This window comes from Actinomycetospora succinea (assembly GCF_004363095.1).
GTDB classification, from domain to species: domain Bacteria; phylum Actinomycetota; class Actinomycetes; order Mycobacteriales; family Pseudonocardiaceae; genus Actinomycetospora; species Actinomycetospora succinea.
The window spans coordinates 541,935-597,682 of sequence record NZ_SNYO01000004.1; the positions used below are offsets into that span (position 1 = coordinate 541,935).

Annotated in this window: 54 protein-coding genes and 1 pseudogene (2 of these 55 cut by a window edge); 19 read left to right on the plus strand and 36 right to left on the minus strand. The window is 74.7% G+C overall.

The genetic code is table 11. The annotated features are described in order from the left end of the window. The 5 genes in view from EV188_RS17775 to EV188_RS17795 are tightly spaced (at most 40 nt apart) and all read right to left on the minus strand, a layout consistent with a single transcriptional unit that may run on beyond the window. A protein-coding gene (locus EV188_RS17775) for a TetR/AcrR family transcriptional regulator (protein ID WP_133827578.1) crosses the window boundary here: on the minus strand, positions 1-537 show its 5' portion. The gene continues 12 nt to the left of window position 1, outside the view; the window shows 537 of its 549 coding nt (coding positions 1-537); its start codon is at positions 535-537; the stop codon falls past the left edge of the window. A 26-nt stretch (positions 538-563) separates the two neighbouring features. After that, complete coding sequence (locus EV188_RS17780) at positions 564-1,145, minus strand: methylated-DNA--[protein]-cysteine S-methyltransferase (protein ID WP_133827579.1); 582 nt, start codon at positions 1,143-1,145, stop codon at positions 564-566. Between the two features lie 5 nt (positions 1,146-1,150). Next, on the minus strand, positions 1,151-1,783 hold the full coding sequence (locus tag EV188_RS17785; RefSeq protein ID WP_243741784.1) for an RNA polymerase sigma factor: 633 nt from the start codon (positions 1,781-1,783) through the stop codon (positions 1,151-1,153). Next, entirely contained in the window at positions 1,780-2,226 is a 447-nt protein-coding gene (locus EV188_RS17790; RefSeq protein ID WP_133827580.1) for an ester cyclase, read from the minus strand. Before EV188_RS17790 ends, EV188_RS17785 begins: the two co-directional genes overlap by 4 nt. 40 nt (positions 2,227-2,266) lie before the next feature. Next, positions 2,267-3,280 (minus strand): D-2-hydroxyacid dehydrogenase, encoded by a 1,014-nt coding sequence (locus EV188_RS17795; protein WP_133827581.1) that lies wholly within the window; start codon positions 3,278-3,280, stop codon positions 2,267-2,269. Between the two features lie 92 nt (positions 3,281-3,372). Between EV188_RS17795 and EV188_RS17800 the strand changes: the two genes are divergently transcribed. The 4 genes from EV188_RS17800 (at position 3,373) to EV188_RS17815 (ending at position 6,447) form a co-directional block, all read left to right on the plus strand. Then, positions 3,373-4,167, plus strand: a complete 795-nt coding sequence (locus EV188_RS17800) for an aldo/keto reductase (protein ID WP_133827791.1) — start codon at positions 3,373-3,375, stop codon at positions 4,165-4,167. 2 nt (positions 4,168-4,169) lie between these two features. Further along, the gene (locus tag EV188_RS17805) at positions 4,170-4,799 is read left to right on the plus strand and encodes a DNA-3-methyladenine glycosylase family protein (protein ID WP_133827582.1); all 630 of its coding nucleotides are present in this window, start codon (positions 4,170-4,172) and stop codon (positions 4,797-4,799) included. A 5-nt stretch (positions 4,800-4,804) separates the two neighbouring features. Further along, complete coding sequence (locus tag EV188_RS17810) at positions 4,805-5,764, plus strand: molybdopterin-dependent oxidoreductase (protein ID WP_243741807.1); 960 nt, start codon at positions 4,805-4,807, stop codon at positions 5,762-5,764. Positions 5,765-5,829: 65 nt separating this feature from the next. After that, entirely contained in the window at positions 5,830-6,447 is a 618-nt protein-coding gene (locus EV188_RS17815) for an FMN-binding negative transcriptional regulator (protein ID WP_133827584.1), read from the plus strand. Here EV188_RS17815 and EV188_RS17820 read toward each other — a convergent pair. Next, positions 6,402-8,726, minus strand: coding sequence for a DUF222 domain-containing protein (locus tag EV188_RS17820; RefSeq protein ID WP_133827585.1), 2,325 nt, complete (start codon positions 8,724-8,726; stop codon positions 6,402-6,404). The genes EV188_RS17815 and EV188_RS17820 overlap by 46 nt on opposite strands. Before the next feature lie 78 nt (positions 8,727-8,804). Then, on the minus strand, positions 8,805-9,950 hold the full coding sequence (locus tag EV188_RS17825) for a cobalamin-independent methionine synthase II family protein (RefSeq protein WP_133827586.1): 1,146 nt from the start codon (positions 9,948-9,950) through the stop codon (positions 8,805-8,807). A 105-nt stretch (positions 9,951-10,055) separates the two neighbouring features. On the opposite strand from EV188_RS17825, the gene EV188_RS17830 reads away from it, so the two are divergent. Further along, a complete protein-coding gene (locus EV188_RS17830) occupies positions 10,056-10,571 on the plus strand; it encodes a hypothetical protein (protein WP_243741785.1) in 516 nt (171 codons plus the stop codon). Positions 10,572-10,580: 9 nt separating this feature from the next. Here EV188_RS17830 and EV188_RS17835 read toward each other — a convergent pair whose 3' ends face one another. Next, positions 10,581-11,141 (minus strand): dihydrofolate reductase family protein, encoded by a 561-nt coding sequence (locus EV188_RS17835; RefSeq protein ID WP_133827588.1) that lies wholly within the window; start codon positions 11,139-11,141, stop codon positions 10,581-10,583. A gap of 91 nt (positions 11,142-11,232) precedes the next feature. Here EV188_RS17835 and EV188_RS17840 point away from each other — a divergent pair, with 91 nt between their 5' ends. Beyond that, positions 11,233-12,054 carry an LLM class F420-dependent oxidoreductase gene (locus tag EV188_RS17840; protein ID WP_133827589.1) on the plus strand — a complete coding sequence of 274 codons (822 nt, stop codon included), beginning with the start codon at positions 11,233-11,235 and terminating at the stop codon, positions 12,052-12,054. Here the strand turns inward: EV188_RS17840 and EV188_RS17845 are convergent. Next, the gene (locus tag EV188_RS17845; RefSeq protein ID WP_133827590.1) at positions 12,051-12,548 is read right to left on the minus strand and encodes a MarR family winged helix-turn-helix transcriptional regulator; all 498 of its coding nucleotides are present in this window, start codon (positions 12,546-12,548) and stop codon (positions 12,051-12,053) included. The two genes, EV188_RS17840 and EV188_RS17845, sit on opposite strands and share 4 nt — an antisense overlap. Positions 12,549-12,642: 94 nt before the next feature. Between EV188_RS17845 and EV188_RS17850 the strand changes: the two genes are divergently transcribed. Then, positions 12,643-13,587 carry an NADP-dependent oxidoreductase gene (locus EV188_RS17850; RefSeq protein WP_133827591.1) on the plus strand — a complete coding sequence of 315 codons (945 nt, stop codon included), beginning with the start codon at positions 12,643-12,645 and terminating at the stop codon, positions 13,585-13,587. Between the two features lie 162 nt (positions 13,588-13,749). Here the strand turns inward: EV188_RS17850 and EV188_RS17855 are convergent, their stop codons facing one another. Continuing rightward, the gene (locus tag EV188_RS17855) at positions 13,750-14,760 is read right to left on the minus strand and encodes an Acg family FMN-binding oxidoreductase (RefSeq protein ID WP_133827592.1); all 1,011 of its coding nucleotides are present in this window, start codon (positions 14,758-14,760) and stop codon (positions 13,750-13,752) included. Between the two features lie 211 nt (positions 14,761-14,971). On the opposite strand from EV188_RS17855, the gene EV188_RS17860 reads away from it, so the two are divergent. After that, a complete protein-coding gene (locus EV188_RS17860; RefSeq protein WP_133827593.1) occupies positions 14,972-15,724 on the plus strand; it encodes a DUF6544 family protein in 753 nt (250 codons plus the stop codon). Beyond that, complete coding sequence (locus EV188_RS17865; RefSeq protein WP_133827594.1) at positions 15,721-16,554, plus strand: universal stress protein; 834 nt, start codon at positions 15,721-15,723, stop codon at positions 16,552-16,554. Before EV188_RS17860 ends, EV188_RS17865 begins: the two co-directional genes overlap by 4 nt. Here the strand turns inward: EV188_RS17865 and EV188_RS17870 are convergent. Further along, positions 16,538-18,046, minus strand: coding sequence for a CocE/NonD family hydrolase (locus EV188_RS17870; RefSeq protein WP_133827595.1), 1,509 nt, complete (start codon positions 18,044-18,046; stop codon positions 16,538-16,540). The two genes, EV188_RS17865 and EV188_RS17870, sit on opposite strands and share 17 nt — an antisense overlap. 90 nt (positions 18,047-18,136) lie before the next feature. Here EV188_RS17870 and EV188_RS17875 point away from each other — a divergent pair, with 90 nt between their 5' ends. Continuing rightward, a complete protein-coding gene (locus tag EV188_RS17875) occupies positions 18,137-18,721 on the plus strand; it encodes a TetR/AcrR family transcriptional regulator (protein ID WP_133827596.1) in 585 nt (194 codons plus the stop codon). Positions 18,722-18,761: 40 nt separating this feature from the next. Then, positions 18,762-19,862 (plus strand): MBL fold metallo-hydrolase, encoded by a 1,101-nt coding sequence (locus EV188_RS17880; RefSeq protein WP_208114250.1) that lies wholly within the window; start codon positions 18,762-18,764, stop codon positions 19,860-19,862. On the opposite strand, the gene EV188_RS17885 is transcribed toward EV188_RS17880, so the two are convergent. Further along, complete coding sequence (locus EV188_RS17885; RefSeq protein ID WP_279536753.1) at positions 19,855-21,291, minus strand: MFS transporter; 1,437 nt, start codon at positions 21,289-21,291, stop codon at positions 19,855-19,857. The two genes, EV188_RS17880 and EV188_RS17885, sit on opposite strands and share 8 nt — an antisense overlap. A gap of 52 nt (positions 21,292-21,343) precedes the next feature. Between EV188_RS17885 and EV188_RS17890 the strand changes: the two genes are divergently transcribed. After that, positions 21,344-22,066, plus strand: coding sequence for a TetR/AcrR family transcriptional regulator (locus EV188_RS17890; RefSeq protein ID WP_133827598.1), 723 nt, complete (start codon positions 21,344-21,346; stop codon positions 22,064-22,066). 12 nt (positions 22,067-22,078) lie between these two features. Here the strand turns inward: EV188_RS17890 and EV188_RS17895 are convergent, their stop codons facing one another. From EV188_RS17895 to EV188_RS31730, 3 genes are all read right to left on the minus strand, one after another. Next, on the minus strand, positions 22,079-23,299 hold the full coding sequence (locus tag EV188_RS17895) for a homogentisate 1,2-dioxygenase (RefSeq protein ID WP_133827793.1): 1,221 nt from the start codon (positions 23,297-23,299) through the stop codon (positions 22,079-22,081). A gap of 17 nt (positions 23,300-23,316) precedes the next feature. Then, positions 23,317-24,552, minus strand: a complete 1,236-nt coding sequence (locus EV188_RS17900; protein WP_133827599.1) for a cytochrome P450 — start codon at positions 24,550-24,552, stop codon at positions 23,317-23,319. A gap of 92 nt (positions 24,553-24,644) precedes the next feature. Then, positions 24,645-24,803: a DUF6131 family protein gene (locus EV188_RS31730; RefSeq protein ID WP_166659939.1), complete on the minus strand. Its 159-nt coding sequence runs from the start codon at positions 24,801-24,803 to the stop codon at positions 24,645-24,647. Between the two features lie 362 nt (positions 24,804-25,165). On the opposite strand from EV188_RS31730, the gene EV188_RS17905 reads away from it, so the two are divergent. After that, positions 25,166-26,521 carry a hypothetical protein gene (locus EV188_RS17905; RefSeq protein WP_133827600.1) on the plus strand — a complete coding sequence of 452 codons (1,356 nt, stop codon included), beginning with the start codon at positions 25,166-25,168 and terminating at the stop codon, positions 26,519-26,521. 111 nt (positions 26,522-26,632) lie between these two features. Further along, positions 26,633-26,830 carry a DUF1918 domain-containing protein gene (locus tag EV188_RS17910; protein WP_133827601.1) on the plus strand — a complete coding sequence of 66 codons (198 nt, stop codon included), beginning with the start codon at positions 26,633-26,635 and terminating at the stop codon, positions 26,828-26,830. A 145-nt stretch (positions 26,831-26,975) separates the two neighbouring features. Here EV188_RS17910 and EV188_RS17915 read toward each other — a convergent pair whose 3' ends face one another. From EV188_RS17915 to EV188_RS17950, 8 genes are read right to left on the minus strand one after another with little or no spacing between them, the layout of a single operon-like run. Beyond that, positions 26,976-28,706, minus strand: a complete 1,731-nt coding sequence (locus EV188_RS17915) for an acyclic terpene utilization AtuA family protein (RefSeq protein ID WP_243741786.1) — start codon at positions 28,704-28,706, stop codon at positions 26,976-26,978. Continuing rightward, positions 28,703-29,488 (minus strand): TIGR03084 family metal-binding protein, encoded by a 786-nt coding sequence (locus tag EV188_RS17920; RefSeq protein WP_133827602.1) that lies wholly within the window; start codon positions 29,486-29,488, stop codon positions 28,703-28,705. Before EV188_RS17920 ends, EV188_RS17915 begins: the two co-directional genes overlap by 4 nt. Positions 29,489-29,492: 4 nt before the next feature. Further along, positions 29,493-30,251 (minus strand): enoyl-CoA hydratase/isomerase family protein, encoded by a 759-nt coding sequence (locus EV188_RS17925; RefSeq protein WP_133827603.1) that lies wholly within the window; start codon positions 30,249-30,251, stop codon positions 29,493-29,495. Further along, positions 30,248-31,756 (minus strand): class I adenylate-forming enzyme family protein, encoded by a 1,509-nt coding sequence (locus tag EV188_RS17930; RefSeq protein WP_133827604.1) that lies wholly within the window; start codon positions 31,754-31,756, stop codon positions 30,248-30,250. Before EV188_RS17930 ends, EV188_RS17925 begins: the two co-directional genes overlap by 4 nt. Beyond that, positions 31,753-33,729, minus strand: coding sequence for an ATP-binding protein (locus EV188_RS17935; protein WP_133827605.1), 1,977 nt, complete (start codon positions 33,727-33,729; stop codon positions 31,753-31,755). The genes EV188_RS17930 and EV188_RS17935 overlap by 4 nt, the downstream gene beginning before the upstream one ends. A 2-nt stretch (positions 33,730-33,731) precedes the next feature. Continuing rightward, a complete protein-coding gene (locus tag EV188_RS17940; RefSeq protein ID WP_133827606.1) occupies positions 33,732-35,330 on the minus strand; it encodes an acyl-CoA carboxylase subunit beta in 1,599 nt (532 codons plus the stop codon). A gap of 4 nt (positions 35,331-35,334) precedes the next feature. After that, positions 35,335-36,903 (minus strand): AMP-binding protein, encoded by a 1,569-nt coding sequence (locus tag EV188_RS17945; RefSeq protein WP_133827607.1) that lies wholly within the window; start codon positions 36,901-36,903, stop codon positions 35,335-35,337. A 25-nt stretch (positions 36,904-36,928) separates the two neighbouring features. Continuing rightward, on the minus strand, positions 36,929-38,080 hold the full coding sequence (locus tag EV188_RS17950) for an acyl-CoA dehydrogenase family protein (RefSeq protein ID WP_133827608.1): 1,152 nt from the start codon (positions 38,078-38,080) through the stop codon (positions 36,929-36,931). Between the two features lie 103 nt (positions 38,081-38,183). Between EV188_RS17950 and EV188_RS17955 the strand changes: the two genes are divergently transcribed. The 3 genes from EV188_RS17955 (at position 38,184) to EV188_RS17965 (ending at position 41,655) form a co-directional block, all read left to right on the plus strand. Then, on the plus strand, positions 38,184-38,858 hold the full coding sequence (locus EV188_RS17955) for a TetR/AcrR family transcriptional regulator (RefSeq protein WP_341770775.1): 675 nt from the start codon (positions 38,184-38,186) through the stop codon (positions 38,856-38,858). An 80-nt stretch (positions 38,859-38,938) separates the two neighbouring features. Next, positions 38,939-40,630 (plus strand): AMP-binding protein, encoded by a 1,692-nt coding sequence (locus tag EV188_RS17960; protein ID WP_243741787.1) that lies wholly within the window; start codon positions 38,939-38,941, stop codon positions 40,628-40,630. A 5-nt stretch (positions 40,631-40,635) separates the two neighbouring features. Continuing rightward, positions 40,636-41,655: an LLM class F420-dependent oxidoreductase gene (locus tag EV188_RS17965; RefSeq protein WP_133827610.1), complete on the plus strand. Its 1,020-nt coding sequence runs from the start codon at positions 40,636-40,638 to the stop codon at positions 41,653-41,655. A gap of 4 nt (positions 41,656-41,659) precedes the next feature. On the opposite strand, the gene EV188_RS17970 is transcribed toward EV188_RS17965, so the two are convergent. Continuing rightward, positions 41,660-42,646, minus strand: coding sequence for an alpha/beta hydrolase (locus EV188_RS17970; protein ID WP_133827611.1), 987 nt, complete (start codon positions 42,644-42,646; stop codon positions 41,660-41,662). Positions 42,647-42,743: 97 nt separating this feature from the next. Continuing rightward, a pseudogene (locus EV188_RS32635) lies at positions 42,744-43,242 on the minus strand (GIN domain-containing protein). On the opposite strand from EV188_RS32635, the gene EV188_RS17975 reads away from it, so the two are divergent. After that, positions 43,154-43,417, plus strand: coding sequence for a hypothetical protein (locus tag EV188_RS17975; RefSeq protein ID WP_133827612.1), 264 nt, complete (start codon positions 43,154-43,156; stop codon positions 43,415-43,417). The pseudogene EV188_RS32635 and the gene EV188_RS17975 overlap by 89 nt on opposite strands. A gap of 76 nt (positions 43,418-43,493) precedes the next feature. Here the strand turns inward: EV188_RS17975 and EV188_RS17980 are convergent, their stop codons facing one another. From EV188_RS17980 to EV188_RS18015, 8 genes are all read right to left on the minus strand, one after another. After that, a complete protein-coding gene (locus EV188_RS17980) occupies positions 43,494-44,489 on the minus strand; it encodes an NAD-dependent epimerase/dehydratase family protein (RefSeq protein ID WP_133827613.1) in 996 nt (331 codons plus the stop codon). Continuing rightward, positions 44,486-46,138 carry a fatty acid CoA ligase family protein gene (locus EV188_RS17985; RefSeq protein WP_133827614.1) on the minus strand — a complete coding sequence of 551 codons (1,653 nt, stop codon included), beginning with the start codon at positions 46,136-46,138 and terminating at the stop codon, positions 44,486-44,488. Before EV188_RS17985 ends, EV188_RS17980 begins: the two co-directional genes overlap by 4 nt. Then, on the minus strand, positions 46,135-47,040 hold the full coding sequence (locus EV188_RS17990; protein WP_133827615.1) for an alpha/beta fold hydrolase: 906 nt from the start codon (positions 47,038-47,040) through the stop codon (positions 46,135-46,137). The genes EV188_RS17985 and EV188_RS17990 overlap by 4 nt, the downstream gene beginning before the upstream one ends. After that, the gene (locus tag EV188_RS17995; protein ID WP_133827616.1) at positions 47,037-48,065 is read right to left on the minus strand and encodes a 3-oxoacyl-ACP synthase III; all 1,029 of its coding nucleotides are present in this window, start codon (positions 48,063-48,065) and stop codon (positions 47,037-47,039) included. The genes EV188_RS17990 and EV188_RS17995 overlap by 4 nt, the downstream gene beginning before the upstream one ends. Before the next feature lie 272 nt (positions 48,066-48,337). Next, on the minus strand, positions 48,338-49,663 hold the full coding sequence (locus tag EV188_RS18000; protein ID WP_133827617.1) for a DUF1254 domain-containing protein: 1,326 nt from the start codon (positions 49,661-49,663) through the stop codon (positions 48,338-48,340). Positions 49,664-49,771: 108 nt separating this feature from the next. Beyond that, positions 49,772-50,662: a DUF2188 domain-containing protein gene (locus tag EV188_RS32270; protein WP_133827618.1), complete on the minus strand. Its 891-nt coding sequence runs from the start codon at positions 50,660-50,662 to the stop codon at positions 49,772-49,774. A gap of 123 nt (positions 50,663-50,785) precedes the next feature. Beyond that, complete coding sequence (locus EV188_RS18010; protein ID WP_133827619.1) at positions 50,786-51,301, minus strand: Asp23/Gls24 family envelope stress response protein; 516 nt, start codon at positions 51,299-51,301, stop codon at positions 50,786-50,788. A gap of 105 nt (positions 51,302-51,406) precedes the next feature. Further along, positions 51,407-53,065, minus strand: coding sequence for an NAD-dependent malic enzyme (locus EV188_RS18015; protein ID WP_133827620.1), 1,659 nt, complete (start codon positions 53,063-53,065; stop codon positions 51,407-51,409). Positions 53,066-53,296: 231 nt separating this feature from the next. Between EV188_RS18015 and EV188_RS31745 the strand changes: the two genes are divergently transcribed. After that, the gene (locus EV188_RS31745; RefSeq protein WP_166659940.1) at positions 53,297-54,418 is read left to right on the plus strand and encodes a hypothetical protein; all 1,122 of its coding nucleotides are present in this window, start codon (positions 53,297-53,299) and stop codon (positions 54,416-54,418) included. Between the two features lie 7 nt (positions 54,419-54,425). Here the strand turns inward: EV188_RS31745 and EV188_RS18025 are convergent, their stop codons facing one another. The 3 genes in view from EV188_RS18025 to EV188_RS18035 are tightly spaced (at most 51 nt apart) and all read right to left on the minus strand, a layout consistent with a single transcriptional unit that may run on beyond the window. Beyond that, on the minus strand, positions 54,426-55,151 hold the full coding sequence (locus EV188_RS18025; RefSeq protein ID WP_133827621.1) for a PIG-L deacetylase family protein: 726 nt from the start codon (positions 55,149-55,151) through the stop codon (positions 54,426-54,428). A gap of 15 nt (positions 55,152-55,166) precedes the next feature. Further along, positions 55,167-55,481 carry a hypothetical protein gene (locus tag EV188_RS18030; RefSeq protein ID WP_133827622.1) on the minus strand — a complete coding sequence of 105 codons (315 nt, stop codon included), beginning with the start codon at positions 55,479-55,481 and terminating at the stop codon, positions 55,167-55,169. A 51-nt stretch (positions 55,482-55,532) separates the two neighbouring features. Continuing rightward, on the minus strand, positions 55,533-55,748 hold the 3' portion of the coding sequence (locus EV188_RS18035) for a VOC family protein (protein ID WP_133827623.1). The gene runs 192 nt beyond the window's last position; 216 of the gene's 408 nt are visible here — the last part of the coding sequence; its start codon lies off the right edge, out of view; its stop codon occupies positions 55,533-55,535.

Genomic DNA, 55,748 nt, shown 5'->3' on the forward strand with positions numbered 1-55,748 from the left:
CATCGCCAGCACCATCCAGCGGGCCGTGGCGACGATCGTGGCGAGGTCGTCGTCCGGCGCGGCGGCCAGGGCCGCGCAGGTGAACGCCTCGAACAGCAGGCGGACCTGGAGCCGGTCGACGGGGTCGGCGGGGTCGGCGAAGTCGTCGACGAGCGCCGTGAGCGCCGTGAGCGCCCCGTCCCCGGCGAGCGCGGGGTGGACGGCCCGGGCGAGGCGCAGCCCGTCGAGCCGGTCCTGGCCGGCGCTCTCCACCCAGCGCAGCGCCGTCTCGCGGAGCAGGCCCGGATGGTTCTCCTGGGCCCGCGACCAGGCGACCAGGGCGTCGATCTCGTCGCGGTGGGGCTGCGCGAGCGCCGCGAGGATCGCGTCCTTCGCGGGGAAGTGGTAGTAGAGCGCCGCGGTGGTCAGGCCGACCTCGGCGGCGATGTCGCGCATCGACGTGCCGTCGTACCCGCGGTCGGTGAACAGGCGGCGCGCGGCCGCGAGCACGGCCTCCCGCGTCGTCGGTCCGGCGTTCGGTCCGGGACGTTTGGGCACGTCACGAGCTTACCGATCGTCCGGTATCAGGTCTTCTCCTCGGCTTTCTCGGACTGGAGGAGCGCCTGCTTGACGGGCACGCCGAAGATGTAGCGCCCGACGTCCCCGTGGCTGGGCACGACGCGGTGGCACGGGATGAGCAGCGGCACCGGGTTGGTGGCCAGCGCGGTGCCCGCGGCGCGGACCGCGCGGGGCCGTCCGATCTCGGCGGCCACCCAGGCGTACGACCGGGTCTCGCCGGCCGGGATCGTGCGCGTGGCCGCGAGGACGTCGCGCTGGAAGTCGGTGAGCGCCAGCAGGTCCAGGCGCGGGCGGGCGCCGGCGTCGCCGTCCAGGGCGGCCTCGAGGTCGTCGGGCACCGACCGTGCCGGGCGCAGCGGGCGCCCGAAGCGGTCGCGGTAGGCGGCGCGGAAGCCCTCGTCGTCGAGGTCGGCGGCGCGGCGCAGGAAGCTGACGCCGTCGCGCGTCGACGCGACCCGTACCGGGCCGATGCGGCTCGGGACCGCGAGCCAGCCGTCGAAGACGCGGTCGGTGAGGTCCGGGGCGTCCGACGGCGCGAGGGCGGCGAGCCCCGCGAGCAGGGCGTCCCCGTGGTCCGGTGTGGTCATCGTCGTCATCCTCGCTCCGCCGGGCGTGCGGTCCCGGCTCCGTTCTCGATACACGCCCGCAGCCGGGTGAGGCCACGGGAGACGTGGGACTTGGCGGTGCCGACCGGGCACCCGAGCACCTCGGCGACCTCGCCGATCGGCAGGTCGGCGACGTGGCGCAGCACCACGGCGTGGCGCTGGGTGTCGGTGAGCTGGGCGAGGGAGGCGGCGAGGTGCTCGCCGGTCTCGCGGTGCTCGGCGTGCTCCTCGACGGTGGGGCCGGGGACCGGCCGCTCGGGCACCTCGCCGTCGGCGCCCCGCGGGCGCCGGGCGGCGTCGCGGACCTGGTTGCGGCGGGTGTTGAGCACGATCGTCAGCAGCCACGGCCGCGGGGAGAGCGCCCGGATCCGGCGGGCGTCGTACCCGGACAGCGCCCGGTAGGCGCGCAGGAGGCTCTCGGCGGCGAGGTCCTCGGCGTCGGCGCGGTGCCCGGTCGTGCGCAGCGCCACCGCGAACACGACGCCGTGGTAGGCGCGGTAGAGCTCGGCGAACCCCACGTCGAGACCCTCGGCGAGGGCCGCCGAGACGCGGCCGGCGTCCGGGTCGGACGGTGCCGCCCGCTCGCCGGCCACCGTCTCGGCGACCCCCGCGCCGGTCACCGCGCGGCGACGAGACCGAGCTGCCGGAGCGCGGTCACCCCGTCGTCGAGCCCGATCTCCTCGGTGATCAGGCCGTTCTCGACGCGCAGCACCGTCACGCCGGTGAAGCGCATCTGCTTGCCGGAGCCGGCGGGGACGCTCCCGATCGGCAGGTCGTCGAACGCCGGCCCGGTGTGCGTCCCGCCGCCCTCCCACCGGCCCACCACGTGGTCGCCCTCGGCGATCAGGTCGGCGGTACCCCAGAAGTGCAGGTCGGGGAAGGCGGCGCGGAAGGTCTCGGCGAACGCGCGGACCTGGTCGCGGCCGCGGCACGGGTCGTGCATGGAGTACTCGAAGCGGATGTCGGGTGCGGCGAGCTCGTCGACGACCGCGGGGTTGAAGTCCTTGCCCCAGAACTCGGTGAACCAGCGGGCGACGACGGCCTTGTTGTCCTCGGTGCTCATGTCCCCCGGAACCCCGGGGGTGGGGCGGAGGTTGCAGCCGTCAGCTCCCCGGCACGTACCCGGCCTGCTTGTCGACGACGTTGTCCGGCGCCACGCCGGCCTCGTCCTGCGCGAGGAGCCGCAGGAACTGGCGGCACAGATCGTCCTCGAAGCCCTCGTAGTCGCCCGACATGTGCGGCGTGAGGATCACGCCGGGCAGCGTCCACAGCGGGCTGTCGGCCGGCAGCGGTTCCTCCGCGACCACGTCCAGTGCGGCGCCCGCGATCCGGCCGTCCCGCAGCGCCTCGACGAGGTCCCGCTCGACGACCGTGCTGCCGCGCCCGACGTTGACGAACCGCGCCGTGGGCTTCATGGCGCCGAACTCGTCGGCGCCGAACCATCCCTCGGTGCCGGGGGTGTCGGGCATGACGGCGACGACCCAGTCGGCCCGCCCGAGAAGCGTGACGCGGTCGTCGCGGCCGTGCACGCGACCGAACACGGTGTCGGTCTCGCGGGCGGTCCGGCCGATGCCGTGCACGGTGACGCCGGCGGCGGCGAGGAGCTCCCCGACGCGCCGGCCGATGGCGCCGACGCCGACCACGACGGCGGTGGTGCCCTCGAGCCGCTCGGAGTGCCGGTAGGTCCACCGCCGGTGGCGCTGCTCCTCGAGCGCGGCGGGCAGGCGCAGGGCGAAGGCCAGGATCGTGCCCAGGACGTACTCGGCCATCGCCCGGTCGAAGACGCCCCGGGCGTTGGTGAGGACGACGTCGCTCGCGACGAGGTCGCCGAACAGGGCCGGCCGCACGCCCGCCCCGCACCAGTGCACCCAGCGCAGGCGGCGCGCGAGGGGCCAGTGCCGCTCGAGGCCCGAGCCGCGGAAGGTCCAGCTGACGAAGACCTCCGCGGTCGGGAGGTGCTCGGCGAGCGCCGCGTCGTCCGGCGCGAACGCGACGTCGTGGCGGTCGGCGAGCTCCCGGAGCACGGGGACGTCGTCGAACCCGGCGGCGCCCCCGATCACGATCCGCACGGCGTCCTCCCGGTCGGCGTCGGCGCGGCCGAGGCTAGCCGGGCCCACCGGGGGAATGCGGCGCGCCCGGGGCCGGTTGGCCCGGTGTGTCCCCGAGCATCGACGTCGGTCTCACGGTCACGCTCAACAACGGCGTGCGCATGCCCCAGCTCGGCTTCGGGGTGTCCGAGGCGCGCGACGCCGAGGCCTCGGTGACCGAGGCGCTCGCGCAGGGCTACCGCAGCATCGACACCGCCGCGGTGTACGGCAACGAGGACGGCGTCGGACGCGCGATCGCTGCCTCGGGCGTCCCCCGCGAGGACCTCTTCGTCACCACCAAGGTCTGGAACGGCCACCAGGGCTGCCAGCACGCGCTGGACTGCCAGGCGCGCAGCCTCGAGCGGCTCGGCCTCGACTTCGTGGACCTGTACCTCGTGCACTGGCCCACCGACGCGTTCGCCGAGTGCGTGCAGACGTGGTCGGCGATGGAGCAGCTCTCCGAGGAGGGCCGGGCGCGCGCGGTCGGGGTGTCGAACTTCCGCGCGGGTCACCTGCAGCGGATCCTGGTGCTCGGCGGTACGGTGCCGGCCGTCAACCAGATCGAGCTGCACCCGCACCTGCAGCAGCACGAGATGCGCGCGCTGCACGACGCGCACGGCATCCGCACCGAGGCGTGGAGCCCGCTGGGGCGCGGCTCGGTGCTCGCCGAGCCCGTGCTGGAGCGCATCGCCGAGCGCCTCGGCGCGACCCCGGCGCAGGTGGTGCTGCGCTGGCACCTGCAGCAGGGGCACATCGTCATCCCGAAGTCCGACACCCCGCAGCGCATCGCGGAGAACCGCGCCGCCGCCGACCTCGAGCTCACCGACGACGACCTCGCGGCCATCGCCGGCCTCGACGTGGCCGACGGCGCGGGCCGCATCGGTCCGGTGCCGGACGACCCCGCCGTCACGCCCTGACCGTGCCGCCGTTCTCGGAGCCCCACCGCGTCGCGGCGGCCGAGCTGGCGGCGCGGGACGAGACGATCGCGCGGCTGGCCGACCGGTTCGGGCTGCCGACGTTCCCGCCGCCGACCGAGTCCGCCTTCGCCGCCCTCGTCCGCGCGATCACCCACCAGCAGCTCTCGAACCGGTCCGCCGAGGCCATCCGGGGTCGGTTGCTGGTCGCGCTCGGCGGCGACATCACGGCCGCCGGGCTGCTCGCGCTGCCGGAGACCGGCCTGCGCGAGGTCGGGATGTCCCAGGCGAAGATCCTGTCGTTGCGCGACCTGGCCCGGCGGGTCGAGGAGGGCGCGCTGGTCCTCGACCGCGCGGCGCTGGTCGAGCAGGACGACGAGACGGTGACCGCGGCGCTGACCGCGGTCCGCGGCGTCGGCCGGTGGACCGCGGAGATGTTCCTGCTGTTCCAGCTCTCGCGGCTCGACGTCTGGCCGACCGGCGACCTCTCGATCCGGAAGGGCTACGCCGCCGGCTGGGACGTCGCGGTGCCGACCGCGACGGAGCTGGACGTGCTGGGGGAGGCGTACCGGCCGTATCGTAGCGTCGCGGCCTGGTACTGCTGGGCCGTCCTCGGGCAGGCTCCGGGGGCGTGACCGGCATGCTGATGGACCCCGCGACGACGACGAAGCGGATCCCCGGTCCCGAGCGCCTGCGCGAGCGCGTCACCGACGTCGACGACGTCTACCTGATCGGCCACTTCGGCGTCGCCCACGTTCACCCCGGGAGCTGGCGGCTGCGGGTCGGCGGGGACGTCGCGACCCCGCTCGACCTGGACCTGCCCGCGCTGCGCGCCATGCCCTCGGTCGACGTGCCGGCCGTGCTGGAGTGCTTCGGGAATCCGCTCGTGCCGGGCGAGTTCGTGCGCCGGGCCGCGAACGTGGTGTGGCACGGCGTCCCGGTCGCGGCGCTGCTCGAGGCCGCGGGCGCCGCGCCGGCCTCGGCGCTGTGGGCGACCGGGTCCGACTCCGGGGTGTTCGACGACGTCGCGTGCACGGAGTACCGCAAGGACGTGCCGCTGGCGGTCGCCCGCGAGCGCGCGATCGTGGCGCTCGGCATGAACGGCGCGCCGCTGACCGACGAGCACGGGGCACCTGCCCGGTTCGTCGTGCCCGGGTACTTCGGCACCAACAACGTCAAGTGGCTCCGCGAGCTGACCATCGCCGAGGAGCGCCCCGAGCACCTGTTCACGACCCGCCTCTACCAGCGCCGCCTGCCCGGCGACCCCACGCTGCGGCCGGTGCGCGACCTCGACGTCACCAGCGTGGTCACGACCCCGCTCGACGGCGACCGGACCGGCGGCGACGTCGCGGTCTCGGGGTGGGCGTGGGGCGCGTTCCCGGTGGCGACGGTCGAGGTCGGGGTGGACGGGCACTGGCGACCGGCGGTCCTCGAGCCGCGCGGCGAGCACCGCACGTGGCAGCGCTTCGCCCTCGGCGTCGCGCTGCCGCCCGGCGACCACGTGCTCGCGGCGCGGGCCACCGACGCCGAGGGTCGCGTCCAGCCGGCCGCGGGAGCGCGCAACGCGGTGCACGAGGTGCGGGTCGTCGTCGGCACGTAGTGGCCTGCTCGACTGGTCGGGAAGTGGCCCTCGCAGCAGGCCACTCTGAGGGCGACAGTCGTGGCATGTACGTACCGGCGCACTTCGAGCCCGACGACGAGGCGGTCCACCGGCTGCTCTCCGAGCACGGGGCCGTCGAGCTGATCACCGCCACCACCGACGGGCTCATGGCCACGACCCTGCCGATGAGCTACGACCGGGAGGCCGGTGTCCTGCGCGGGCACCTCGCGCGGCAGAACGACCAGTGGCGTGCCGAGGTGCTCGGCGACGCCCTGGTCATCGCGCGCGGGCCGGACTCCTACATCTCGCCGTCCTGGTACGCGTCGAAGGCCGAGCACGGCAAGGTCGTCCCGACCTGGAACTACCTCACCGTGCACGTCCACGGCCCGCTGACCGTCCACGACGACTCGGGCTGGCTCGCCGCCCAGGTCGCGGCGCTGACCGACCACCACGAGGCCGGACGGGCGCACCCCTGGAGCGTCGCCGACGCGCCCGAGCGGTTCGTCGCCGGACAGCTGCGCGCGATCGTCGGCGTCGAGGTGCGCGTCGACCGCCTCGAGGCCAAGTTCAAGCTGAGCCAGAACCGGCCGAGCGCGGACATCGACGGCGTCGTCGCGGGCCTGACGTCCGTGGGCGATCACGTCGGCGCGGCGCTCGTGAGCGCACACCGGGGAGTGAAGTAGCTCGAGGCTCGCTCTCGAGGTCTGTCCCGGCCGATCAGAACGGCGGTGGGTCGTTCGGGTCGTGGACAGCGGGGACGGTGGCGGTCCTGCTGCTCGTGGTGGTCGTGCGCGCCTTGCTGGTGGTGGTGGCGCCGGTGGTGCGGCGCAGGAACTGGTGTCGCCACTGGGCGTCCGCGGCGGCGTCGGCGTCGGCGTCGGCCTCGTTGTAGGGGTGGGTGCGCCAGCCGTCGTCGGGCAGGGGTCGGGGCCGGTGCGCGGGGCGGGGTTCGGGGAGCTTGTCGAGGATCTTCTTCGGGGTGGTGTGGAGTCGTTGTCCGGCGCGGGTGCGGATGGCGAAGTGGCCGGGGGCGGGTTGCTGGATCTGCCAGTGGGCGTGGTGTTTGGCGCGGTGGTGGTGTGTGTCGAGCACGCCGAGGTTCCAGTGCGCCGAGGGGCCGTGGTGGGCCCAGTCGTGGGTGTGGTCGAGCTCGGCGCGGTGGGCGGGGCGGTGGCAGCAGGGGATGATGCAGCACCGGTCGGCGGACCCGGGTCCAGCGTTCGGTCTCGGCGCTGAGGCGGCGCCGCAGCTGGTCGGCGAGGCTCGCACGGGGCGGGCCCGGCGCGTCGAGCTCTGTGAGGTCGCTGAGTCGGGTTTGGAGTTCGCGCAGCAGGGCGGTCCAGGTGGGGTGGGCGTCGGGGTCGAGGGCGGCGAGCAGTGTCGTCGGAACCTGGAGTTCGACGATGGCTCGGTGTTGCCCTGGCCCCCGCGGCTGGTGGTCGCTGCGGGGGCGGGCTGGTCGTCGGCGGGCGAGCAGGACGTGCTGGAGGTGGCCGTCGGGGGTGGTGAGCACGATGCGCCATTCGCCGTGGTGGGCGGCGGTGAGCAGGGTGCGGGCGTGGTGGGCCAGCACGGTGCCGTAGCCGGGGACGGTGGCGGGGTACTGGTCGAGTCCGAGCGCGGTGGTCAGGCGTAGGCGCAGTTCGCTGGTGCCGGTGCGGACGCGTCCGGGTCCGGGGTCGGGCCCGTCGATCTCGGGCGGGAACTCCGGCACCGGCGGCTCAACGGGTTCGTCGGGCTCCTCCGGCTGGTCGGGGTCGGATAGCTCGGGGTCGGGTAGACCGGGTTCGGGTAGACCGGGCAGGTCGAGTACGCCCTGACCGGCTGACTCGCCCTCGGCGTGCTCACCAGCCTCGGCGTCGTCAACAGCGGCGGTGCCCTCACCAGCGGCGGGGCCCTCGTCGTGCGGATCTCCATCGCCGGGTTGTCCGGCGTCGTCGGGCGTCTCGCGCCGGTCGTCGGTCGGTGCCCCGCCAGCCGGCCCGTTGTCGGGTCCGCGGTCGTCGGGTCCGTCATCGCGCGGCCCGTCGGGGCCGTCGCCGTCCGGCTCGTCGCCGTCCGGCTCGTCGCCGTCCGGCTCGTCGCCGTCCGGCTCGTCACCGTCCGGCTCGTCACCGGGTTCGTCGTCGGGTTCGGGTGGTTGGCCGGCGGCGTGGTATTCGGCGGCGAGGATGCAGATGATCTGGTGGTCGGTGAGTCCGGCGCTGGAGCCGTCGAGCAGGCGGGCGGCGACCTCGCCGCGCAGGTCCCCGACCGGGAGCCGCACCCCGAGCGCGCGGACCGCGGCGGCGATCGCGTCGCAGCGGTCGCGCATGGCCAGCCCGCGCGGCGCGGTGGTGTCGCAGACCGCGAAGGTGGCGGTGCCCGAGGGGTTCGCGGTCAGCGTCACCCGCAGGTTCTTCGCCGCGCGGGCTTCGCGGCGCGCGGCCCAGTCGGGGTCAATCGCGGTGGCGATCTGCTCGATGCGCCGGATCAGCTCCCCGACCGGCAACGACGGCGCCTCGGGCAGCAGGACCTGGGTGACGTGGCGGGCGTGGTCGTCGCACAGGTCGCGGGTCCACTCGCACAGCCGGGTGGCCTTGGGTTCGTCGAGCCAGCCGTCCCAGAGCGCCTCACCGACCGCGGGCAGGCGGGCGGCGAGGTCGTCGGCGAGGTCGAGCTTGCGGCACGCCATCGACCGCGACCAGCCGAGGGCGACCGCGACCTCGTCACCGGAGTACTCGTCGAGTACCTGGCGGCGGTCGCGGCGCCCGTGCTGGGCGCGCCCGAGGTGGTGCATCGCGTCCAGCAACCGCGCGGTGCCGTGGTTGGTCAGCCGCGCGCACGCCCGCACGTAGGCGGCCAGCTCGTCTCCGGTCAACGTGTCCGGGGAGAGGTCGTCGAGGACCGCGAGCAGCTCCGGCCCCGCCGACAGGGCATCCAGGTCGGCCACCGGGCCGCCTCGCACACCCTGTTCGCTCATGTGTTCGAATGTAGCCACGACCCCCGACAGCGACGGCCCCGAGAACACCCGCCGCTACATCACAGAACGGTCACGAACTCAGAGCCGCTTCTCGGCGAGCCGGGCCCCCTGCACCAGGGCCTCGAGCTTCGCCCACTGGACGCTCGGGTGGACGCGGCGCACCAGCGGGCCCTGCGCGAAGCCGCAGTCGCTGCTCGCCACCACCCGCTCCGGCCCGACGAGCTTCGCGAGGCGGACGATGCGCTCGGCGACCAGTTCGGGGTGCTCGACGACGTTGGTTGCGTGGCTGACCAGGCCCGGCATCAGCACCTTGTCGTCGGGCAGCGTGACGTCCTCCCAGACCCGCCACTCGTGCTCGTGGCGCGGGTTGGCCTGCTCGAGCGAGTAGGTGCGCACGGGCACCCGCAGGATCAGGTCGACGATGTCGCGCAGGGGCACGTCGCCGACGTGCGGCGCGTTCCAGCTGCCCCAGCAGACGTGGTACCGCGCGCGCTCGGCCGGGATGCCGTCGAGGGCCCGGACCAGCGCCTCGGTGCGCAGTTCGGCCCACGGCCGGTAGGCGGCGAGGTCCCCGCGCATCGTGTCGTAGGCGATCGCGAAGTGCGCGTCGTCGATCTGCACGACGAGACCCGCGTCCACCACGGCGCGGTACTCCTCGTTGAGCGCGTCGGCGACCGCGAACAGCAGCTCCTCGTCCGAGGCGTAGTGGTCGTGCGTGGGGCGGGGGACCGCGCTCGCCGGCGCGACGACGGGCAGGAAGCCCTCGACACCACCGTGCAGCGCCACCGTCAGGTTCGCGATGTCGCGCCCGACCGCCGCGGCACCCGTGTAGTGCACCGGGCCCGTCGCGCGCCACTCGCCGCCGCCCCCGACGAACCCCTGCCCCGCCTCGTACTCGGCGTAGAACTCGCCGAAGAGGTGCTTGTCGGTCCCCGGCGGCACGTTCGAGCGGCCCGCCTCCGGTGCGGCCGCCGTCGCGGTGAACCCACCCAGGCGCTCGCGGATGTAGCGCGACCAGCTGTCGGACTTGCCGTACTCGCCGTCGCTGACCACGTCGAGACCGATCTCGACCTGGCGCCGCACGACGTCGGCGACCGCCGCGGTGAGCACCTCGGCGTGCCGGTCGGGGTCGACGGGCTCGCCGTACTCGCGCGCCCGCATGATCTCGACCAGCTCGGGCGTGCGGACGAGGCTGCCCACGTGGGTCGTCCGGATGCGCGTCACGGTCCACTCCTGTCCTCGGTGGGGTCCCAGGGTGGCGCGGTGATCGCGGCCGCGGGGGGTGCGTTTCCGTCTCGCGAACGCGATCTCGACCCCTACGGTGTGCCCGTGACCTCCACCGGGGACGTGTCCGAGCACCCGCCGGTGGCGGTGCTCGCCGAGCGGCTCAAGGAGCGCATCTACGCCGAGCTGACCGTGGTCGCGGTCGTGCTCGGGCTCGCCGCGGGCGGGGCCGAGAGCGCGGGCGCGGCGGCGCTGTCGGTCGCGGGCACGGTGCTGGGCCTCTGGCTCGCGACCATCGCCGCCGACCACCAGGCCCACCTCGCCGCGTACGGGCACCGGCCCCGCGGCCACGAGCTGCGCCGGATGCTGTTCGTGTCGAGCGCGCTGCTGATCGCCGCGGTCGGGCCGCTGCTCCTCATCGCCCTGTCCGCCCTGGGCGCCCTCGAGCTGACCGCCGCGCTCTACGTGTCCGCGGGGATCTCCCTGGCGATCATGTTCGCGTGGGGGCTGGGGATCGGGCGCCGGATGGGCGCCGGGCTCGTCGCGGCGCTCGTGTCGGGCGCGGTCAACGTCGCCATCGGCGGGCTCGTCGTCGCGGTCAAGCTCCTGGCCGGGCACTAGGGCATCCGGTCAGCCGCCGGGCGGCCCGTCGATCAGCGTCGGGACGTACTCGAGCAGCTGGAGGCGCCCGTCGAACGTCCGGCTCTCGACCAGGTCGAGAGCGATGTCGGGGTAGCCGTCGAAGATCCGCTCCCGCCCCGTGACGCCCGTGATCACCGGGAAGACGACGACCCGGAAGCGGTCCACGATGCCGGCGCGCAGCAGCGCCCGGGTGAGGGTCAGGCTGCCGACGGTGTGCAGCGGGCGGGGGTGGTCGCTCTTCAGGGCGCGGAGCGCGTCGACGGGGTCGGTGGTGACCAGTTCGGTGTTCGCCCAGGTCAGCGGCTCCTCGAGGGTCGAGGAGAACACGATCTTGGGCTGGGCGGTCATGGGGGCGAACTCGGCGGGCATCTCGGCGGCGAACCCGGACATCAACCGATAGGTCCTCGCCCCGAACAGGGCCGTGTGCTCCGGGTGGTCCTCGAGCCAGCCGAGGTACTCCGGTCCCTCCAGGCCCCAGAAGCCCGGCCAGCCCTCGCCGTGGCCGTAGCCGTCGAGCGAGATGATGAAGTCGACCATGAGGGTCTGCATCGGGTCGTCCTTCCTCGGAGTTGGTCCTAGAATCGTACTCAACTGATGAGTTGAATGGCAAGTCGCCGGGTGATCCGCGATCATCGCGGCCGTGAAGTACGGGGTCGTGCTGTTCGCCACCGACGAGACCATCGCTCCGGCCGTGCTGGGGCCCGCGCTCGAGGAGCGGGGGTTCGACGCGCTGTTCGTCCCCGAGCACTCCCACATCCCGGCGAGCCGCGAGAGTCCCGCGCCCGACGGCGGCGACCTGCCCCGGCACTTCCACCGCACGATCGACGTCTTCGTGACGCTCGCAGTCGTCGCCGCGACGACCTCGCGACTCGGGCTCGGCACCGGCGTGGCCCTTCCCGCCGAGCGCGACGTGATCCACACGGCCAAGCAGGTCGCCAGCCTCGACCTGGTCAGCGGCGGGCGGGCGCTGTTCGGCGTCGGCGTCGGGTGGAACCGCGAGGAGGCCGCCGACCACGGCGTCGACCCGCGCCGGCGCGGCAAGGTGCTCGACGAGAAGCTGGCCGCGATGGTCCGGATCTGGACCGAGGAGCAGGCCGAGTTCCACGGCGAGCACGTCGAGTTCGGGCCGATGTGGTGCTGGCCCAAGCCGGTGCAGACCCCGTACCCGCCGATCTACGTCGGCGGGGAGAGCGATGCCGCGCTGCGGCGCCTGCGCGACCACGGCGACGCCTGGCTGCGCGATCGGTTCGACCTCGAGACCTTCCGGCGCGTGCGGTCGTGGCTCGCCGACGAGGGCCGGCCCGACGTCCCGTTCACGGCGTTCGGCGCCGACCCCGACACGCTCGACCCCACCGGTTTCGACGACGTCGGCGTGGACCGCGTCGCGTTCTGGGTGGACCCGGTGTCCGAGCGCGACGTGCTGCGGCGTCTCGACGCGATCGCGGAGCGCTGGATTCGCTAGGAGCCGCCCCTGCGGCGGCGCGACGTCGCGGAGCGCGGTGGCGTCGAGCGCATGTGGTCGCGGACCGGCGTGAGCAGGCGGGCGAGGGTGCGGGCGTCGTCCTGGGAGAGCGGCTCGAAGAGCATGCCGCTGACGACCTCCTCGTGCCCCGGCAGCACCCGCGCGATCAGCGCCCGGCCGGCGTCGGTGATCGTCGCCGTGGTGCTCCGCTCGTCGTCCGGGCTGGGGGAGCGCGTGATCAGGCCCGCCTCCTCGAGCCGGCCGGCCTGGTAGGTCAACCCGCTGCGGCTGTAGACGACGGCGTCGGCGAGGTCGGTCATGCGGTGGCTGCCCGTCGGCGACTGCCCGAGGCGCATCAGGACCTGGAACTGCACGAACGTCAGGTCGCCGGCCTCGCGCAACTGCTGCTCGATCGCGTGCCGGAGCAGGCCGGACACCTCGATCAGGGCGAAGTAGGCGCCGAGCTGGACCGGGTCGACGTGGTGCTCGGGCATGACGGGAGTCTACTTGCTTCGAATTCGAAGCAGGTCTAGCGTCGGCGCCAGGTGCTTCGAGTTCGAAGCACATCGGACGAGAGCGAGGCTCCCCATGAAGGCCGTGCGGTTCCACGAGTTCGGCGACGCCGAGGTCCTGCGCTACGAGGACGTGGAGACGCCCGTCCCCGGTGCCGGCGAGGTGCGGCTCCGGGTCGCCGCGACCACGTTCAACCTGGTCGACGACGGCATCCGCGGCGGCTATCTGCAGGGACCGTTCCCGGTGACGCTGCCGCACATCCCCGGCATCGAGGTGGCCGGCACCGTCGACGCGCTGGGTGATGGGGTGGACGGCCTCGCGGTCGGGGACGCGGTCGTCGGCTTCCTGCCGATGGTGCCCGACGGCGCCGCTGCGGAGTACGCGATCGCGCCGGCCGAGGTCCTGACGGCGGCCCCGCGCAGCATCCCCCTGGCCGACGCCGCCGCCCTGCCGATGGTGGGCCTCACCGCGTGGCAGGCGCTGCTCGACGACGCGAAGCTGACGGCCGGGCAGCGCGTGCTGGTCAACGGCGCGGGCGGCGCGGTCGGCGGGTACGCCGTGCAGCTCGCGAAGCACGCCGGGGCGTACGTGATCGCCACCGGCACCCCGCGCAGCAGCGCCCGGCTGACCTCGGTCGGCGCCGACGAGGTCGTCGACCACACCGCCACCGACGTCGTGTCCGCGGTGACGGAGCCGGTCGACGTCCTGCTCAACCTCGCCTCGATCGAGCCGGAGCAGCTGAGCGCGCTCGTCACCCTCGTCCGGGACGGCGGCGTCGTCGTCAACACGGTGCCGCGGACGCCCGCGCCCGCCGACGAGGCGCGCGGCGTGCGCGCCGTCGACGTCTTCGTCCGCAACGACGCCGACCTGCTCGCCCGCCTGGTGGCGATGGTCGACCGCGGAGAGCTGCGCGTCGACGTCGAGCGGCGGGTGTCGCTGCCCGAGCTCGCGGAGGTCCACGCCGAGGCGACCGCCGGGACGCTGCGGGGCAAGGTGGTCGTCGTGCCGGCGCAGGCCTGACGCCCAGGCGACCAGTGCGAGGAGCTGCCGCGTGTGTCCGGGGAGCTCGACGTCCTGAGGCCCCCGGTTGTCGTCGGTGGTGGGCGCGCCCGCCGTCACGGCGGCGATGGCGTGCAGCGTCGTTGCACATCGAGGAGGACGTCGCCACTCTTCAGTTGCACATCATGGGGGAGGCGCCTCGGTCAGGACCTGCGCGAGCGGGCGGCGCGGCGTCGGGACCAGCGGCGCGCTGCGCGGCTCCGGCCAGCCGAGGCGCAGCACGCACACGGGCGGCCGGTGCATCCCGACGACGAGGTGACGCACCCGCTCCCGCGTCTCCGACACCTCCAGGACCTGGGTGATCGGCGTCGTCCCCAGCCCCTGCGCGGTGGCCTCGAGCAGGACGGCACTGAGGGCCTCGCCGGCGCGCAGCACCGAGACGGGGCTGTCGTCGACCGCGGTGAGCACGGCCAGCACCGACGCGTCCCGCTCGTCGGCGCCGGCCCGCGGCTGACGCAGCGTCCCGCGGGGGAACCACCGCAGCACGAGGTCGCGGTAGGACGGCGGGGGACCGTCGAGGCGGGCGCTCGCCGGGATGCCGTCGTGCCCGCCGGCGTAGCGGTGGGTCCAGTGGTCGAGCTCGGCGGCGTAGCCCTCCTGGAGGGGCTGTCGTTCCGCCGCCTCGCGCATGGCGTCCGCGACCACCGCGCGGTGGCCGCCGTACGCGAGGTGGAGCACGCCGCCGAAGGGCCGGGCCGCGTCGTCGAGCTCCTGCAGGACGGTGGTGGGGACCGAGCGTCCCGAGAACCGGCGACGGTCGGTGTGTCGCTGGTCGATCGCGGCAGCGTGCCGGCGCGCCCACGGGTCCGCCTCGGTCGCCGGCCGGATGCGGACCCGGGCGAGCGGGCGTCGCCCCTCGCGGTCCTCGGGCTGGTGGCGGACGTCGGTGTGCCAGCCCCGGTCGCCGAGCGCGACCCGCAGGTGGTGCAGGGCGGCCCCGCAGCCGAGCAGCACGCCGTGGCCCCGCTCGTCGGTGAAGCGCAGCCGGCGCGTCGGGTCGACGTGGAGGTCGAGGTGGTCGGTGCCGAGGACCCACCGCCAGGGCTGCGCGTTGTGCTCCGACGGAGCCCGCAGCGCCCGTGCCACCGCGTCGCGCAGCGCGGCCTGCTCGGTGCCGACGGTCGGGGTGCTCATCGCTCGTCCCTCCAGGGTCGCTCTCCGGGGTCCGAGTCCAGCCCTTCCGACGGGGCGGGTCGAGGTCCGCTGGTCACCTCCTCCGCCGCCGGACGTCCCTCGTCCGCCCGGGACCCGCCGGGGCCGCGCCGGGACCCTCCGGCCCTGCCGCCGGGCTCCTCGGTCCGGCACCGTCGTCGGTGGTGGGGCCCGGACGACGGAGGGGGACCAGATGACGACGGACGTGACGGAGACGGCGGCGCTCCCGCCGGCCACCCGGTACGCGGAGCGCTCGGTGGCGCCGACGGCCCGCGACGTCACCGGGGTCCGGCTGACCACGCGCGGCGAGATCCGTCTCGGGCGCGGGTGGTGGCCGTTCCGGGCCCACGAGGTGACGGTGCCGGGGCACGGCTACTTCCGCGAGCTGCGGGCGGCCGGCGTCGTGCGGATCGTGGACGCGTGGGTCGCGGGCACCGCGCGGCGGGAGACCACGGTCCTCGGCCGGCGTCTCCACCCGGCCGTCGTCGGCCCCGACCTCGCCCGGGCGGCCCGCGCCCACGCCACGATGAGCGCGATCTTCGTGCCGTCCGTGCTGGCGCCGTGCGACGCGGTCCGGTGGACCGAGGAGGACCGCGACACCGCCACCGTCGCGTTCGCCGTCGCCGGCTCCCCGGTGGCGCTGCGCCTGACCCTGCACCGCGGCGGGCTGCCGCGCCGCGTCACCACCACGCGGTGGGGCGACCCCGGGCACACCGGCTTCTTCCGCGACGAGCCGTTCGGCGCCGAGATCCTCGAGCACCGCACCTTCGGCGGCCTCACCGTGCCCGCCACGGGGGTCCTCGGCTGGCGCGTCGAAGGTGAGGGGCCGGCGCGGGAGGTCCTGCGCTTCCAGGTGACCGCGCTCGAGCCGCTGCACGGCGAGGGCCCGGCCGAGATCGCCGGCGACGCGCTGTCGCCGGACGCGGGCGAAGGAGAGAACCGGTGACCGCGGCGGTCGTCGTCGGGGTCCCCCTGCACGGCCAGGGTGAGCCGGCCGTGCGGTGGGCCGCGGCCGAGGCGCGCGACCGCGGGGTCGCCCTGCGGCTGGTGCACGCGATGGTCTCCCCGGTCGGGAGCTACCCGGGGCGGTCGGTGGTGGGGGTCGACGCCCGCCGGGGCCTGCACGACCTGGCCCGACACGCGCTGGACGAGATGGCCGAGGTGGCCCGGACGGCGGCCCCCGGACTCGCGGTCGAGGAGTCCGTCGTCGAGGGCGACGTGGTCGCCGTGCTGCGCGCGCAGGCAGCGTCGGCGTCGCTGCTCGTCGTCGGCTCGGACGGGTTCGGGCTGATCGGCGAGCTCGCCCTCGGAGGCGTCGCCCGCGGCCTCGCCGGACACGTCGAGGTGCCGGTGGTCGTGGTCCCACCGGAGACGGCGGGCCGCGGCGACGTCGTCGTGGTCGGCGACGACGGTACCCCGGGCTGTCGCGGTGCCCTGCGCTTCGCGGCGCGCCGGGCGGCCGAGCGCGCGGTCCCGCTCGTCGTGGTGCGTGCCGGTCCGGACGCCCGCCTCCTGCCCGACGACCTGCCGGAGCTCGGCGACGCGCGCCCGTCCACGCTGCAGGTCGTGCTGGCCGAGGACCGGGCGGACCGGGTGCTCGCCGACCAGGCGCGCGCGGCCGAGCTCGTCGTGCTGGGGGTGGGCGAGCACGGCTGGCGGCACCCCCGCCACAGCACCCGTCGCGGCCTCGTCGGCCACGTCCAGTGCCCGGTGGTCGTCGTGCCGCCGGACCACGCGGCGCCGCGCAACGCGGTCGGGGCTACCCGGCGGGGATGACGGGCACGAGCAGGTGCGAGGCGTGCTCGCCGCCGACGTGGACGGTCACCCCGGTGGCGGGGCGGCGGAGGTCGGCGCGGTCGTGCGCCATCATCCCCATGTCGGAGTCCTCGGTGAGCAGCTCCAGGCGCAGCCGCTCGCCGGGCGCGAGCGTGATGCTCGTCGGCCAGATCTCGACCTCGAGGAGCGTCGGCTCGCCCGGGGTCAGCGGGACCGCGCGGTCGTGGGGGTGCCACGGCCGGTACGGCAGGGAGAGCTCGGGGTCGGTCTCGCGGTGCGAGGCGCGCAGCCAGCCCATCGCCATCGGGACGTCCCCGCCGAGCGGGCCGATCGCGGGGATCGGTGAGCCGTCGGCGTCGAGGTGCTGCAGCCGGGCGAAGACGTCGAAATCCTGGTCGGCCGACACCCACAGGCGCAGCGCGACGGGGCCGGTCAGCTCGAGGGGCTCGGTCACCGGGGCGGTGTCGAGCGTCGCCGGGTAGCCGACGGTGGCCGGCTCCGGTGCCGTCCAGGAGAGGTCCTTCTCGCCCAGGTGGAGCTCGCGCCACTGCGTGCCCGGGAGCGGGAGGTCGGTGGTGTCGCGCCAGACGACCTCACGTCCGTGGCGGACGGCCAGCTGCACCGGGGGCACGCCGTCCATGCGCTCCGGCTGGTCCTTCAGGAAGCGGTCCAGGAAGCGCAGCTGCAGGTCGACGGCCCAGTCGGCGTAGTAGGGGTCGATGTGGGTGCCGGTGTGCACCACGAGCCACTTGTCCGGCGACGCGGCCCGGCGCCAGCCCTCGAGGTTGCCGCGCAGGTGGAGGTGCAGCGCGCCCCAGTTGCCCGCGGAGAGCAGCGGCACGGTGACGCGGTCGAGGTCGGTGACGCGCGCGCGGTGGAAGTCGTCGAGCAGGGGGTGCTGCGGGAGCACCTCGCGCCAGTCGTCGCCGTCGGTGCCGTGGCGCTGCGGCTCGATCTGGCGTGCCCACCAGAACTCCATGAACCCGTGGGCGTAGAGGCCGCCCTGGAACGCCGCCTCCCGGTAGAGGTCGGTCGCGCCCTCCCAGGCGATCACTGCGGCGAGGTGCGGCGGCTGGAGCGCGGCGACGCGCCAGCCCATCATCGCGAGCCACGAGATGCCGCTGGACGCGACCTTCCCGGTGCTCCAGGGCTGCACGCCGGCCCACTCGACGACGTCGTGGAAGTCCTCGGCGTCCTGCGGGCCGTACAGGTCCATGCGGCCCGGCGACTTGCCGGTGCCCCGGGTGTCGGCCCGCAGGAGGGCGTAGCCGCGCGCGGTCCACCACTCGGGATCCGGGGTCTCCCAGACCATGTGGTCGTTGTGGGGCACGTGCTCGTAGTGCGGGTAGCGCTCGGGCCAGTGCACGTCCTTGCCGTACGGGCTGATGGACGCGATCACCGGGAACGGTCCGTGGCCGTCGGGCCGGAAGACGTCCACGACGATCGGGGATCCGTCGCGGGTCGGGACCGCCACGTCGCGATCGATCTGCATCGCTCCTCCTTTAAGTCCAGTCGACTTGCGTCAGCAGTGTGGGCCGGGTCCGGCGCGAAAAGCAAGCGGAGTTGCGTTAGGGTGCCGCGGGTGAGCGAGACGGAGGTGAAGCGGCGCCCCGGCGGCCGGTCGGCCCGGGTGCGGGCCGCGGTCCTGGAGGCGACGGTCGAGCTCCTGGGCGTCCAGGGGCTCGCGGGGCTGCGGATCGCCGAGGTCGCCGAGCGGGCCGGGGTGCACGAGACGTCGATCTACCGGCGCTGGGGCACCCGCGAGAACCTGCTGCTCGACGCGCTGCTCGAGGTGTCCGAGCAGCTCCGGGTGCCCGACACCGGCGTCGTGCGCGACGACCTGATCGCCTACGCCCGCGACCTCGCGGCCTTCCTCGCCACCCCGCTGGGCTACGCACTGGAGCACGCGCTCGCCGCCGCCGGCGACGACCCCGACGCCCGGTGCGCCCGCGACCGCTACTGGGAGACCCGCGCCTCGCGGTCGCGACAGATCGTGGTCCGCGGCATCGAGCGCGGCGAGCTCCCCGACACCGTCGACCCCCGGCTCGTCATCGAGATGCTCGTGAGCCCCGTGCACTTCCGCGTCGTCCTGACCCGCGAGGCGATCGAGCCCGAGATGCCGGCGCGGATCGTCGACGCGCTGCTGGGCGGCGTCGCCGGCCGGTGAGGGCCCGGCCCGGGCTGATCGTCTCCGTATCGTGGGGATCATGGCCCGTGGCGCCCTGCTCCTCCCCGTCGCGCTCGCCGGCGCCGCGCTCGCGACGCACGTCCGCCGGAACATGGGAGCGTCGCGCGCGGAGCTGCGGCGGGCGGCGGCGCGGTCGCCGCACGCGAGCGGCGGGACGTTCGCCAACCGGGAACCGGGCCTCCCGCGCCCGGACCTCACGGTGCGGCAGCTCGCGACGATGGTGCTCGGGCGCACGCCGCGCGGGCGGCCGGGCGGCCCGATCCCGCTGGTGACGTCCGGCTCGCACGACGGGCGCGCCGAGCTCGCCGTCACGTGGTTCGGGCACGCGAGCGTCCTGCTCGAGGTGGACGGGCGGCGGGTGCTCGTCGACCCCGTGTGGTCGGAGCGCACCTCGCCCGTGCCGCGCTCCGGACCCCGGCGCCTGCACCCGGCGCCGGTCCCGCTGGCGGCGCTCGGCGAGGTCGACGTCGTCCTCCTCAGTCACGACCACTACGACCACCTCGACCGCCCGACGATCACCGCGCTGGCCCGGGACACCGCGGCGGTCTTCGTCGCCCCGGTCGGGGTCGGCGCGCACCTGCGGGCGTGGGGCGTCGCGCTGCACCGCATCGTCGAGGGCGACTGGGACGACGTCCTCGAGGTCGCCGGCCTGACGCTGACGTGCCTGGAGTGCCGGCACTTCTCGGGCCGCACCTTCCGCCGGAACACGACGCAGTGGGCCGCGTGGAAGGTGGCCGGCCCGGCGCACGCGGTCTACGTCGCCGGGGACACCGGACCGAGCGAGGCGCACGCGCGCACCGGCGCCGCCCACGGCCCCTTCGACCTGACCCTCATGCCCGTCGGGGCGTACGCGGACCTCTGGCCCGACATCCACACCACGCCCGAACAGGCGGTCGCGGCGCACCTCGACGTCAAGGGCGGCGTCATGCTGCCGATCCACTGGGCGACCTTCGTGCTGGGGTTCCACCCGTGGGACGAGCCCGCGGAGCGGACCCTGCGCGCGGCCGAGGAGCACGACGTCCCGCTCGTCCTCCCCACCCCCGGCGGTCGCGTCGACCTCTCGATCACGGACCGGGCGACGTCGCCGTGGTGGCGGGGGATCGGGACGCCCGTCAGCTAGCCGGGGCCGAGGTCGCGCGTGAGGTGCGCAGGATCGCCCAGCCCACGAGTACCGCGGACACGGCGGTGAGCACGAGGCCCGCGACGGTGACGGCGTCGGCGAACTGCCCGCTCTGCGCCGGCGTCCAGGGCGTCGCGGTGATGGTGCCGGTGACCAGGGCCGCGAGGATGGTGCCGGCGACGGCGATGCCGATCGCGGAGGTGACCTCGGAGGCGGTGTCGACGAGCGCGGCGCCGATCGAGGTGCGGTTCTCGGGCAGTCCGTCGAGCACGGAGAAGCCGGCCACGACGCCGACGACGCGCATCCCGGCGGCGACGAGCACCAGCGACACGGCGACCCAGGCGTACCCGAGGTCGCCGAGCAGGCTGTAGACGGCGAGCCCGACCACGACGGTGGCGGCGCTGACCGACGCCGCCCGGCCCACGCCGACCCGCTCCACGAACCCGTTCACGAACGGTCCGCCGGCGACGAGGACCACGACCTGCGGCAGCATGCCGACGGCGGCCATCGCCGGCGACCAGCCCCAGGCCAGCTGGAGCTGCAGGGTCACCAGATAGCCGAGGCCGGCGATCGCGAGGCCGGCCGCGGCCTTGAACGCCAGCCCGCTCGACACCAGCGGGCGGGCGACGAGCGCGAGGTCCAGCAGGGGGTGGCGCGCCGAGCGCTCGCGCAGGACGAACAGGGCCGCCCCGACGACGGTCGCCGCGGTCGCCGCCCACGGCGCCCACGAGCCGGGGCCGTCGTCGACGAAGAGCGTGGGCGCGACGAGGGCGACCACCACGGTGCCGGTGCCCAGCAGGCCGCCGAGCACGTCGGCGGGGGTGCGGTGCAGCCCGGCCGGGTCGTCGGCGGGGATGCCGGCGCGGATGCCGAGGAACGCGAGCGCGGCGATCGGCACGTTGACCAGCAGCAGGACCTGCCACGGGGCGATCGCGAGCACGAGACCGCCCGCCGTCGGGCCGACGGCGAGCCCGACCAGGCCGACGGTCGAGACCAGCGTGATCGCGCGGATCCTCGGGCCCTCCTCGGTGAACAGGCGGAAGGCGAGCGCGATCGAGCCGGGCGTGGTCATCGCGGCCGCCACGCCCATCACGGCGCGGACCAGGATGAGCTCCTCCGCGGTCGTCACGAACGCGGTCGCCGCGCTGGCCGCGGCGAGCAGGACGAGGCCGACGAGCATGACGCGGCGGCGGCCGAAGCGGTCGGCCACGGCGCCCAGCACCAGCATCAGCCCGCCGAAGACGACCGCGTACACGTTGGTCACCCACTGCAGCGCGACGGTCGAGGCCGCCAGCTCGCGGCCGATCGTCGGCAGGGCGACGTTGAGGATCGAGTTGTCGAGCATCTCGAACAGGAAGACCGCCGAGAGCCCGGTCAGGGCCACCCACGCCTCGCGCAGCGACCTGGGAGCGTCCAGTGTTCGTGGCACGAACACTGTTCTAAACGCGACCGATGTTCGTGTCAACTGCTAGGCTCGGTCCATGCCGGAGCGAGCCCCCGTGACGCGTGACCAGTGGGCGGCCCGGATCGCGGCGCTCGACGCCCCGCGGCGCGCCACGCGGGCCCGCAAGCCGCCGATCACGGTCGAGCGGATCGTCGAGGCCGCGTTCGGGCTCGTCGCGGCCGAGGGGTACGACGCGCTGACCATGCGCCGGGTCGCCACCGCGCTGGAGACCGGCCCGGCCTCGCTGTACGCCCACGTCCGCGACAAGGCGGAGCTCGACGACCTGCTGATCGGCGAGCTGTGCGCGCAGGTGACGCTGCCCGAGGCCGACCCCGTCCGGTGGCGCGAGCAGTTCCTCGACGTCTGCCGCCAGCTGCGCGACCAGTACTTGCGCTACCCGGGCATCTCGGGTGCCGCGCTGTCCACCGCCCCCCACGGCCTCGACGCGCTCCGGCTCAACGAGGGCCTGCTCGCGATCCTGCTGGCCGGCGGGGTGGCGCCCCGGAGCGCCGCCTGGGCGATCGACGCCGCGTTCCTCTACGTCGGCGCCTACAGCCTCGAGGCGTCGCTGCGCCGGCACGCCGACGCGAGCACCGACCAGCGGCTCCTCGACCGCGACGAGGTCGTCGCCCGCTTCCGGATGCTGCCCGCCGACCGCTTCCCGAACGTCGTCGCTCACGCCGACGAGCTGGCCGCGGGCGAGGGGCACGAGCGGTTCGACTTCACGCTCGAGCTGCTCCTCGCCGGGCTCGACCGCTGAGCGACCGGGTGCTCACGCCCGCGGGTCGACCGGGCCGTCCGGGCCGCGCCCGGCCCACGTCCACGCGTAGCGGCCGTCGTCGGCGGCCAGGCCGCCCTCGCCGAGCTCCAGCGGACGGAACGTGTCGACCATGACGGCGAGCTCGTCGACCTCCTGCACCCCGAGCGACCGCTCGACCGCGCCCGGCTGAGGCCCGTGGGAGTGCCCGCCGGGGTGGAGGCTGACCGAGCCCTGGCCGATGCCCGAGCCCTTGCGGGCCGCGTAGCTGCCGCCGCAGTAGAACATGACCTCGTCGGAGTCGACGTTGGAGTGGTAGTAGGGCACCGGCACCGAGAGCGGGTGGTAGTCGACCTTCCGCGGGACGAAGTTGCAGATCACGAGGTTGTCCGCCTCGAACACCTGGTGCACGGGCGGCGGCTGGTGCACCCGTCCCGTGATCGGCTCGAAGTCCGCGACGGCGAACGTGTACGGGTAGAGGCAGCCGTCCCACCCGACGACGTCGAACGGGTGGGTGGGCACGACGTAGCGGGTGCCGCCGATGCCGCCGCGCGAGTCGCGGTGCTTGACCAGCACCTCGACGTCCGTGTCCTCGACGACGAGCGGGTCGCCCGGACCGCGCAGGTCGCGCTCGCAGTAGGGCGCCTGCTCGAGGAACTGGCCGTACCGCGACAGGTACCGCGCGGGCGGGCGGATGTGCGAGTTCGCCTCGATGACGTAGCACCGCAGCGGCTCGTCCCCGCCGGGCACCCAGCGGTGCGTCGTCGCCCGCGGGAGGACCACGTACTCGCCGCCCGCGACCGGGAGCGTGCCGAACACGGTCTCGACCTCGCCCTGCCCCGATTCCACGTAGACGCACTCGTCGCCGACCGCGTTGCGGTACAGCGGTGACGTCTCGCCCGCGACGACGTAGGAGATGCGCACGTCGGCGTTGCCCAGCACGAGCCGCCGGCCCGTGACGGGGTCGACGGCCTTCCACTCCTGCTCCTCGAACAGGGTGTGCAGGGCGAGGTGGCGCGGCAGCAGCGGCCGGTTCATCGCGGTGGTCAGGTCGCCCGGGGTCCACGGGCTCGCGTCGACCACCGCCGACGGCAGCCCGACGTGATAGAGCAGCGACGAGTCGGAGCTGAACCCCTCCTCGCCCATGAGCTCCTCGGCGTAGAGCGCGCCCGCGGCGTCGCGGTGCTGCGTGTGTCGCTTGCGGGGCACGTCCCCGACCCGGCGGTAGTACGGCACGGTGCTCGTCCCTCCCGTCACCAGCGCAACGGCAGGTGGGTCACGCCGTTGATGAAGTTCGAGGTCAGACGCCGAGGTTCCCCGTCCAGCTCGACCTGTGGCAACACCTCGGTGAACGCGGCGAGGAACGCCCGCATCTGCATCCGCGCGAACTGTGCGCCGAGGCAGAGGTGCGGGCCCTGGCCGAACGCGAGGTGGTCGCACGGCGTGCGCGTCACGTCGAAGCGGAACGGGTCGGCGAAGTGGCGCTCGTCGTGGTGCGCGGACACGTGGTAGACGACGACCTTGTCGCCGGCGGCGATCGCGGTGCCGGCGAGGACGGTGTCGCGGGCGGCCGTCCGGCGGAAGGTCAGCACGGGCGGGTGCCGGCGCAGCATCTCCTCGACCGCGCCCGCCGCGAGGTCCGGGCGCTCGCGCACGAGGCGGTACTGCTCGGGGTGCTCGACGAGCGCGAGCACCCCGCCGGGCAGCGCCGAGCGCACCGTGTCGTTCCCCGCGACCGTGAGCAGGAAGAAGAACATCTGCAGCTCGGTGTCGTCGAGGGACTCCCCGTCGACCCGGGCCTGCACGAGCGCGGTCATGACGTCGTCGGCGGGGTGCCGGCGCTTGTGGTCGGCGAGCTCACCGGCGTAGGCGAACATCTCGGCCAGCATCGCCGGCGAGCGCGGGTTCACGGGCTTGCCGTGCTCGTCGCGCACGACGTGCGCGTGCTCGGGGTCCTGGTAGCCGATGACCCGGTTCGTCCACTCGAGCAGCAGGTGCCGGTCGGACTCCGGAACGCCCATGAGGTCGGCGAGGTTGGTCAGCGGGAAGTCGTCGGTGACCTGGCGGGGGAGGTCGCACCGGCCGTCGCCGGCGACGTCGGTGAGCAGGCGCCGGGCGCGCTCGGCGACCGTGTCGGCGAAGCGCTCCAGGCGCCGCCGGGTGAACGCCGCGGTCACGAGCTTGCGGACCCGCCCGTGCTCCGGCGGGTCCATGTTGAGGATCATCCGGCGGATGAACGGGAGGTCCTCGGGCTCGGGGTCGCGGATCTGCGTGGCGCCCAGCGAGGAGCTGAACACCTCGGGCGTGCGGAGGACCGCGCGCACGTCGTCGTAGCGCGTGACCGCCCAGAACCCCGGCCCGGCCGGCCATTCCCCGACCGCGTGCTCGTCCTGCCACGCCACCGGCGCCTCGTCGCGCAGGCGCGCCAGCGCCTCGTGCGGCACGCCCTTCGCGAAGACGGCGGGATCGAAGACGTCGACGTCGACCATCGCGGCACCTCCGGGGCGGGCGGTTCCCGCCCACCGTGCCACGGCGGCCGCCGGTGCCGAACGGTCCCGGCGCCGCCGGTGGCGGAGTCGGCTCAGAAGTACGTCCGGCGTCGTCCCACGGGCCGGCCGACGGCGCCGAGCACGGTGAGGACCAGGCCCACGATCAGCAGGATCCAGCCGATGGTGCCGACGAACGCGGGGACGGGCGCCAGATAGGCGAGGACGATGAGAATGATCCCGAGAATGATCAAGTGAATTCTCCGTGGTGGGGGGAGCGGCTCTCGCGCATCAACGACGGCGCCGAGGACGGGGGTGCGGCCCGGAGCGGAATGGGGCCGTTCGGCGGCACCCCGAGCTGCGGAAACCGTCCCGTCGAGAGACAGGGACTTTCGATGTGTCTCCGTTCTCGGTGCGCTCCGCCGAATTCGGAAATCACCCGCACGATCGCCGGGATGGCCGCCTCGGACCTTCGCCCGAACAGATCGCGTCCCCGGCCGTCCGGCCGAATCTCGGGGCGGAGGCGTAACGGCCGCGTGAGCCGTGCCGACCCCACCGTCCAACAGCCACCGGGGCCGGACGACCCCGGGCGGAACCGGCCGGGAGGAAGCACATCGTGGGTTCGAGATCGACCTCTCCCCGGCGCCACCGGACGCGCTACCTCGCCGCGCTGTCCGGTGCCGCCGTGGTGGCGCTGACGGTCCTGTCGATCACGTCGGCCCCGGTGGCCGGCGCCGACGCCGGGCCGGACCGGGCGGCCAAGCCGCGGCCGACGACGACCACGACCACCGCTCCGCCGACGACCACGACCACCGCTCCGCCGACGACCACGACCACCGCTCCGCCGAGCGGGGGACGCGACCCGCTCCGTCAGCCGTTCGCGTCGAGCAGCATCTGGAACATGCCGATCGGGAGCGGCGCGGTCTACGTCCCGGCGAACCTGCCCGCGATCCCGGGCAACGACACCGGCTCCCGGGTGCCCCAGATCGACGACGAGCCCATCGTGCTCAGCCCGGGCGCCCCGCTGACGCAGGTCCTGGCCAGCTCCGGCGGCTGGGGCGGGAACCGCTGCAAGACCCAGAAGACGGTGCTCGCCACCGTGCCGATCCCGGCGAACTACGTCCTGCCGAGCGACAACAAGAACCAGAGCGCCTCGTTCCTGGCGGCCGACGGCCGCACCGTGGTCTCCACCCAGCCGCTGGCGCGGTGTGCGGCGGGCGGGCCGGCCACGAGCTACGTCCGGTACCCCGACCAGGACATCTACGGCCCGGGCATCCAGGGCTCCCACGGCGGGTCCGGGATGAGCGGGCTCGGCGGCTCGATCCGGGTCGGCGAGCTGCGTCCCGGCGAGCAGGGGCCGCGGCACGCGCTGAAGATCAACCTCTACGCCCGCGGCGAGCTGGCGCAGTGCGCCACCCGCAGCGAGTGCTTCCGCTGGCCCGCGGTGAAGTCCGACAGCTACGCGGTCGGCTGGTACGGCGCCGCGACGGGGAACACGAACACGGCGATGCGGATGGGGTCGCTGCTCGCGATCCCGCCCGACGTCGACCTGGCCTCGCTCGGCCTGCAGACCGAGCCGGCCCGGCAGATCGCGTGGACGCTGCAGAACTACGGCGCCTACGTCGTCGACGACACCTACGGCCCCTCGTTCGCGCTCAACGCCGAGCACGGGCCCGGCGGCAACACGCGGACCCAGTTCCGCAACGACTACGGCCTCGACTTCGAGGTCTACGCCTCCGCGCCGAACGCGTGGAGCCGGGACCTGCAGCGCCTCCGGACCGCGCTCGCCGCCGTCGACAACAACTCGCCGACGAGCGTCGGTGGCGGGGGCACCCCGCGCCAGCCGCTCCTGCCCGAGCTGACGCCGCCGGCGTCCGCCCCGGGCGCGCGGACGCAGGCCACCGAGCCGGCGACCGCCGAGACCCGCGCGCCCGGACCGGTCACCTCGACCCCGGCGGTCCCGGCCCGCTGAGGGCCGGGTCGGGTCGGCTCACGCGCGCCGCCCAGGGTCGGAGGTCCCTGGTCCGCGGGCCGCTCGCACCCGATGCTGGGAGCAGCGAGGAACCGGCCGGGGAGGTGCGGCGTGCAAGCGCAGGTGGGGAACTGGTTGATCGTGGAGGGGCTCACGGACGCGTCGTCCCGGCGGCAGGGGCGGATCGTCGCGGTCGACCACGTCGACGGCAGCCCGCCGTACTGGGTGCAGTGGGTCGGTGACGAGCACCGCAGCCTCGTCTTCCCCGGCCCCGACGCGCGCGTCGCCAAGCACCCGCGGACGCCCTAGCGGCACTTCGGTGGACATGCTTCGGTTTCCGAAGCGTTTCCGTCAGAGCGAGGACGCCCCTGGTCAGCGCGACGTAGGCCCGAGATCGCGTCGAGGCCGACCGTCCGGCTCGACGCGATCATGCGCCTATGTCGGGTGGAGTCGCTCAGTCGGCCTCGAGGAGAGCGGTCGGGACGTCGACGAGGCGGCTGCGGACGTACTCGCCGAGGCCCTTGGCCTGCGGGTCCGGGCGCACCGACGACGCCACGCCGTCGCCGAGGATCCCGTGCACGACGACGTTGAGGGCGCGCAGGTTCGGCAGCGCGTGGATGTCGATCGCGAGGTCCGCCGCTTCGGGGCCGAGGAGCTCGCGGGCGCGCTCGACGGTCAGGAACGCGCGCAGCCAGGCGTACGACGCGTCGGTCCGCGTCCAGAGCCCGATGTTGGCGTCGCCGCCCTTGTCGCCCGAGCGCGCGCCGACGACGCGACCCAGCGGGACGCGCGCCGCGGGGCCCTCCGGCGGGGCGGCGGGCTCGGACACCGCCGACACCGCCCCGTCGGACGTCGTCGCCGGGTCGGCGACCGTCCGGCGGGTGCCGTCGGGCAGGACCACGGTGTGGGTCACCGCGGTGCGCGGCACGGCGGCGGGGCGGTAGACGCCGAACGCCGACTCGCTGCTGGGCGGGGTCGTGGTGTGGAAGCCGGCGTACCCGCCCAGCGCGAGCTCCATCGTCGCGTTGGAGAACGAGCGCCCGACGACGCGCGGATCCGGGTCCTTCACGGTGACGCGCAGGTGCGCGGTGGCCTCGGCGTTGCTCGCGGCGTCGGGGTGGTCGAAGCGCAGGAGGCGCACGTCGACCTCGGCGAAGCGGTCGCGGCCGCCGAGCACGTCGAAGAGCAGCGACTCGGCGAGCTCCGCCTTCGCCTCGATGTCGAGGCCGGTCAGGACGAGGGTCATCGTGTTGCGGTAGCCGCCCGCGTCGTTGAGCGCGACCTTGAGCGTCGGCGGCGGCGCCGACCCGCGCACACCGCTGATGCGCACGCGGTGCTCGCCGTCCTCGGACAGCGCGACGGTGTCGAAGTGGGTCGTGCAGTCGGGGCCGAGGTAGGCGGGCGCGGCGATCTCGTAGAGCAGCTGGGCGGTGACGGTGCCGACCGAGACCAGCCCGCCGGTGCCGGGGTGCTTGGTGATCACCGACGACCCGTCGGCCTCCACCTCGGCGATCGGGAACCCGGGGTAGCGCCGGTCGGTGATCTCGTCGAGGAAGGCGTAGTTGCCGCCGGTGGCCTGCGGGCCGCACTCGATGACGTGGCCCGCGACGACGGCGCCCGCCAGGGCATCGAAGTCCGAACGGTCCCAGCCGTGCCACCACGCCGCCGGGCCGACGACGAGCGACGCGTCCGTCACGCGCCCCGTGACGACGACGTCCGCCCCCGCGGCCAGGGCCTCGGCGATGCCCCAGCCACCGAGGTACGCGTTGGCCGACACCGGCTTGCCCGCGACAGGGGGCGTGATCTCCTCCAGCGCGCCGCGCAGGTCGTCGCCCTCGACGTACGCGACCTTCGCGCCGGTCCCGAGCTCCTCGACGGCCGCCGCGAGCCCGGCCGGGTTGAGCCCGCCCGCGTTGGCGACGACCTTGACCCCGCGGGCGACGCAGTCGCCGAGGACGTCGCGCATCTGGGTCAGGAACGTCTTCGCGTACCCGGCCTCGGGGTCCTTGGCCTGCGCCTTCGCCAGGATGAGCATGGTCAGCTCGGCGAGGTAGTCCCCGCAGAGCACGTCGAGCTCTGTTCCACCGTCCCGGCCGCCGTCGAGCATCTCCCGCGCCGCGTTCAACCGGTCGCCGTAGAAGCCCGAGATGTTCCCGATCCGCACAGCGCGCCTCACCGTGCTCACAGCGGCTTCCTCCCCGTCCCCGCCGTGCCAGCGAACGCCTGCCCGATCTCGGTCCACTCCCGGGCCGCGTCGCCCACCACCGTCAGCGCGAGGTCGTCGCGGTGCCGGCGCTGCGTGATGAGCAGCGCGAAGTCCAGCGCCGACCCGCTGATCCGGTCGGCGGCGTCCTCCGGCCCCCACGCCCACGACGACCCGTCCGGCGCGACCAGCTCGACGCGGACCGGGACCGACGGCATCTCCCGCCCGTTCGCGAGGTAGCTGTAGGCGCGCGCCCCGACCCCGATGTGCGCGACGTGGCGCAGGCGGGGCGACGGCTCGGGGACAACGCCGACCGTGTCGTACACGTCCTGCCCGTGCGCCCAGGTCTCCATGATCCGCGCGGTCAGCGACGACGCCGCGCTCATCGCGGGCCCGAACCACGGCACGCGCAGCGACGGGTCCAGGCCGCGGAACCCGGCGACCAGGCGGGCGCGGGCGTCGTCGAACCACGCCAGCATCTCCGCCCCCGACAGGTCGCGGAACCGCGCGCAGACGGTGTCCGGGTCGACCCCGCCGTCGGCGTCCATCTCCGCCTTCTCGGCGGCGAACGCCTCGGGGTCGGTCGCCGAGCGCAGGGTGACGTCGTCGAAGTACGCGAGGTGCGAGACCTGGTCGGCGATCGTCCACCCGACCGCCGGGGTGGGCAGCCGCCACTGCTCCTCGGAGAGCCCGGCCAGCACCGCGCGCAGCTCGGCGGACTCGGCCGCCAGGTCGTCGCACAGCGCCGCCATCGACACCGGCATCGCGCTACCTCCCCGTCCAGACCGGCGTGCGCTTGTCGCGGAACGCCGCCGGCCCCTCCTGGGCGTCGGCCGACCGGTACACCGGCGCCCAGATCTCCTCCGCCCGGGCGTAGGCCTCGTCGCGATCGTGCTCGGCCGACAGGTACGCCGTGCGCTTGGCCGCCCGCACCGACAGCGGCGCGTTGGCCGCGATGCGCGCGGCCAGCTCCTGGGTGCGCGCGCGCAGCTCGGCGGCCGGCACGACGTGGTTGACCAGCCCCACCTCGCGGGCCCGGGCCGCGTCGACCGGGTCGCCGGTCAGCAGGATCTCCAGCGCCACCCGCGGCGGCACCAGCCACGACAGCGGCGCCGCCCACGGGGAGCCCCGTCCGACCTTCACCTCCGACACCGCGAACCGCGCGTGCTCGGCGGCGACGACGAGGTCGCACTGCTGGGCGAGCAGGAAGCCGCCGGCGTAGGCGACGCCGTTGACGGCGGCGATCGTCGGCTTCTCGATCTCGATGTTGCGCCCGAACTGCGGCAGGAAGTCCGGCGGCGGGACCTCCAGCGAGGTCTCGGCCATCTCCTTGAGGTCGCCGCCCGCGCAGAACGCCTTGTCGCCGGCGCCGGTGAGGACGAGGACCGCGGCGGAGTCGTCGGCGGCGAACCGGCGCGCGCCCTCCCAGAGGCCGTCGCGCACCTCCTTGCTCAGCGCGTTGCGGGCCTCCGGGCGGTCGATCGTCAGCCAGGCGACGCCGTCGACGACGTCGTACGTCACGCTCACGGGAAGATCCTCCGCAGCTCGGGCCGGTTGAGCTTGCCGCTGCCGGTGCGGGGCAGGGCCTCGACGATCTCGATCCGACGGGGGCGGTGCATCCCGCGCAGGTCCGGGTGCACCCGGCACCACTCGTCCAGCGCCGCCACCGTCACCCCGGGCCGGCTGGGCACCACGACCGCGGTCACCTGCTCGACCCAGCGCTCGTGCGCCGTGCCGATCACGGCCACCTCGGCGAGGTCGGGGTGGCCCGCCAGGTGCTCCTCGACCATCTGCGGGAACACGTTCTCGCCGCCGGAGACGATCATGTCGTCGATGCGGTCGACGTAGTAGAGATAGCCGTCGGCGTCGCGGGAGATCAGGTCGCCGGTGCGGAACCAAAGGCGCCCCTCGTCGTCGACGGCCCACTTCTCGGCTGCCTCGAGGTGCCAGTAGCCCGGCGTCACCGCGTCGCCGTGCACACACAGCTCGCCGACGCCGGGGTCGCCGGGCACCAGGTCGGGGGATCCGTCGACGGGCACCAGCCGCGTCGCCACGATGTGGTCGAGCGGGCGCCCCATCGAGTCCGGCCGCCGGGGCTCGCCGGGGTGGTAGGTGACGACGAGGCCGTTCTGCTCGGTCTGCCCGTAGATCTCCGTGCCGGGGATGCCGGTGCCGTTCTCGAGCCGCTCGATGGCCGCGGTCGGGGTGCGGGAGCCGCCGAACATGCAGAACCGGAAGGAGTCCAGCCGCACCGGCTCGCGGGCCGTGCGGTTGCCGACGTCGATCATCATCGTCGAGATCAGCCCGCCGATCGTCGGGCGGAGGCGCTGGGCGATGTCGAGCCACACCTCGACGTCCCACCGGGGCATCAGCGTGATCTGCCCGCCGCGCAGCAGCAGCGGCACCGACGCGAGCTGCAGGCCGCCGACGTGGAACATCGGCATGCAGTTGAGGACGTGGTCGTCGCCCGTGATGCCGTAGAACTCGATGGTGCCCTCGGCCTCGGCGAGCACGTTGCGGTGCGTCTGCCGCACGCCCTTGGGCACGCCGGTCGAGCCCGAGGTGTACATGATCAGCGCGTCGTCGCCGTCGAGGCGGGGGACGACCGCCTCGGTCGGGTCGTGGGCCGCGAGGGCCTCCGCGAAGTCGGCACCCGTCGTCAGCAGCTGCGGCGTCGCGCCCTCGAGCACCGTCTCGAGGCGCTCGACGTCGCCGGGCGGGAGCACGAGGACCCGCGCGCCGGAGTCGGTGACGGCGTGGCGCAGCGGCGCGTCGGGGAAGAGATAGTTCAGGGGCACCCCGACGGCGCCGGCCTGCCACGCCCCGAGCAGCCCGACGACGTACTCGACGACGTTGGGCAGGAAGAAGCCGACCCGCTCGCCGGGCGCGATGCCCGCGGCCCGCAGGTACGCGGCGAACCGCCCGGCCCGCTCGGTGAGCTCGGCGTGGGTGAGCTCGAGGTCGTCGAGGCGGACCGCGACGTCGTCGGCGTGGTCGGCGGCCGCGCGGCGCAGCAGCACGGAGATGTTCACGACGCCTCCTCGGCGGTGGACTCGGAGGCGGCTTCCTCGACCACGGCGAGGACCTGGCGCGTCTCGACCTGGTCGCCCGGCACCACGTGCATCTCGCCGACGACGCCGTCGACGGGCGCCGCGACCGTGTGCTCCATCTTCATCGCCTCGAGCACGACGAGCGCCGCGCCGGCGCTCACCGCGTCGCCGGTGCTCGCGAGCACCCGCACCACCGTCCCCGGCATCGGCGCGAGCAGCGAGCCGGCGTGCGCGACGGCGTTGGGGTCGGCGAAGCGGGGGACGTCGGTGAAGGCGCTGGAGCCGTCGGGCCCGTCGACGAACGTGGCGCCCGCGACCCGGTGCACCCGGTAGGTGCGGCGCACGCCGTCCTGCACCAGCGTCACCTGCCCCGGCGACGCCGACACCAGCGCGACGGGGACCGGCTCGCCGGACACCGTCACGTCGAGCCGGGACCGCCGCGACGCGTAGGCCACCTCGAGCGTGCGGTCGCCCGCGGTGTACGCGACCGACTGCGGTGACCCGCCGACGTTGCGCCAGCCCGACGGCAGGCCGCGCAGGACGGGGGCGTCGGCGCGGTGCTCGGCCTGCAGGGCGAGCGCGGCCGCCACCGCCCGCACGGCGTCGCCGTCGTCCGGGTCCGGGCGCTCGAGGGCGGGGTGGCGGGGCAGGTAGCCGGTGTCGGTGCCGCCGGCGAGGAACTCCTCGTCGCGCAGGATGCCGACGAGCAGGTCGCGGTTGGTGGTGACGCCGTGGATCTCGGCGCGGGCGAGCGCGCGCGCCAGCGTCCGGGCCGCCTCCGCCCGCGTGGTGCCGTGGGCGATGACCTTGGCGAGCATGGGGTCGTAGTGCGGTCCGACGACGGAGCCGTCCGTCACCCCGGAGTCCACCCGCACCCCGGGCAGCGCCGGGACCGCGAACCGGTGCAGCGTCCCCGTCGCGGGCAGGTACCCGGCGGGCACGTCCTCGGCGTAGAGCCGGACCTCGATCGCGTGCCCGCCGATCCGCGCGCCGGTGACCTCGGGCGGCAGCGGGTGCCCCTCGGCGACCCGCAGCTGGAGCGCGACGAGGTCCAGGCCCGTGACCAGCTCCGTCACCGGGTGCTCGACCTGCAGCCGGGTGTTGACCTCGAGGAAGAAGAACGCCCCGTCGCGGTCCAGCACGAACTCGACCGTGCCCGCGCCGGTGTAGCCGATCGCCTTGCCGGCGGCCACGGCGGCCGCGCCGAGCTGCGCGCGCAGCGCCTCGTCGACCGCCGGCGAGGGGCTCTCCTCGACGATCTTCTGGTAGCGGCGCTGGATGGAGCACTCGCGCTCGAAGAGGTGGACGACCTCGCCGGCCGTGTCGCCGACGATCTGCACCTCGACGTGGCGCGGGTCCTCCACGAAGCGCTCGAGGAACACCGTCCCGTCGCCGAACGCCGACGCGGCCTCGCGGCGGGCCCCGTCGACGGCGTCCGCGAGCTCGTCGGACGACCGCACGATGCGCATCCCGCGCCCGCCGCCGCCGAACGCGGCCTTGACCAGCACCGGGAAGTCGAGGTCGGTGGGCAGCGGGGCACCCTCGGGCAGCGTGGCGCCCGGCAGCACCGGCACCCCGGCGGCGTCCATCAGCGCCTTCGCCTCGAGCTTCGAGCCCATCGAGGCGATCGCGTCCGGGCTCGGCCCCACGAACACCAGCCCCGCCGCCGCGCAGTCCCGCGCGAACCCGGCGTTCTCGGAGAGGAACCCGTACCCCGGGTGCACCGCGTCGGCGCCGGTGGCCCGGGCCGCCGCGATCACCAGGTCCGCGCGCAGGTAGGTCTCGGACGGCGACGCGCCGGGCAGGCGCACCGCCTCGTCGGCGAGCGCGACGAACGGGGCGTCGGCGTCCGGGTCGGAGTGGACCGCGACGGTGGCGATGCCCAGCGCGTGGGCGGTGCGCATGACGCGGGTGGCGATCTCGCCGCGGTTGGCGACCAGAAGCTTCTCGATCATGCTCACATCCGGAAGACGCCGAAGCCGCGACGGCCCTCGACGGGGTTGGAGTGCACGGCCGAGAGCGACATGCCGAGCACGGTGCGGGTGTCGCGGGGGTCGACGATGCCGTCGTCGTAGAGCCGCCCGGAGACGAAGAAGCTGTGCGACTCCGCCTCGATCTGCGCCTCGATCTCCCGGGTGCGCGCGGCGTCGGCCTCCTCGTCGAACGGCTTGCCCTGCGACGACGCCGACGCCCGGCCGACGATCGACATGACGCCCGCGAGCTGCGCGGCGCCCATCACCGCGAGCTTCGCGCCGGGCCAGGCGAACATCAGCCGCGGGTCGTACGCGCGCCCCGACATGCCGTAGTTGCCGGCGCCGAACGACGACGCCATGTTGATCGTCAGGTGCGGGACGGCGCTGTTGGTCACCGCGTTGATCATCTTGGCGCCGTCCTTGATGATCCCGCCCTGCTCGTAGTCGGTGCCGACCATGTAGCCGGTGGTGTTCTGCAGGAAGACCAGCGGGGTGTCGGTCTGGTTGGCGAGCAGGATGAACTCGCTGGCCTTCTTGGCCTCCTCGCTGAACAGCACGCCGCGGTGGTTGGCGAGGACGCCGACCGGAAAGCCGTGGATGCTCGCCCACCCCGTGACCAGCGACGTCCCGTAGAGCGGCTTGTACTCGTCGAACTCCGAGCCGTCGACGGTGCGGGCCAGCACCTCGCGCGGGTCGAACGGCACCTTCGGGTCCGGCGGGACGAGGCCGAGGATCTCCTCGGGGTCGTAGAGCGGCTCCGGGGCGTGCGGTGACGGGGCCGGGCCGAGCTTGTGCCAGTGGAACCGGGCGACGATCTCGCGGCCGAGCCGGATGGCGTCGCGCTCGTCGGTGGCGAAGTGGTCCGAGAGCCCCGAGACGCGGGAATGCATCTCGGCGCCGCCGAGGGACTCGTCGTCGGCGGTCTCGCCGGTCGCCATCTTCACCAGCGGCGGCCCGCCGAGGAACACCTTGGCCTGGCGGTCGACGAGGACGGCGTAGTCGCACATGCCGGGGACGTAGGCGCCGCCGGCGGTGCTGTTGCCGAAGACCAGCGCGATCGTCGGGATCGCCATCGAGGAGAGCTCGGTGAGCTCGTGGAAGATGCGCCCGGCGGGGACGAACAGGTCGGCCTGGGTCGGGAGGTCGGCGCCGCCGGACTCCACGAGGTTGATCACGGGCAGGCGGTTGGTCCGCGCGATCTCGAGGGCCCGCAGCGTCTTGCGCAGCGAGTACGGGTTCATCGCCCCGCCGCGCACCGTCGGGTCGTGGCCGATGATCAGGCACTCGACCCCGCTGACCACCCCGATCCCCGTCAGCACCGAGGCGCCGACGGTGAAGTCGGTGCCCCACGCCGCGAGCGGGGAGAGCTCGAGGAACGGCGAGTCCGGGTCGAGCAGCAGCGCGAGGCGCTCGCGGACGGGGAGCTTGCCGCGGTCGCGGTGGCGCGCGACGTAGCGCTCGCCCCCGCCGGCGACGACGAGCTCGAGCTGCTCGTCGAGCGCGGCGACGAGCTCGAGCTGGGTCTTGCGGTTGCTGACGTAGGTCTCGGAGGTGGTGTCGAGCATGGAGCGCAGGACGGCCATCGGGTCAGCGACCTCCGTAGTGGTCGGTGTGCTGGTCGCGGACGACGTTCTTCTGGATCTTCCCGGTGGAGGTGCGGGGGAACTCGTCGACGACGATCACGGCCTTCGGCACCTTGTAGCCGTCGAGGCGGTCCTTGAGCGCGGCGATCAGCTTGTCCGGCTCGAGGACGGTGCCCTCCTTGGCCACGACGACGGCGGTGATCGCCTCGCTCCACCGCGCGTGCGGCAGGCCGACCACGACGACCTCGGCGACGTCGGGCTCGGCGTCGTACACGGCCCGCTCGACCTCGAGCGACGCGACGTTCTCGCCACCGGTCTTGATGACGTCCTTGGTGCGGTCGGCGAACCAGAGCACGCCGTCGTCGCCGAAGAGCCCGACGTCGCCGGAGTGGAACCAGCCGTGGGCGAACGCGGTGTCGGTGGCGGCCTCGTCGTGCAGGTACTCCTGCATCGTCGACGGCCCGCGGTAGACGATCTCGCCCTGCTGCCCGGGCGGGAGCAATTGCCCGTCGGGGTCCATGATCCCGACCTGCACCCCGGTGAGCGGCGTGCCGACCGACCCGACGTGGGTGAGCTGGTGCTCGGGACGGAAGAGCGTGGTGATCGGCGACATCTCGGTCTGGCCGAACAGCAGCGCGAAGTCGCACCCGTACCCGTCGAGGCAGGCCTGGATCTGCGCTTCCGGCATGGGCGCCATGGCGTAGACGGCGCGTCGCAGGCTCGACAGGTCGCGGCTCGCGAACGACGGGTGGTCCAGCGCCGCCCGGTACATCATCGGCAGCCCGAAGACCTGCGTGATCCGCTCCCGCTCGATCGTCTCGAGGAACCGCGCCGGGTCGAACCCGCGGTGCACGTGGATCGTCGCGCCGACGATCACCGCGGGCGTGCAGAACGCGTTGAGCTGCGCGGTGTGGAACATCGGCATCATCGCGACGAACCGGTCCTGCGCGTTCCACCCGGAGTCGAGTGCGGCGGACATGGACTCGAGGTGGATCGCGAGGTGGGTCCCGACGACGCCCTTGGGGAACGACGTGGTGCCCGACGTGTAGAGGTAGGACAGCGCCGCGCGGTCGTCGATCGCGACCTCGGGCGGGGTGTCGTCGCTGCTGGTCAGCTCGTCGAGGGTGACGGCGCCGGCCACCGCGTCCCCGGTGCCGGGGGCGACGACGACCTCGGCGACACCGGGCGCCTCGGCCAGCGCTTCGTTGATCGTCGCGACGAGCTGGGTCTCGACGACGAACCCGCGCGCCTCGGAGTGCCGCAGCACGTAGGCGATCTCGTGGGGCCGCCAGCCGAGGTTGATCGGCACGCAGACCACGCCGGTCTTCGCGCAGGCGTAGTAGACGGCGAGGAACTCGGCGCTGTTGCCCGCGGCGAGGGCGAGCGCGTCGCCGACGGCGTAGCCGCGGGCGAGCAGGCCGTGGGCGAGACGGTTCACCCACGCGTCGAACTGGGCGTAGGTCAGCCGACGGTCACCGTCGACGACCGCCGGGTGCTCGGGCCGGGCGGCCGCCGAGCGCGTCAGGGCGTCGCCGACGTTGATCCGCTGGGCCAGGTTGCGCTGCAGGTCCATCGCGGGCTCCTCCCGATACCGATCGTCAGTAGGACCGCGGCAGGCCCAGGCCGTGCTGGGCGACGAAGTTGAGGATCATCTCCCGGTTCACGGGGGCGATCCGGAGCAGCCGCGCGAGGCCCCAGTAGGGCAGCAGACCGAACTCGCTGGCCACCCCGTTGCCGCCGTGGGTCTGCATCGCGGCGTCGACGGCGGCGAGCGCGGCCTCGGCGGCCGCGTACTTCGCCATGTTCGACTCCTCGCCGGCCGGCAGCCCCCGGTCGTGCAGCCAGGCGGCCTTGCGCGTCATGAGCGCGGCGAGCTCGGTCTCGACACGGGCCTTGGCCAGCGGGTGCGCGACGCCCTGGTGGGCACCGATCGGCTGGCCCCAGACCTCGCGCTCGTTCGCGTAGCGCGCCGCGCGGGCCAGGGCGTAGCGGGCGATGCCGACGCAGAGCGCGGCCCCGGTGATGCGCTCGGGGTTGAGGCCGTGGAAGACCTGGCGGAACCCCGCGTTCTCGTCGCCGACCAGCGCCGTCGCGGGCAGCCGGACCTCGTCGAAGCGCAGCGTGAACTGCTTCTCGGGGAGCATGACGTCGACCGGCAGCGGGACCTGCTGCAGGCCGGGGGCGTCGGTGGGGACGAGGAAGAGCGAGAGCCGGGCGTTGCCGCGCTCGTCCGTGCCGGTGCGCGCGACCAGGAGGATCGCCTCGGCCTCGTCGACCCCGGAGATGTAGTACTTCTCGCCGCGCACCACCCACTCGTCGCCCTCGCGGCGGGCGGTGGTGGCGAGCTGGTGGGTGTTGGAGCCGGCGCCGGGCTCGGTGATCGCGAAGACCACCTTCTCGCGGCCGGTCGCGAGGCCGGGCAGCCACTCCTTGCGCTGCTCCTCGGTGCCGTACTCGGCGATCACCGCCGCCGAGATCGCGTGCGTGACCAGGAGCAGGAGCATCGGGGCGCCCTGCGCGGCGGTCTCCTCGCAGACCAGGGCCAGCTCGACGAGCCCGCCGCCCCCGCCGCCGTAGGGCTCCGGGACCGACACCCCGACGAAGCCGGCGTCGCCCAGCGCGTGCCAGAGCTCGGTGCACTCCGCGCCGCGGCGGGCGTGGTCGACGTAGTAGTCACCGCCGAACGGCGCGGCGATGCTCGCCACGGCCGCCCGCAGGTCGCGGTGCTCGTCGGTCTCCACGAAGTCCACGCCGACTCCCTCTACGTGATTCGTCGTTCACTAGACGGCGACCGTAGCCGCTCCGTAGGGTCTTGAGAAGAGGCGCCGGACCGCGTCCGGGGAGGAGCACGGCGTGAGCGCAGCAGAGGGCGGGGTCGTGCTGACGGAGGTCACCGCCGAGGTCACCGCGGAGGGCGGTGTCGACGGCACGGAGTCCCCGCGTCCCCGCCGGCGCCGCGACCCGGCGCGCAAGGACCGCATCCTGGCCGCGGCCGCCGAGCTCGTCGCCCGCCACGGCTACCACGCGGTCGGGATGGCCGACATCGGCGCGGCGGCGGGCATCGTGGGCTCGGGCATCTACCGGCACTTCGACAGCAAGGCCGCGCTGCTCTCGGCGCTGCTCGAGCAGCTCATGGACGAGATGGAGCGCTCGGCGGCGCAGGCGGTGGCCAGCGCGGACGGCGATCGCGAGGCCATCGGCCGGCTCGTCGCGGTGCACGTCCGCTTCGCGATCGAGGAGCGGCGCCTGCTGCAGGTCTACTACCGCGAGGCGCACCACCTGCCCGAGGACGACCTGCGCCGGCTCCGGCGGGCCCAGCGGCACTACGTCGAGGAGTGGGTGATCGCGCTGGCCCCGCTGCGCAAGGACCTCTCCGACGCCGAGCTGCGCGTGGTCGTGCACGCCGCGCTCGGCACCACCCAGGCGGTGCTCTTCCACCACAGCGGCCTCGCTGCCGACCGGCTCGCCGAGATGCTCGAGGGCATGGCCCGCGGGTGCCTCGGCCTGGACGCTGCGGTCCCGGAGTGAATCGCCAGTGACTGACCTCTTGCGCTGAGACCGGTCACCTGGGAATGCTCCAGGTCACACCGGACGGCTGGGAGGCACGGGTGGACAGTGCGCAGATCGACGGGGCGGGTACCACGACCTTCGACGTCACCACCCTGCGCGGGCGCCGGGCGGTGCAGCGCTGGGAGCGCACGTCGATCGGCGACGTCTTCGAGCGGCTCACGTGGAGCTATCCCGAGAAGACCGCGATCGTCGGGCGTCCCGGCGCCTTCGCCGACGAGCGCTTCCGGTCGCTGACCTACCGCGAGGCCGACCGCGTCGCGAACCAGGTGGCCCACGCCCTGGCCGCCCGCGGCCTGCAGCCCGGCGACCGCGTGCTCCTGTTCTGCGAGAACTCGGTCGAGGCGTTCGTGACCAAGATCGGGATCGCGAAGGCGGGCATGGTGGTGATGCCGCTGAACCCCAACCTGGCCGAGGACGTGGTCGAGTACCTGATCGGGCACGCCGAGCCGGCCCTCGCGATCGTCGACGCCGAGCTCTGGCCCCGCGCCGCCGCGGCGTTCGAGCGCGCCGGCCTCGCCGTCGGCGCCACGATCACCCTGGGCGGCGACCCGGTCGCGGGCAGCCCGTCGTTCCCGGCGTTCCTCGAGGGGCAGCCGGAGCATGAGCCCGACGTGGAGATCCACGGCGACGACATCTGGGAGATGCTGTTCACGTCCGGCACCACGGCCATGCCCAAGGGCGTGATGACCTCGCACGGGTCCAGCTACCTGGCCGCCATGAACTTCGCGCTGTCGCTGACCCGCGGCGTGCGCCTCGAGGGCGACCTGCGCGTGGGCACGTTCCTGCCGATGATCTACCACGTCGGCGACCTGCTCTTCACGCTCTCGGCGTTCCTGTCCGGCGGCACGCTCGTCCTCGGGCGCCGTCCGGTGCCCGACCAGGTGGCCGAGGCCGTCGCCGAGGAGCGGATCACCGCCCTCTGGGCCGGGTCGCCGCAGTTCGTCGCCGCGCTGGACCGGGAGATCGAGACCGCCGGCCACGACGTCACCAGCCTGGGCGTGCTCGTCTACGGCTGGGGCGCGCTGGCGCCCAAGACCTACCGCGCGCTGCTGGACAAGGCCGGCGAGGACCTCGTGGTGCTCGGCATCTTCGGGCAGACCGAGGCCATCGCGTGCCACCGCTTCTGGCCCGCGAAGTGGCCTGACACCTACGAGCGCACCGCGCCCGCGGTCAACTACGTCGGCCTGCCGAGCCCGCTGCTCGCCTCCGACGTGGTCGACGAGGTGGGGGAGTCGCTGCGCGACCAGCCGGGTGTGGCGGGCGAGGCGGTGTACCGCAGCCCGATCATCACCGCCGGCTACTACAAGAACGAGGAGGCCACCCGCGAGGCGTTCCGCGGCGGCTGGTTCCACTCGGGCGACAGCGCCGCGGTCGACGAGGACGGCCTGCGGATCGCCGTCGACCGGATCAAGGACATCGTGAAGTCCGGCGGCGAGAACGTCTCCAGCCTGCGCGTCGAGGCCGTGCTCTACGAGCACTCCGGGGTCCAGCGTGCCGCGGTCGTCGGCCTGCCGCACGACCGGTGGGGCGAGGCCGTCACGGCCGTCGTCGTGCCCGCGCCGGACGCGGAGGTCACCGCGGACGACCTCGTCGCCCACTGCCGCGCCCGCCTCGGCGGCTACGAGACGCCCAAGGCCGTCGTCTTCGCCGACGAGCTGCCCGAGACCGTCGGCGGGAAGATCCTCAAGTACAAGCTGCGGGCCCGCTTCGCGGACCTGTACGCGGGCTGAGCGGCATGCGGGTCGGGGTCAACGTCGGGCACTTCACCGGGACGCCGCCGCCGGACCTCGCCGGGCGCCTGCGCGCGCTGGACGAGGCCGGCTTCGCGTCGGTGTGGTTCGCCGAGGCCTACGGCTCCGACGTGTTCACGCCGCTCGCGTACGCCGCGGCGCACACCCGCCGCGTGCGCCTGGGCACGGCCGTCGCCCAGATCCCCGCCCGCACCCCGGCCGCCACGGCGATGGCGGCCACGACCCTCGACCACCTCAGCGGCGGGCGGGTCGTGCTCGGGCTCGGGGCGTCGGGCCCGCAGGTCTCCGAGGGCTGGCACGGCGTGCCCTACGCCCGCCCGCTGGCGCGCACCCGCGAGTACGTCGAGGTCGTCCGGCGGGTCCTGGCCCGGCGCGAGCCGGTGAGCTACGCGGGCGAATTCCAGCGCCTGCCCGCCGAGGGCACCGGGCTGGGCAAGCCGCTGAAGTCGTCGCTGCACCCGTACCGCGCCGACCTCCCGGTCCACCTCGGCGCCGAGGGCCCCCGCAACGTGGCGCTCGCCGCGGAGATCGCCGACGGCTGGCACGCCATGTTCTTCGCCCCGTCGTTCGACGGCTTCTACCGCGACGCGCTCGCCGAGGGCTTCGCCCGCCGCCCGGGCGGGCGCCCCGAGGACTTCGAGGTCGTCGCCACGGTCCCGGTGGTGCTCGACGACGACGTCGAGCGTGCCGCCGACCGCGTGCGCCCGGAGCTCGCCCTCTACATCGGCGGCATGGGCGCCCGAGGCGCGAACTTCCACCACGACGTCTTCGTGCGCATGGGTCACGGCGACGCGGCGCAGCGGGTGCAGGAGCACTACCTGGCCGGGCGGAAGGCCGAGGCGGCCGCGGCGATCCCCACCGAGGTGGTGGAGCAGGTCGCGCTCGTCGGACCGGTGAGCAAGGTCCGGCGCGACCTCGACGCCTGGGCGGCGACCGTCGTCGACGAGATCGCCGTGCAGGGCCTGCCCGAGGACCTCGACGCCGTGGCGTCGGCCCTGCTGTAGACGATCAGCGCGCCGCGCGCCCGTCCACGAGGTCCACCGAGCTCACCACGAGGTCGGGGCTCTGCCACTGGATGTAGTGGGCGTCGCCGTTCGCGATGGTCTGCGGGGTGCCGGGGCGCAGCGCGACGTAGTCGGCCTGGGCGTCCTCGTAGAGCTGGTTGAGCTCCTCGACGGTGAGCCCGGGCGGCGGCGGCAGTGTCGTCTGGAACGGCTCGGTCTTGGTCAGGACGTCGATCGGCACGGGCGGGAAGGCCGGGCCGGTGCGCACCTGGGCGACGCTCGCGTCGACGTCGATCCGCTCGGAGGCGGGGTCGGCGAGCGGCGTGCCGGGCGGGACGGCGTTGAGGTAGGAGTCGCGGTAGAGCGCCCACTTCGCCGGCCCGAACGTGTCGGGCACCGACGGCGCGAAGGCGTCGACGAACACCACGCCCGCGACCTGCTCCGGGTGGGTCTGCGCGTAGAGCCGGGCGAAGAGCCCACCCATCGAGTGCCCGGTGAGGACGTAGGGCCCGGGCACCCCCGCCGTGGTGAGCACGGCGTGCAGCTCGGCGACGACGTCGGCCGCGGTGCGCGGCTGCGGTACCGGGGTGCTGCGCTCGGTGAGCGGGGCGCCGGGGAGGGTGACCCGCAGGGTGCCGGGCCGGTCGTAGGAGCAGACCCGGTGGTCGCGGGCGAGCGCGACCGGGACCGCGGGGCCGACCGCCGGCGGCTGGATGATCTCGTCGATGCCCCAGGAGTCCGCGGAGTCGTGGTAGCCGGGGACCAGGACGACGGTGTGGCGTCCCGGCGCGTTCGCGCCGTGGCACTCCAGGTAGACGCTGCGCCCGCCGATGTCGACGCCCTGTGCGAAGTCGCCCGACCCACCCGTCGGCGGCGCGGGCGTCGCCCCGGCCGGGCCGGCGCAGGCGGACACCGCCGCCGCCAGGACGGCGACGATCGCGGCCCACCGGAGAGCTCTCCCCCGCGGCACCCGCCGGCCGGCGACGATCATCGGTCCTCCGTGTCCCACGAGCGATCTCCGGAGTGAATCTAGGGACGGGCACCGGAGGGGGCTGTCACGTCTGTGACAGGTCGTGCGGGTGGCGGGGTCAGCCGCGCCGGACCGTCCCGATGCCGGAGACGGTCTGGGTGACGGCCGGGTTGCCGAGGTAGACGATGTCGCCGACCCCGGTGACCCGGGCCTCGAGCGTGCGGGCGGCGTTCACCGTCGCGGTCCCGGCGCCACCCACCGACACGTCGGCGGCCTGGGCGACGAGGCCGCCGGCGTCGATCGCGCCGATCCCGATGAGGTCCGCGTTGAGCGACTCGGTGCGCCCCGAGACGGTCAGGGAGCCCGCGCCGCTGTTTGGCGAGCGAGAGGTCCTGGCCGTCGATCCCGGTGGCGTTCACGGTGCCGGCCCCGGAGAGCACGATGCCGCCGAGCTGCCGGACGGTGATCCGGTAGTTGATGGTCGCCCGCCCGAGGTTCGTGTCCGGCCGCGCGCCGAGCTTCAGCGTGGTGCCCTCCACCTCGCTGGTGAGCAGCGGCTGGACGTTGTCGTCGGCCTCGACCCGCAGCGAGTCCGTCCCGGTCTGCTCGATCGTCACGGTGCCCGCGGAGGAGAAGTCGATCGAGGTGAACGGCGCGACGGGCCGGTCCTGGGTCACGACGGTGCCCGACCCCTGCGTGCCCCCGCCCCCCGAGGAGCACCCGGCGGAGACCAGCGCGAGCAGGACGACGGCGACGGCGGCGAACGATGCGCGCACAGGGACCCCCGGGTGACGAGTGAGGGACGACGTGTAGCGGCTCGCACCGTCCGGGCGCCAGACGCCGGACGCGGATGTGACAGCCGGACCCGTCAGGCCGCCAGTGCCCGGGCCAGCCGGTCGAGGCCCGCGTCGACGTCGAACCGGGGCCGGTAGCCGAGGTCGCGGCGGGCCGCGGAGATGTCGAACCAGTGCGTGGTCGCCAGCTGGCGCGCCAGGAACCGCGTCATCGGGGGCTCGCCGAGATCGGTGAACCCGCCCAGCACCCGCCACGTCGCCTCGACGGCGGCCCCGGCGGCGACGGCGACGGGCCGGGGCACCGTGCCGCGGACCGGCGGGAGGCCGCCGGCGGCGAGGATGCCGTCCACGAGCTCGCGCACCGGGCGGGGGTCGCCGGAGGTCACGAAGTACGCGCGTCCGGCGCACGCGGCCCCGGGGTGCAGGTGGTCGACGGCGTCGAGGTGCGCGGCCGCGGCGTCGTCGACGAAGGTCGTGTCGATCAGCGCGGTGCCGTCGCCGACGAGGCGCAGGGTGCCGGCGCGGGCCCGGGCGAGGATGCGGGGGACGAGCTGGGTGTCGCCCGGCCCCCAGATCAGGTGGGGGCGCAGGGCGGTCGTCGCGAGGTCGGGGGAGTCGGCGCCGAGGACGAGGCGCTCGGCCTCGGCCTTGGTGCGCGGGTAGGCCGAGTCGTACCGGTCGGCGTAGGGCAGCGACTCGTCCCCGCCGTCGATGTCGCCGCCCGCGTGCACGACGCTCGGCGTGCTGGTGAAGACGAACCGCCCCACGCCCGCGGCCCGGCAGGCGTCGAGCAGCACGCGGGTGCCCTCGACGTTGCTGCGGTGGAAGTCGGCGTCGCGCCCCCACAGGCCGGCCTTCGCCGCGACGTGGACGACGACGTCCTGACCGGTGACGGCGTCGCGCGCGGCGTCCGGGTCCGCGAGGTCGCCGCGCCGCACGCGCACGCCCTTCGCGGCGAGGTCGGGGTAGTCGCCGCGGGCCAGGCTCGTGACGTCGTCGCCGCGCGCGAGCAGGGCGTCGACGACCGCGCCGCCGAGGAAGCCGCCGCCCCCGGTGACCAGGGCCTTCACGACGTCCGCCCGGTCACCCAGCGGGCCAGCGCCTCGCGGTCGATCTTCGAGTTGTGGCGGGGATCGACCGGCAGCGCGGGGTGGAACACGACGTCGGCGACCGCGCGCGTGCGGTGGTCCGCGCCGGCGACGCCGAGCAGCCGCGCGCGCAGGTCGTCGGTGGGGGCCGTGCCGCGGGCGGGCTCGACGACCAGGACGGGCCGCCGGACCGCCCCGGCGCCATTGCCGTCGCCGTCGCCGTCGCCGACGCCGACGAGCGCGCACCGCCGCACCGCGGGGTCGCGGTTGAGCACCTCCTCGCACGGCACGCTGTAGAGCGGGCCGTCGGCGGTGGGGACGACGTGCGACACGCGCCCGGCGAACCACAGCCGCCCGTCGGCGTCCCAGGAGGCGAGGTCGCCCATCCGGTGCGCCGGCGCCCCGTCCCACGCGACCGTCGTCGCCGCGGTCGCGTCGGGCCGGTCGGCATAGCGGCGGCTCACGACCGGCCCGCGCACCACCACCTCGCCGACCTCGCCGGCGGGCACCTCGAGCTCCGGGGTCAGCGCGGCGACCGGCCCGTCGACGACGCGCATCAGGGTGACCTCGACCCCGGGCACCGGGCGGCCCACGCAGATGCCGTCGTCGGGCAGGTCGAGCAGCTCGCGGCTGCCGATCGTCGCGACGGGCAGCGCCTCGGTCGCGCCGTACGGGGTGTGGACCTGCGCGCCGGCCCCGAGCAGGGCGAGCACCCGGCGCTGGACGTCGCGGGGCACCGGCGCGCCCGCCGAGATCACCGTGCGCAGCGTCGGCAGGATCGTGCCGGGCGGGGCGTCGCGGCCGAGGCGGTCGAGCACCGCGGGCGACCCGAACATGACCGTCGCGCCCGTGCGCCGCGCCGTGCGGACGAGGCGCCGGGCCCGCACGCGCGCCGGGCGGGTCGGGTCCATCCGCGGCACGACGGTGGTCATCCCCAGCGCCGGGCCGAACAGCGCGAACGGCGGGAAGGTCGCCAGGCTCACGTCGCCCGGGCCCAGCCCGTACAGGTCGCGGACGAGCGCGGCCTGGGCGACGAGGCCGGCGTCGTCGTGCTCGACGCCCTTGGGCGGCCCGGTGCTGCCGCTGGTGAAGACGATCGCGGCGGGGGAGCCGGCGGGGCGCGCGGCGTCGACCGGGCCCTCGTCGCTCTCGAGCTCCCGGACCGGCGTCGTGCCCGGCACGGGGACCCCGCCGGCCGTGATCGCCAGGCGGGCGTCGGGGCACCACCCCAGGGCGCGGCGCGCGAGGTGCGCCTTCGGGACGCCGGCGAACGCGTCGGGGGCGGCCTCGTTCAGGCAGCTCCGGACACGCTTCAGCCCGATCCCCGGGTCGACGACGACCGGCACGGCCCGCGCGCGCATGAGCGCGTAGGCGAGGACGAAGAAGTCGACGATCGGCGGGACGAGCAGCGCCACCCGCGCGCCGGGTTCCACTCCGGCGGCGTGCAGCCCGGCGGCGACGCGCTCGACGCGACGGTCCAGCTCGCCGAAGGTCACGGTGCGGGTCGCGGGGACGACGGGGTCGAGCAGCGCGCCCCCCGGCGCGGGCAGGACCAGGGCCGCGCGCCCCGGGTGCTCCCGCGCCCGGTCGGCCAGCATGGTGTCGAGCGTGGCCAGCGTCGTCCCGGTCATCGCCGGTCCAGGAACGCGTCGACCCGCGCGCCGATGGCCTCCGCCTCGTCCTCGAGGACGTAGTGGCCCGCGTCGGGGTAGCGGAACACCTCGGCGTGGGGCAGCCCGCGCTCCACCCGGGCGAGGATGTCGGCGTCGAAGACCGGGTCCTTCATCCCCCAGTGCACCTGGACGGGCCGGGCGTCGAGCAGGGGGAGCCGTTCCTCGAGGCGCGCGAGCACCGGGTGGGCCGGGTCGTCGGGCCCGAGCGGGATGTCCTGCACGAAGGCGTGCACGGCGACCCGGTGCTCCGGGCGGTCGTAGGGCGCAAGCAGTCCCCGGCGCGCCTCGGCGGGCAGCCACGCCTGCCCGGTCCCGAGCACGAGCGCGCCGGCCGAGAACGCGTTGAGGCGCCGCACGAGCACGTCGCTCACGACGGGCAGGCGCGCCGCCCGCAGCATCCAGGGCAGCCCGTGGTCGGCCGGCAGCGGGAAGGCGCCGGTGTTCATGACGACGATGTCGGCGACCCGGTCGAGGTGCTCCGCGGCCCACGCCAGCCCGATCGGCCCGCCCCAGTCGTGGACCACGAGGGACAGGGGCTCCGCGAGGTCGAGGCCGTCGACGAACGCGGTGAGGTCGGCGACCCGGCGGGCGAGCGTGTGCGGGTAGTCCCGCCGCGACGGCGTGTCCGACAGGCCCATCCCGATGTGGTCGGGGGCGAGGACGCGCCGGCCGCGGGCGGGCAGCGAGCGCAGCAGCGTGCGCCAGTAGAACGACCAGGTCGGGTTGCCGTGCACGAGCAGGACCGGCGGCGCGTCGCGGTCGCCCTCGTCGACGTAGGACATCCGGTGGCCGCCGATGTCGACCCCGCGCGGCACGAAGGGGTAGCCCGCGAGCCCGGCCGTGGTGGCCGTGGCGCTCACCAGCGCACCTCGGCGGCCGCCGCGTTGATGCCGCTGCCGACGCCCATGAGCATCACGCGCGACCCGTCGGTGACGGTGCCGTCGGCCACCGCCTTGCTCAGCACGGTCGGCACGCCGGCGGGGCCGATGTTGCCGAAGAGCGGGTAGAGCGACGGGAAACGGTCGGCGTCGAGCCCGAGCTGGTCGACCACGGCGGCCGTGTGGACCTTGCTGACCTGGTGCAGGCAGTAGGTGTCGTAGCCGGCGGCGTCCCAGTCGAACGTCGCGACGGCCTCCTTCCACACGCGTCCGGCGAGCTCCATCCCCGCCTCGAGGAGCCCCTTGCTGTCGGTGCGCATCTCGTCGCCCTGGCCGACGCACAGGCCGGCGTTGCCCGTCGTGCTGGCGCGCCCGAGGCCGCCGAGGAACCGGTGCCCCCCGGGGCCGTCGGCGCGGGACAGGACCATCGCGACCGCGCCGGAGCCGACGGTCAGCGTCGCGAACTGCTCGTGGAACATCCGCCGGGTCGCGTCCTCGCCGGCGAGCCGGGCGAGCGTGCCCTCCATGGCGAACCGGCTGGTCTCGCCGGCCACCACCAGACCGTGCTCGATCTCACCGGCCTCGATCATCGTCGACACCAGGTTCATGCCGTCGAGGAATCCGAGACAGGCGTTGCCGACGTCGAAGTTGACGGCCTCGGGCGGCAGTTCCATGAGGCCGTGCACGATGCTCGCGGTCGACGGTTCGAGGTGGTCCCTGCTCACCGAGGTGTTGATCAGCGCGCCGATCTCGTCCCGGCACACGCCGCTGTCCGCCAGCGCCCGCTCGCCCGCGCGGGCCGCGACCTCGCTCGGCGCCGTGCCCTCGTCCCAGAGGCGCCGTTCCCGGATGCCCGACAGCCGTTCGAGCAGGCCGGGGCCGATGCGCAGGCGGTCGAACGTGCCCGCGAGCTGCTCCTCGAGGTGGGCGGAGGTGACGACGTGCGGGGCGTCGAGGTGCGCCAGCCCGGCGATCACCACGTCGTCATAGCGCCGCGCGGATCTCATGCTCCTACCGTGCGGCACGGCGCAGGGATGCGCAGGAATGCGAGGAGGGCGTGGATTCGGCTACCGTGAGTCCTACGAATCCCGGTAACAGGCACACGCTGTCCGGAACTGCGCCACCCGGCAGAACGCCATTCCTGCCGATGTCCCAGTGCGGCCCGCGGAATCGTTGATCGACGACGATACGCCCTCGTTCGCGGGAACCGTCGAGCTCGCCCTGCGATCCACCCGACAATCGCCGTGCGGTCGTTCGGGTGCCCGTCCTCACGCGAGGGTCACGCGAGTGTCACGGGAGGCGGCGCCCAGGTGCCGTCGAGCACCGCCGGCCCCGGCGCGTAGAGGCGCAGCATGATCCGCAGTGGGCCGGCGGGGGCCGGGAGCCAGTTCGCGGTCCGCTCGCCGCCGGGGTCGGTCGGCCCGTAGTACAGGTCGATCGACCCGTCGGGGTTGCGGTGCAGCGGGTCGCGGTCGCCGAGGGCGAAGCGGTCCAGCGGGTTCGGCGCCTGGAAGCTGTCGGCGTCGTACATCGTCACCGACCAGAACGCCTTGACCGGCGGGAGCTGGTCGGCGGCGAAGTGCTGCACGTAGTCCTTCTCGCCGACGATCGGCGCGCCGTCGGCGTCGCTGAGCGCCAGGGGGTAGACCGCGTCCTCGGGGGCGTTCGCGCCCAGCCCGACCATCGCGACGATCGCGCGCTTGAGGTAGTCGTTGCCGTAGACGCCCATGACCTCGGTGTTGATCGTCCAGCCGTTCGCGAACCGGCCCGTCCGGGCGATGCCGGCGTGCAGGAGCTCGAGCGCCGCCTTCGCGCCCTCCTCCAGCGCCGCGACACGGTCCGGGTCGAGCCCCGCGGCGTCGAACTCCTGACCCCCGACGATGCCGATCGCCGCCAGGCGGGCGAGGACCGAGAAGTCCGTCGCGTGCGGCGGGTGCGCGGCCAAGAGCCGGGACGCGTAGGCGAAGAACTCGACGGCACCGAGGCCGTTCACGATCGCCAGGGGTTCCCGGGCGAGGTCGAGGCCGGCCGGGGCCAGGGACGGCCGGACCCCGGTCGGCGGCGCGCCGCCGTCGAGGGTCGTCAGGACGAGGCCGTCCTGGAAGGCGTTCACCGCGGCGTAGTCGGCGGGCCCGTTGGTCTGGGTGCGGCCGATCATCCAGGCCAGCGACGTGGTCGCGCGGAGCACCTGTGCGTCCGCGGGCGCCTCCCCGGTCCACCCGGGCGGGGCGATGACGAAGCGGGACGCCGCCGTCCCCGTGGTGCGCCACCCGGGGGCGGCGAACACGTCGGTCCACATGTCCAGCATCGGCAGGAGGTAGTAGCGCCCGCCGCTGTCGGGGACCTCGAGCAGCAGCGGTCCGTCCGCGAGGTCGAGCCAGGCGCTGGAGTAGAGCGTGTCGAAGTTGGGCGCGACCACCGAGCGGAACTCCGCGTCGGGGAACTCCCGCAGGTGCGTGAGCGTGTTCGGGGCGGCGTGGCCCACGGCGTCGACCGAGGTGTCGGTGAGCTGCAGCCGCGTGACGTCCATGGTGACCAGCGGGTAGAGGTACGCGTAGGCCTCCGCCGCCACGTTCCGGACCTCGTCCACGGACAGTTCGATCATGCAGCTCAGCTCCTCGGGCGCGGCGTCTCCGAGGTGACGATCTCCGCCGCGCGCCGCGACGACCTCACCTGCGGAGGGTGACGCCGTCGCGGGGCCGCGCGCGGTCCGTCAGCGCGGCGCGACCCGGCGGACGCGCTCCTGGGCGGCGGCGGTGCCGCGGGAGGCGCCGACGCCGACCAGGTGCAGGCCGCCCGCGGCGACCGCGCCGAGGACGCGCCCGGTGATCCGCACGGGGTTGAGGGCCCGGGCCAGCTGGTCGAGCGGCGCGGCCGCGGCCTCGGTGTAGGCGTGAATCTGCCGGCCGACGCGGTCGGCGGCGTCCTCGGCCTGCTCGCCGACACCCGCGCCGATCGTCGCGGCGCGGTCCGCGCCCGCCACGGCGCGCTCCCCGGCCTCGCGGGCGGTCGCGTCCGCCCGGGCGGCGGCGCGGCGCCCGGCGGCCCGGGCCTCGCCGGCGACCTGGCGGCCGGTGCGGTCGGCCTGCTTGGCCACCTGGTCGCCGGTCGTCTGCGCGATGCTCGCCGCGTCCTTCGCGGCGGCCTCGAGGTCCTTGTCGCCGCGGCGCGCGGCGTCGACCTCGTCGCCGATGCCGGAGGCGGCCGCCGCGGCCGTGGCGCCGGCGCGCTCGGCGCCCGTGCGGGTGTGGCCGGCCACCTTCTTCGCGGTCACCGCGGCGTCGTCGGCGACGTCGTCGGCGGCGTCGGACACCTCGGCCGCGGCGGCCTCGGCCGTGACGCGGGCCCCGGTGCCGGCGGCGCTCGTCGCGAGCGAGGCGGCGATGCGGTCGGTGTCCTCGGCGTCGGAGCCGACGGTGCGGGTCTCGCGGACCGCGCCGTCGGTGCCGTGCACGACGACGTCACCGCCGCCGTCGTTGGCGACGATCTCCACGGCGCGCTTGATCGCCTCGGCCTGGGTCGGGGTCTTGGCGCTGGGCCGCTGGGCGTCGGGCTTCTCGACGGCCCAGCCGTTGTCGGTGGGGGTGACGTGGCGGTCGGACATGCGTGCTCCTCCAGGGTGGGCTGACCCCAGACTGTCCTCGCCGCGCGTGGCCCACCCGTGTCCGTCACGCGGATCACGGATGACGGGTGCCGACCGACGACGGCTCGGGCGGGGTCGGGCGGATCAGCGGACGCGGGCCGCGGCGGTGGAGGCCGTGTCGTCGTCGCCGTCGGTGTCGTCGCCGGGGACGTGGAGGTCGACGACGTTGACGTTGACCTCGACGACCTCGAGCCCGGTCATCTGCTGCACCGCGGTGATGACGTTGCGACGGATGGCGCGGGCGAGGTCGGCGATGGCGACGCCGTAGTCGACGACGATCGTCAGGTCGACCGCGGCCTGGCGCTCCCCGACCTCGACCGAGACGCCCTGCGTGGTGGACGAGCGGCCGCCGGGGATGCGCTCGGTGATGGCGCCGAAGGCGCGGGCGGCGCTGGTGCCGAAGCCGTGCACGCCGTCGACCTGACGGGCGGCCAGGCCGGCGACCTTCGCGACGACGCCGTCGCCGATGGTCGTGCGGCCCCGGGTGCTCTCCAGCGGCGAGCCGCCCGCCGTGGTGGGGCTGGTCGCGGGGGTGGTGGCGGGGCTCGTGGTGGCGGGGCTCGGGGTGGCGGTCCGCGGGGTGGGGCTCGGGGTGCTCATCGTCGGGTCCTCCCTGTCGTCGGCTCGACCGGTGGTGTCCGTCGAGCTCACTCGGTTGGACACGACCGATCGACGATCCTCACGCTGCGCGGCTCGTGACGGCCCTCACCGTGGGCGCTCCGGGGCGCCGTACGAGGGCTCCCAGCGGGTGCGGCGGATCGCCGCGCGCAGCTCGTCGTCCGACGCCGCCGGGGCCACGCCCTCGGCCACGGCCTGGCGCGCGACGGCGAGGGCGATGTCGTCGGCGACGTCGCGCACGTCGGCCCAGCGCGGCAACAGCGGCGCGCGCGGATCGGACAGGGCCGGCGAGGCGTCGCCGAGCGCGCCCGCGGCGGCGCGCATCATCCCGTCGGTCACCCGCGTGGCCCGTGCGGCCGTCACCGCGAGGCCGACGGCCGGGAAGATGTAGACGTTGTTGCACTGGGCCACCGGGACGTCGTTCCCGTCGTCGCGGTGCAGCGGCGGGAACGGCGACCCGGTCGCGATCAGCGCGCGGCCGTCGGTCCACGCGTCGAGGTCGGCGGGGCGGGCCTCGGCGTTCTCGGTGGGGTTGGACAGCGGGAAGACGATCGGGCGCTCGACCCGTCCCGCCATCGTCCGCACGATGCCCTCGGTGAAGGCGCCCTGCGCGGTGGAGAGCCCGACGAGGACGCCCACCGCCACGTGCGTCACCACGTCCGCCAGCCCCGGCAGGCCCTCGACGCCCCACCCGGCGACCTCGGCCGGGTCGTGGGCGAAGGCCCGCTGGGCGTCGGAGAGGTCGTCGCGGTCGGTGGTGAGCAGCCCGCGGACGTCCACGACCCAGCAGCGCGCGCGGGCCTCGTCGGCGGTCAGGCCCTGGTCGACCATCTCCTGGCGCACCATCTCCAGCACGCCGATGCCCGCCGAGCCCGCGCCCAGCATCACCACCTGCTGGTCGCGCAGCGGCACGCCCGCCACCTCGGTCGCCCCGCGCAGCGCGCCGAGCGCCACCGCCGCGGTGCCCTGGATGTCGTCGTTGAAGGTCAGCAGGCGGTCGCGGTAGCGCTCGAGGATCGGGTGGGCGTGCGGCGTCGCGAAGTCCTCCCACTGCAGCAGCACGTCCGGCAGCTCCGAGCGCACCGCCGCGACGAAGGCGTCGACGAACTCGAGGTAGGCGTCGTCGTCGACGCGGTGGTGGCGCCAGCCCAGGTAGAACGGGTCGTCGAGCAGCGTCGGGTTGTCGGTGCCGACGTCGAGCAGGATCGGCAGCGTGCGCGCCGGGTCGATGCCGCCGATGAGCGTGTAGAGCGAGAGCTTGCCGACGGGGATCCCCATGCCGCCCACGCCCTGGTCGCCGATGCCGAGGATGCGCTGGCCGTCGGTCACGACGATGACGTCGACCTCGCGCTGGCGGCGGTTGCGCAGCGCCTCGACGAGGTGGTCGCGGTCGGGCCAGGACAGGTACAGCCCGCGTGGGCGGCGCCAGATCTCGGAGAACCGGCGGCAGCCCTCGGCGACCGTCGGGGTGTAGACGAGCGGCAGCGCGGTGGGCACGTCGGCCGCGAGCACGGCGTAGAAGAGGCGCTCGTTCCGGTCCTGCAGGGCGCGCAGGTAGATGTAGCGGTCGAGGTCGGTGGCCTGGCGGCGGACCTCGCCCCACGACCGCCGGACCTGCTCGTCCAGCGTCGTCACCGCGTGGGGCAGCAGGCCCAGGAGGCCGAGCTCGCGGCGCTCCTCGTGGGTGAACGACGTGCCCTTGGTGCGCAGCGGGTCGTCCAGTGCGTGCCCGGCGTCCTCGTCCATCGCGGCCCCCCTCGCCGGGGACCCTACGGCGCCGACAGGGCGTTCGTCGCCGATGATCGACCCCTTCGTGTGGAATCGTCCACAACCGGTTGCCGGGTCGCCGTTCGGGCAGTCGGCGTAATGGATCCGTGATCTGTCGAAAATAGTCACGAGATTCGTGCTGTGGGCTTTCCCGCGAGGGCGGACGCGGGGAGGGTGGCCTCGCCGTACGACCGGGGGAGGTGCGGCGGGATGACTGTCCACCATGGTCGGCACGAGATGCCGGGCTGGCGCGGCTACCTCCCGGAGAGCGTCGACCGCTCCCGACGCAGGAGCGCGGGTGCTGGCATCCTGCCCCCGGGGCCGCGCCGGGTGGTGGCCCTCGGTGCCCTCGCGGCGTGCGCCGTCGCGGCGGGCGCCGCGATCGGGACGCGACCGGATGGACCGCCCGGCCCGCCGTCCGGGACCACGGACGACGCCGCCTCCGTCCTGGCGCGGACCTCGGCCTGGACCCGCGAGGCCACGCCCGTGCTGGCGTCGATCGAGACCGAGCTCCACCGCACCGACGAGATCCGCCGACGGTGGGACGGCTCGTCCCTCGCCCGCCGCGAGCCGTCGCCGCCGGGTGCCGTGGTCGCGCTGGTGGACCGGCAGGTCGAGCTGGCGCACCACCGCGACGGCCTGCGCGCCGCGCTGACCGCCGTCCGCGCCACGCCGGGCTCGGAGTCCGCGCTGGCGGTCGCGTGGCCGCGGCTGCGGGCGGCGCAGGAGCTGCTGCGGTCGCTGGCCTCGGAGCGCACCGGGCTCGGCGACCCGGTGGAGGCGGCGGTGCTGCGCCTCGTCGCCGACGAGACGGTGCCTGGCGGGGCCGGCGGGGAGCCGGCGCCGAGCCGTGGCACGCGGACGCCGGCGCCGACCGTGGACGCCGTCCGGGTCGCGCTGGCGACGACGGCGTCGGTCGTCGAGCAACCGGCGGCTTCCGTCGTGTCTCTCGCGTCCACGTCGTCGACCCGGGCCGCGGAGAACGAGGCCCCGGAGAGCGACGACCCGGAGACCGTCGAGGTGCCGAGCGCACCGACGCCCGACGTCCCTCCCGGGGACCCCGTCGTCCGCCCCGCGGCCGTCGCACCGGAGGAGGCCGAGACCGAGACCGAGACCGAGACTCCGCAGCCCGCCGTCGACGACGAGGCGCCGGAGCCCTCGATGCTGAGCTTCGACCGGTCCGCGGCCGGCACGCCCGATCCGTCGCCCGATCCGTCGCCCGATTCGTCGCCCGATTCGTCGCCCGATCCGGAGGAACAGGAGGAGGCCACCTCGTCCGGGATCGAGCCGACCGTGCCCGACGAGACCGACCCCGCCCAGGAGCGGACGTGACCCCGGGTCAGGCCGTGTCCACGACCTGGAAGGCCTCGACGTACTCGACGCCGTCGGCCGCGAGCGCCGCGTACCGCTCGCGGTTGCGGGCGAGCAGGCTCTTGATCAGCGTCTCGAGGTCGTCGCGGTGGGCGGTCTGGGAGCGGTGCGCGCGCAGGGCGGCGAACTTCGCCGACAGGGTGGGCCCGACGTCGACGACGTGGTTGACCCGCTCCGGAGGGCAGCCCGCCACCCAGGTCTCCGGCACCGCCCAGGCCTCGAGGCCCTCGTCGGCGAGCAGCTCCGGGTAGGCGAACGGGTTCCGCGCGTCGGGGTAGACGGCGGCGAGGGTCGCCTCGCCGGTCGCGCGGTGGTCGGGGTGGGAGACGCCGATGCGCTCCCAGAACATCTCGGGCGACTGGGTGAGCACCCGGTGCGGGCGCACCCGGCGCACGACGCGGCTGATGTCGCGACGCAGCGCGAGGCTGGGCGTCACCTCGCCGTCGGGGTAGCGCAGGAAGGTCAGGTCGGTGACGCCGAGCTCCGCGGCGGCGGCGCGCTGCTCGGCCTCGCGCAGGCCGGCCATCTCGGAGCGCGGGGTGTCGTCGAACCCGCCGGCGTCGCCGGAGGTCACCAGGCAGTACGACACCGCGATCCCGGCGGCGGTCCAGGAGGCGACGGTGCCCGCGGCACCGAAGTCGACGTCGTCGGGGTGCGCGACCACGACGAGCGCGCGGGTGACGGGCTCGGACACGAGTCGGAGCCTAGATCAACGCTCCCGCTCGAGGGGCGCCTGCACGACGTCGCCTGCCTCGTCGAGCGCACCCCGCTCGCGGGCCTTGGCCAGCATGGCGTCGAAGTCGGCGTCCCAGCCCTCGGGGACCTTCCCGGCCGCCAGCCGCCGCAGGGTCGCCACCGGGATCCGGACGCTCTGGCGGTCCTCGGTGAGTTCCCCCGCGTCGTGCTCGGCGAGCAGCTTGGTGATGTGGTCCGGCCCGAGGCGCTCCCAGTAGGACGCGTAGAGGTCGGTGGTGTGCTCGGGCATGCGGAGCTCGACGCCGTCGGTGGCGATCGCGAGGTACACGGTGTTCCTCCGGGGGCGGGGGTCGGCCGACGATATCGGCGCGGCGCCGGATCAGCCCGCGAAGTCGGCGGCGGACATGCCCGCGCCGTGGCCCGCCGGCCACTGAACCAGCTCGATCCGGTGGCCGTCCGGGTCGGTGACCCAGGTCGTGCGGAAGTCCGGGGACCCGTCGGGCGAGCCCGGCGCCTCGGCGTCGACGCCGCGCGCGGAGAGCCGTGCTGTGGCCGCGTCCATGTCCTCGACGTGGACGACGAAGTGGCTGGGGCC

What these genes read in the sequence shown, in the direction of transcription:
- EV188_RS17860 (WP_133827593.1), top strand. Translation starts at nt 14,972, where the DNA reads ATGACGACGGACGTGACGGAGACGGCGGCGCTCCCGCCGGCCACCCGG.
- EV188_RS17995 (WP_133827616.1), bottom strand. Translation starts at nt 48,065, where the DNA reads ATGAGATCCGCGCGGCGCTATGACGACGTGGTGATCGCCGGGCTGGCG.
- EV188_RS17855 (WP_133827592.1), bottom strand. Translation starts at nt 14,760, where the DNA reads ATGAGCACCCCGACCGTCGGCACCGAGCAGGCCGCGCTGCGCGACGCG.
- EV188_RS17940 (WP_133827606.1), bottom strand. Translation starts at nt 35,330, where the DNA reads ATGGCCGTCCTGCGCTCCATGCTCGACACCACCTCCGAGACCTACGTC.
- EV188_RS17970 (WP_133827611.1), bottom strand. Translation starts at nt 42,646, where the DNA reads ATGATCGTCGCCGGCCGGCGGGTGCCGCGGGGGAGAGCTCTCCGGTGG.
- EV188_RS17850 (WP_133827591.1), top strand. Translation starts at nt 12,643, where the DNA reads ATGAAGGCCGTGCGGTTCCACGAGTTCGGCGACGCCGAGGTCCTGCGC.
- EV188_RS17900 (WP_133827599.1), bottom strand. Translation starts at nt 24,552, where the DNA reads ATGGTCGACGTCGACGTCTTCGATCCCGCCGTCTTCGCGAAGGGCGTG.
- EV188_RS17945 (WP_133827607.1), bottom strand. Translation starts at nt 36,903, where the DNA reads ATGGACCTGCAGCGCAACCTGGCCCAGCGGATCAACGTCGGCGACGCC.
- EV188_RS17965 (WP_133827610.1), top strand. Translation starts at nt 40,636, where the DNA reads ATGCGGGTCGGGGTCAACGTCGGGCACTTCACCGGGACGCCGCCGCCG.
- EV188_RS17815 (WP_133827584.1), top strand. Translation starts at nt 5,830, where the DNA reads ATGTACGTACCGGCGCACTTCGAGCCCGACGACGAGGCGGTCCACCGG.
- EV188_RS18000 (WP_133827617.1), bottom strand. Translation starts at nt 49,663, where the DNA reads ATGATCGAACTGTCCGTGGACGAGGTCCGGAACGTGGCGGCGGAGGCC.
- EV188_RS17880 (WP_208114250.1), top strand. Translation starts at nt 18,762, where the DNA reads ATGGCCCGTGGCGCCCTGCTCCTCCCCGTCGCGCTCGCCGGCGCCGCG.
- EV188_RS32270 (WP_133827618.1), bottom strand. Translation starts at nt 50,662, where the DNA reads ATGTCCGACCGCCACGTCACCCCCACCGACAACGGCTGGGCCGTCGAG.
- EV188_RS17890 (WP_133827598.1), top strand. Translation starts at nt 21,344, where the DNA reads ATGCCGGAGCGAGCCCCCGTGACGCGTGACCAGTGGGCGGCCCGGATC.
- EV188_RS17790 (WP_133827580.1), bottom strand. Translation starts at nt 2,226, where the DNA reads ATGAGCACCGAGGACAACAAGGCCGTCGTCGCCCGCTGGTTCACCGAG.
- EV188_RS18010 (WP_133827619.1), bottom strand. Translation starts at nt 51,301, where the DNA reads ATGAGCACCCCGAGCCCCACCCCGCGGACCGCCACCCCGAGCCCCGCC.
- EV188_RS17920 (WP_133827602.1), bottom strand. Translation starts at nt 29,488, where the DNA reads ATGCCGGTGTCGATGGCGGCGCTGTGCGACGACCTGGCGGCCGAGTCC.
- EV188_RS17870 (WP_133827595.1), bottom strand. Translation starts at nt 18,046, where the DNA reads ATGCAGATCGATCGCGACGTGGCGGTCCCGACCCGCGACGGATCCCCG.
- EV188_RS31745 (WP_166659940.1), top strand. Translation starts at nt 53,297, where the DNA reads ATGACTGTCCACCATGGTCGGCACGAGATGCCGGGCTGGCGCGGCTAC.
- EV188_RS17820 (WP_133827585.1), bottom strand. Translation starts at nt 8,726, where the DNA reads ATGAGCGAACAGGGTGTGCGAGGCGGCCCGGTGGCCGACCTGGATGCC.
- EV188_RS18015 (WP_133827620.1), bottom strand. Translation starts at nt 53,065, where the DNA reads ATGGACGAGGACGCCGGGCACGCACTGGACGACCCGCTGCGCACCAAG.
- EV188_RS17845 (WP_133827590.1), bottom strand. Translation starts at nt 12,548, where the DNA reads ATGCCCGAGCACCACGTCGACCCGGTCCAGCTCGGCGCCTACTTCGCC.
- EV188_RS17780 (WP_133827579.1), bottom strand. Translation starts at nt 1,145, where the DNA reads ATGACCACACCGGACCACGGGGACGCCCTGCTCGCGGGGCTCGCCGCC.
- EV188_RS17985 (WP_133827614.1), bottom strand. Translation starts at nt 46,138, where the DNA reads ATGACCGGGACGACGCTGGCCACGCTCGACACCATGCTGGCCGACCGG.
- EV188_RS17800 (WP_133827791.1), top strand. Translation starts at nt 3,373, where the DNA reads ATGCCCCAGCTCGGCTTCGGGGTGTCCGAGGCGCGCGACGCCGAGGCC.
- EV188_RS17835 (WP_133827588.1), bottom strand. Translation starts at nt 11,141, where the DNA reads ATGCAGACCCTCATGGTCGACTTCATCATCTCGCTCGACGGCTACGGC.
- EV188_RS17810 (WP_243741807.1), top strand. Translation starts at nt 4,805, where the DNA reads ATGCTGATGGACCCCGCGACGACGACGAAGCGGATCCCCGGTCCCGAG.
- EV188_RS17935 (WP_133827605.1), bottom strand. Translation starts at nt 33,729, where the DNA reads ATGATCGAGAAGCTTCTGGTCGCCAACCGCGGCGAGATCGCCACCCGC.